The 57,671-nt window shown below is 68.3% G+C and carries 49 protein-coding genes (2 of these 49 only partly in view); 26 read left to right on the top strand and 23 right to left on the bottom strand.

All coding sequences use genetic code 11. The features are described from left to right. On the top strand, positions 1-607 hold the 3' portion of the coding sequence (gene hisN / locus ASG72_RS06580) for a histidinol-phosphatase (RefSeq protein ID WP_056710352.1). 176 nt of this gene lie to the left of the window's left edge; only the last 607 of its 783 coding nucleotides appear in the window; its start codon lies beyond the left edge, outside the window; the stop codon is at positions 605-607. On the opposite strand, the gene ASG72_RS06575 is transcribed toward hisN, so the two are convergent. Beyond that, a complete protein-coding gene (locus ASG72_RS06575; protein WP_056710351.1) occupies positions 512-1,567 on the bottom strand; it encodes an alpha/beta hydrolase in 1,056 nt (351 codons plus the stop codon). The genes hisN and ASG72_RS06575 overlap by 96 nt on opposite strands. 191 nt (positions 1,568-1,758) lie before the next feature. On the opposite strand from ASG72_RS06575, the gene ASG72_RS06570 reads away from it, so the two are divergent. Next, positions 1,759-2,229, top strand: a complete 471-nt coding sequence (locus ASG72_RS06570; RefSeq protein ID WP_056710349.1) for an Hsp20 family protein — start codon at positions 1,759-1,761, stop codon at positions 2,227-2,229. 104 nt (positions 2,230-2,333) lie between these two features. Here ASG72_RS06570 and ASG72_RS06565 read toward each other — a convergent pair whose 3' ends face one another. Together ASG72_RS06565 and ASG72_RS06560 are read right to left on the bottom strand one after the other, a co-directional pair. Further along, complete coding sequence (locus ASG72_RS06565) at positions 2,334-3,266, bottom strand: hypothetical protein (RefSeq protein ID WP_156395838.1); 933 nt, start codon at positions 3,264-3,266, stop codon at positions 2,334-2,336. Between the two features lie 96 nt (positions 3,267-3,362). Beyond that, positions 3,363-4,418, bottom strand: coding sequence for a low specificity L-threonine aldolase (locus ASG72_RS06560; protein ID WP_056710345.1), 1,056 nt, complete (start codon positions 4,416-4,418; stop codon positions 3,363-3,365). A gap of 795 nt (positions 4,419-5,213) precedes the next feature. Between ASG72_RS06560 and gltB the strand changes: the two genes are divergently transcribed. Together gltB and ASG72_RS06550 are read left to right on the top strand one after the other, a co-directional pair. Further along, the gene (gltB, locus tag ASG72_RS06555) at positions 5,214-9,845 is read left to right on the top strand and encodes a glutamate synthase large subunit (protein ID WP_244488740.1); all 4,632 of its coding nucleotides are present in this window, start codon (positions 5,214-5,216) and stop codon (positions 9,843-9,845) included. 4 nt (positions 9,846-9,849) lie between these two features. Continuing rightward, on the top strand, positions 9,850-11,271 hold the full coding sequence (locus ASG72_RS06550; protein WP_056710343.1) for a glutamate synthase subunit beta: 1,422 nt from the start codon (positions 9,850-9,852) through the stop codon (positions 11,269-11,271). A gap of 42 nt (positions 11,272-11,313) precedes the next feature. On the opposite strand, the gene ASG72_RS06545 is transcribed toward ASG72_RS06550, so the two are convergent. From ASG72_RS06545 to galE, 3 genes are all read right to left on the bottom strand, one after another. Continuing rightward, complete coding sequence (locus tag ASG72_RS06545; protein WP_082540147.1) at positions 11,314-12,507, bottom strand: SGNH family hydrolase; 1,194 nt, start codon at positions 12,505-12,507, stop codon at positions 11,314-11,316. Positions 12,508-12,591: 84 nt separating this feature from the next. Beyond that, complete coding sequence (locus tag ASG72_RS06540; RefSeq protein ID WP_082540146.1) at positions 12,592-13,803, bottom strand: lytic murein transglycosylase; 1,212 nt, start codon at positions 13,801-13,803, stop codon at positions 12,592-12,594. 123 nt (positions 13,804-13,926) lie between these two features. Next, positions 13,927-14,916 carry a UDP-glucose 4-epimerase GalE gene (gene galE / locus ASG72_RS06535; RefSeq protein ID WP_056710339.1) on the bottom strand — a complete coding sequence of 330 codons (990 nt, stop codon included), beginning with the start codon at positions 14,914-14,916 and terminating at the stop codon, positions 13,927-13,929. Between the two features lie 169 nt (positions 14,917-15,085). On the opposite strand from galE, the gene ASG72_RS06530 reads away from it, so the two are divergent. Genes ASG72_RS06530 through ASG72_RS06520 form a run of 3 tightly spaced genes read left to right on the top strand, consistent with a single transcriptional unit; the run spans position 15,086 to position 17,326 of the window. Continuing rightward, on the top strand, positions 15,086-15,967 hold the full coding sequence (locus ASG72_RS06530) for a UTP--glucose-1-phosphate uridylyltransferase (protein ID WP_056710337.1): 882 nt from the start codon (positions 15,086-15,088) through the stop codon (positions 15,965-15,967). Positions 15,968-15,989: 22 nt separating this feature from the next. Beyond that, on the top strand, positions 15,990-16,877 hold the full coding sequence (locus ASG72_RS06525; protein ID WP_056710335.1) for a methyltransferase domain-containing protein: 888 nt from the start codon (positions 15,990-15,992) through the stop codon (positions 16,875-16,877). Positions 16,878-16,888: 11 nt separating this feature from the next. Then, on the top strand, positions 16,889-17,326 hold the full coding sequence (locus tag ASG72_RS06520) for a thioesterase family protein (protein WP_056710992.1): 438 nt from the start codon (positions 16,889-16,891) through the stop codon (positions 17,324-17,326). On the opposite strand, the gene ASG72_RS06515 is transcribed toward ASG72_RS06520, so the two are convergent. After that, positions 17,316-18,494 (bottom strand): VWA domain-containing protein, encoded by a 1,179-nt coding sequence (locus ASG72_RS06515; protein WP_056710333.1) that lies wholly within the window; start codon positions 18,492-18,494, stop codon positions 17,316-17,318. The two genes, ASG72_RS06520 and ASG72_RS06515, sit on opposite strands and share 11 nt — an antisense overlap. A gap of 691 nt (positions 18,495-19,185) precedes the next feature. On the opposite strand from ASG72_RS06515, the gene purL reads away from it, so the two are divergent. The 3 genes from purL (at position 19,186) to grxD (ending at position 22,179) form a co-directional block, all read left to right on the top strand. Continuing rightward, positions 19,186-21,396, top strand: a complete 2,211-nt coding sequence (purL, locus tag ASG72_RS06510) for a phosphoribosylformylglycinamidine synthase subunit PurL (RefSeq protein ID WP_156395837.1) — start codon at positions 19,186-19,188, stop codon at positions 21,394-21,396. 11 nt (positions 21,397-21,407) lie between these two features. Further along, positions 21,408-21,644: a BolA family transcriptional regulator gene (locus tag ASG72_RS06505; protein ID WP_056710331.1), complete on the top strand. Its 237-nt coding sequence runs from the start codon at positions 21,408-21,410 to the stop codon at positions 21,642-21,644. 199 nt (positions 21,645-21,843) lie between these two features. Continuing rightward, a complete protein-coding gene (gene grxD, locus ASG72_RS06495) occupies positions 21,844-22,179 on the top strand; it encodes a Grx4 family monothiol glutaredoxin (protein WP_056710327.1) in 336 nt (111 codons plus the stop codon). A gap of 25 nt (positions 22,180-22,204) precedes the next feature. Here the strand turns inward: grxD and ASG72_RS06490 are convergent, their stop codons facing one another. Continuing rightward, positions 22,205-24,313, bottom strand: coding sequence for a DUF294 nucleotidyltransferase-like domain-containing protein (locus tag ASG72_RS06490; protein ID WP_056710325.1), 2,109 nt, complete (start codon positions 24,311-24,313; stop codon positions 22,205-22,207). Between the two features lie 98 nt (positions 24,314-24,411). Next, positions 24,412-25,041, bottom strand: a complete 630-nt coding sequence (locus ASG72_RS06485; RefSeq protein ID WP_056710323.1) for a TlpA disulfide reductase family protein — start codon at positions 25,039-25,041, stop codon at positions 24,412-24,414. A gap of 28 nt (positions 25,042-25,069) precedes the next feature. Here ASG72_RS06485 and argH point away from each other — a divergent pair, with 28 nt between their 5' ends. The 4 genes from argH (at position 25,070) to ASG72_RS06465 (ending at position 30,912) form a co-directional block, all read left to right on the top strand. Beyond that, positions 25,070-26,461, top strand: coding sequence for an argininosuccinate lyase (argH, locus tag ASG72_RS06480; protein ID WP_056710321.1), 1,392 nt, complete (start codon positions 25,070-25,072; stop codon positions 26,459-26,461). 68 nt (positions 26,462-26,529) lie between these two features. Further along, positions 26,530-26,793, top strand: a complete 264-nt coding sequence (locus ASG72_RS06475; protein WP_056710320.1) for a lipoprotein — start codon at positions 26,530-26,532, stop codon at positions 26,791-26,793. Positions 26,794-26,800: 7 nt separating this feature from the next. After that, positions 26,801-28,090 (top strand): diaminopimelate decarboxylase, encoded by a 1,290-nt coding sequence (gene lysA, locus ASG72_RS06470; protein WP_056710318.1) that lies wholly within the window; start codon positions 26,801-26,803, stop codon positions 28,088-28,090. A gap of 119 nt (positions 28,091-28,209) precedes the next feature. Further along, positions 28,210-30,912 carry a TIGR02302 family protein gene (locus ASG72_RS06465; protein ID WP_056710316.1) on the top strand — a complete coding sequence of 901 codons (2,703 nt, stop codon included), beginning with the start codon at positions 28,210-28,212 and terminating at the stop codon, positions 30,910-30,912. 42 nt (positions 30,913-30,954) lie between these two features. On the opposite strand, the gene ASG72_RS06460 is transcribed toward ASG72_RS06465, so the two are convergent. The 4 genes from ASG72_RS06460 to ASG72_RS06445 all read right to left on the bottom strand — a co-directional run bounded on the left by ASG72_RS06460 (position 30,955) and on the right by ASG72_RS06445 (position 34,187). Beyond that, positions 30,955-31,812 (bottom strand): EamA family transporter, encoded by an 858-nt coding sequence (locus tag ASG72_RS06460; RefSeq protein ID WP_056710315.1) that lies wholly within the window; start codon positions 31,810-31,812, stop codon positions 30,955-30,957. A 219-nt stretch (positions 31,813-32,031) separates the two neighbouring features. Beyond that, positions 32,032-32,754, bottom strand: a complete 723-nt coding sequence (locus ASG72_RS06455; protein WP_056710312.1) for a beta-ketoacyl-ACP reductase — start codon at positions 32,752-32,754, stop codon at positions 32,032-32,034. 33 nt (positions 32,755-32,787) lie between these two features. Then, a complete protein-coding gene (locus ASG72_RS06450; protein ID WP_082540143.1) occupies positions 32,788-33,012 on the bottom strand; it encodes a DUF1737 domain-containing protein in 225 nt (74 codons plus the stop codon). Next, positions 33,009-34,187, bottom strand: a complete 1,179-nt coding sequence (locus ASG72_RS06445) for an acetyl-CoA C-acetyltransferase (protein ID WP_056710307.1) — start codon at positions 34,185-34,187, stop codon at positions 33,009-33,011. Before ASG72_RS06445 ends, ASG72_RS06450 begins: the two co-directional genes overlap by 4 nt. A 308-nt stretch (positions 34,188-34,495) precedes the next feature. Here ASG72_RS06445 and phaR point away from each other — a divergent pair, with 308 nt between their 5' ends. Beyond that, entirely contained in the window at positions 34,496-35,080 is a 585-nt protein-coding gene (phaR, locus tag ASG72_RS06440) for a polyhydroxyalkanoate synthesis repressor PhaR (RefSeq protein ID WP_056710306.1), read from the top strand. A gap of 35 nt (positions 35,081-35,115) precedes the next feature. Here phaR and ASG72_RS06435 read toward each other — a convergent pair whose 3' ends face one another. Next, positions 35,116-36,807, bottom strand: a complete 1,692-nt coding sequence (locus tag ASG72_RS06435; protein WP_056710304.1) for a bifunctional diguanylate cyclase/phosphodiesterase — start codon at positions 36,805-36,807, stop codon at positions 35,116-35,118. A gap of 175 nt (positions 36,808-36,982) precedes the next feature. Here ASG72_RS06435 and ASG72_RS20635 point away from each other — a divergent pair, with 175 nt between their 5' ends. Then, positions 36,983-37,174 (top strand): hypothetical protein, encoded by a 192-nt coding sequence (locus ASG72_RS20635; RefSeq protein WP_056710302.1) that lies wholly within the window; start codon positions 36,983-36,985, stop codon positions 37,172-37,174. Between the two features lie 126 nt (positions 37,175-37,300). On the opposite strand, the gene rpmF is transcribed toward ASG72_RS20635, so the two are convergent. After that, positions 37,301-37,486: a 50S ribosomal protein L32 gene (gene rpmF / locus ASG72_RS06425; protein ID WP_056710300.1), complete on the bottom strand. Its 186-nt coding sequence runs from the start codon at positions 37,484-37,486 to the stop codon at positions 37,301-37,303. 139 nt (positions 37,487-37,625) lie between these two features. Continuing rightward, on the bottom strand, positions 37,626-38,294 hold the full coding sequence (mtgA, locus tag ASG72_RS06420; RefSeq protein ID WP_244488727.1) for a monofunctional biosynthetic peptidoglycan transglycosylase: 669 nt from the start codon (positions 38,292-38,294) through the stop codon (positions 37,626-37,628). Positions 38,295-38,422: 128 nt separating this feature from the next. On the opposite strand from mtgA, the gene ASG72_RS06415 reads away from it, so the two are divergent. Continuing rightward, positions 38,423-39,397, top strand: a complete 975-nt coding sequence (locus ASG72_RS06415) for a polyprenyl synthetase family protein (RefSeq protein WP_082540140.1) — start codon at positions 38,423-38,425, stop codon at positions 39,395-39,397. 10 nt (positions 39,398-39,407) lie between these two features. On the opposite strand, the gene ASG72_RS06410 is transcribed toward ASG72_RS06415, so the two are convergent. From ASG72_RS06410 to ASG72_RS06390, 5 genes are all read right to left on the bottom strand, one after another. Next, the gene (locus tag ASG72_RS06410) at positions 39,408-40,688 is read right to left on the bottom strand and encodes a hypothetical protein (protein ID WP_056710296.1); all 1,281 of its coding nucleotides are present in this window, start codon (positions 40,686-40,688) and stop codon (positions 39,408-39,410) included. A gap of 31 nt (positions 40,689-40,719) precedes the next feature. Then, positions 40,720-42,012, bottom strand: a complete 1,293-nt coding sequence (locus ASG72_RS06405; protein ID WP_056710294.1) for an adenylosuccinate synthase — start codon at positions 42,010-42,012, stop codon at positions 40,720-40,722. 223 nt (positions 42,013-42,235) lie between these two features. Continuing rightward, positions 42,236-43,936 carry a mucoidy inhibitor MuiA family protein gene (locus ASG72_RS06400; protein ID WP_056710292.1) on the bottom strand — a complete coding sequence of 567 codons (1,701 nt, stop codon included), beginning with the start codon at positions 43,934-43,936 and terminating at the stop codon, positions 42,236-42,238. A gap of 156 nt (positions 43,937-44,092) precedes the next feature. Then, the gene (locus tag ASG72_RS06395) at positions 44,093-44,647 is read right to left on the bottom strand and encodes a hypothetical protein (protein WP_056710290.1); all 555 of its coding nucleotides are present in this window, start codon (positions 44,645-44,647) and stop codon (positions 44,093-44,095) included. A gap of 16 nt (positions 44,648-44,663) precedes the next feature. After that, on the bottom strand, positions 44,664-45,839 hold the full coding sequence (locus tag ASG72_RS06390; protein ID WP_056710288.1) for a zinc-dependent alcohol dehydrogenase: 1,176 nt from the start codon (positions 45,837-45,839) through the stop codon (positions 44,664-44,666). A 489-nt stretch (positions 45,840-46,328) separates the two neighbouring features. Between ASG72_RS06390 and ASG72_RS06385 the strand changes: the two genes are divergently transcribed. The 5 genes from ASG72_RS06385 (at position 46,329) to bla (ending at position 52,618) form a co-directional block, all read left to right on the top strand. Next, entirely contained in the window at positions 46,329-47,108 is a 780-nt protein-coding gene (locus ASG72_RS06385; protein WP_056710286.1) for a DUF5131 family protein, read from the top strand. A gap of 28 nt (positions 47,109-47,136) precedes the next feature. Then, positions 47,137-48,396, top strand: a complete 1,260-nt coding sequence (locus tag ASG72_RS06380) for a three-Cys-motif partner protein TcmP (protein ID WP_056710284.1) — start codon at positions 47,137-47,139, stop codon at positions 48,394-48,396. Positions 48,397-48,563: 167 nt separating this feature from the next. After that, positions 48,564-49,742, top strand: a complete 1,179-nt coding sequence (locus ASG72_RS06375) for a phosphoserine transaminase (protein WP_056710985.1) — start codon at positions 48,564-48,566, stop codon at positions 49,740-49,742. Between the two features lie 123 nt (positions 49,743-49,865). After that, the gene (gene serA / locus ASG72_RS06370) at positions 49,866-51,455 is read left to right on the top strand and encodes a phosphoglycerate dehydrogenase (RefSeq protein WP_056710282.1); all 1,590 of its coding nucleotides are present in this window, start codon (positions 49,866-49,868) and stop codon (positions 51,453-51,455) included. Positions 51,456-51,625: 170 nt separating this feature from the next. Next, positions 51,626-52,618 carry a class A beta-lactamase gene (gene bla / locus ASG72_RS06365; protein WP_056710278.1) on the top strand — a complete coding sequence of 331 codons (993 nt, stop codon included), beginning with the start codon at positions 51,626-51,628 and terminating at the stop codon, positions 52,616-52,618. A gap of 7 nt (positions 52,619-52,625) precedes the next feature. Here the strand turns inward: bla and ASG72_RS06360 are convergent, their stop codons facing one another. Beyond that, complete coding sequence (locus ASG72_RS06360; RefSeq protein WP_056710277.1) at positions 52,626-53,558, bottom strand: DMT family transporter; 933 nt, start codon at positions 53,556-53,558, stop codon at positions 52,626-52,628. A 111-nt stretch (positions 53,559-53,669) separates the two neighbouring features. Between ASG72_RS06360 and ASG72_RS06355 the strand changes: the two genes are divergently transcribed. After that, positions 53,670-54,554: a type 1 glutamine amidotransferase gene (locus ASG72_RS06355; RefSeq protein WP_056710275.1), complete on the top strand. Its 885-nt coding sequence runs from the start codon at positions 53,670-53,672 to the stop codon at positions 54,552-54,554. 27 nt (positions 54,555-54,581) lie between these two features. Then, positions 54,582-54,845 carry a hypothetical protein gene (locus ASG72_RS06350; RefSeq protein WP_156395835.1) on the top strand — a complete coding sequence of 88 codons (264 nt, stop codon included), beginning with the start codon at positions 54,582-54,584 and terminating at the stop codon, positions 54,843-54,845. Between the two features lie 27 nt (positions 54,846-54,872). Here the strand turns inward: ASG72_RS06350 and purU are convergent, their stop codons facing one another. After that, complete coding sequence (gene purU / locus ASG72_RS06345) at positions 54,873-55,736, bottom strand: formyltetrahydrofolate deformylase (RefSeq protein ID WP_156395834.1); 864 nt, start codon at positions 55,734-55,736, stop codon at positions 54,873-54,875. A gap of 266 nt (positions 55,737-56,002) precedes the next feature. On the opposite strand from purU, the gene ASG72_RS06340 reads away from it, so the two are divergent. Continuing rightward, positions 56,003-57,385 (top strand): ethanolamine ammonia-lyase subunit EutB, encoded by a 1,383-nt coding sequence (locus tag ASG72_RS06340; RefSeq protein WP_056710269.1) that lies wholly within the window; start codon positions 56,003-56,005, stop codon positions 57,383-57,385. After that, positions 57,382-57,671: the 5' end (the start) of an ethanolamine ammonia-lyase subunit EutC gene (gene eutC, locus ASG72_RS06335; protein ID WP_056710267.1), read on the top strand. The gene runs 490 nt beyond the window's last position; only the first 290 of its 780 coding nucleotides appear in the window; the start codon lies at positions 57,382-57,384; the stop codon falls past the right edge of the window. The genes ASG72_RS06340 and eutC overlap by 4 nt, the downstream gene beginning before the upstream one ends.

The following is a 57,671-nucleotide window of genomic DNA, read 5'->3' as shown; positions in this document are numbered from 1 at the left end:
GCGGCATTTCCCGGCGCATGGCGTCCTCGGCGAGGAGTTCGGCAACGAGAATCTCGACGCCGAATATGTCTGGGTGCTCGATCCGATCGACGGCACCCGGGCCTTCATCTCGGGCATCCCGGTCTGGGGGACGCTGATCGGGTTGAGCCGCAACGGCGTGCCGGTCTACGGCATGATGCACCAGCCCTTCACCGGAGAGCGCTATTCCGGGGATGGCCGCCAGGCGCGCTATGAGGGGCCCAACGGCCCGCGGACGCTGCGCACCCGCCAGACGACCGAGCTCGCCGCCGCCACGCTGATGACCACCACCCCGGCGATGTTCTCCGGCGAACAGGCGCAGCGCTATGCCAGCGTCGAGAAAGCCGTGCGGCTCGCGCGCTATGGCTGCGATTGCTACGCCTATTGCATGCTCGCCGCCGGCCATGTCGATCTCGTCATCGAGAGCGGGCTGAAGCCCTATGACATCGTGGCGCTGATCCCGATCATCGAGGGGGCGGGCGGCATCGTCACCTCATGGCAGGGCGGCAGCGCCGCCGAGGGCGGAACCATCGTCGCGGCGGGCACCCGGGCGCTGCACGATGCGGCGCTCCGGCTCCTCGCCGGCTGAGGCGGCGTCGCGCGTCGCCTCTCCGGGGATGAAGGCGTCGAAAGCCGCCCAGAACCCGCCGCGAATCGCGTCGTTCTCCATCAGGATCTCGTGGCGCGACGTCGGCAGGACCAGAGCGGCACCGGTCTTCAGCCGCGCGGCGAAACGCTCGATGGCGGGGGTGGAGACGACCGGATCCTGCCCGGCCGCGATGACCAGGGTCGGCACATGGATCGCCCGGGCGGCATGGGGGGCGTTCAGTCGCGCCATCAGCTGGAAGGCGGTATGCACCCAGCCGATCGTCGGGTCGCCGATCGAGAGATGCGCCGCGGCCGAGGAGAGGGCGCTGTTGCGGGCGTAGCGCCGGGGATCGCTGGTCAGGCGATTGCCCTCGAAGGGCTTGGTCGCGATCGCGGTATCGCCGCCGCCGGGCACGAAGGCCCTGGAGAAGCCGAGCCAATAGAGCAGGCGGGCCAGCCTCCGCGCCGCCTCGGGGCGCTCGATCAGGGTCAGCCCGAGCATCGGGGCGAGCGCCACCAGCCGCGCCACGGGGAGCCGGCCCTGCCGCGCCGCATCCAGCGCCACGGCGGCACCCATGGAATGGGCGAGGGCGAAATAGGGCGGCGGCAGATGCGCCTGCATCTCCGCCATGGCGCAGGCGAGATCATGCTCGTAATGCCGCAGCCGCCCGACATGGCCCTTGCGGCCGCGGCCGACGAAACGCTGCGAGCCGCCCTGGCCGCGCCAATCGAAGGCGATCACATGGAAGCCGCGACGGCGCAGCTCGGCGATGGTCTCGCTGTAGCGCTCGATGAACTCCGCCCGGCCCTGGAGGATGATGATGCTGCCGCGCACCGGCCGCACCGTCGGCCGCCAGCGGGCGAAGCGCAGCAGGGCGCCGTCGGCGGTCCTGGCCGACCAGACCCGGGCATGGCCGGGAACCGGATAATCCGGATGGGAGAAGAGTTCGGCCTCGGCCATGTCAGGCTCCTGCTGCGCCTGACAGATGGCTGGCGGCGAGGCCATTATGGGCGTCGCGGAGACCTCTTGAAAAGCCGAAAACACGCTCCCAGATCAGGGCTGCGCAGGCCGGACAGGCTGCGCGAACCGAAACGGGCCTGTGCTCAGCCGAGGCAGGCCGGACCACCTTTGTCGCTTCTCTGGAGGACATCATGCGTCACTTTGATCTTTCGCCGCTCTATCGCTCGACCGTCGGCTTCGACCGTCTGTTCTCGCTGCTCGACCAGGCGACCGCCGTCGACAACGCGCCGAGCTACCCGCCCTACAACATCGAGCGGACGTCCGAAAACGCCTATCGCATCACCATCGCCGTGGCCGGCTTCGGCGAGAACGACCTCGCCATCGAGAGCAAGGAAAACGCGCTGACGGTGCGGGGCGAGAAGCAGGCCGCCGAGGAGGGCAAGCGCGAGGTGCTGCACCAGGGCATCGCGGCGCGCGCCTTCGAGCGTCGCTTCCAGCTCGCGGATTACGTGCAGGTCACGGGGGCGAGCCTCGAGAACGGGCTGCTCCATATCGACCTCGTGCGCGAGATCCCCGAGGCCAAGAAACCCCGGCAGATCCCGATCGGCGCGAAATCCGCCAAGGTGCTGGAAGCCAAGGTCGAGACGGCCAAGGCCGCCTGATCGGCTCCACAGCCAGACAGACGAAGGCCCAGACAGACGAACGCCCCCGGCCTGGCCGGGGGCGTTTTCATGTGGCGAGAGAGGATGGAGCGGCGCCGCCCGTCCTACTCCATCGGCGCGACGGGGATGGCGGGCGTCTCCGGCTTCGGCGCGGTCGGGGCGAGATCCTGGATCTGGACCGGGGGCAGTTCGCCGACCGCAGGCACGGGGATTTCGGGCTCGGGCGCCTTGGCCAGCGGGGCCGCGCGCTCCGGCTCCGGCGGGGCGGGGATCGGGCTGGGATAGACGACACGCGGCTTCTTCGGCTCCGCCGGGGCGGCATCCGCATCCGGCGCCGCCGGGGATGCAGGCACAGTGGTGGCCGGCGCGCTGGCCTGGGCCGGAGCCGCGGGAGCGGCCGGCTGCGGCGGTTCGGCACGCGCGGGCGCGGCGGGGGCGGGCGGAATGACGGTGGCCGGCGCGCTGGCCTGGGCCGGAGCCGCGGGAGCGGCCGGCTGCGGCGGTTCGGCGCGTGCGGGCGCGGCGGGGGCAGGCGGAATGATCGTGGCCGGCGCGCTCGCCTCGGCCGGCGGCTTCAAGGCGGCCGGCCGCTCCGGCGGGCTCGGCACCAGCCTCTGCACCGGCTTGTCGTCGCTACGCGGATCGATACGCGCCACGCGCTCACGCTGCTTTGCCGGCTTGAGAACGATCCGGTCGAGGAAGGCGCCGGTGCGCGCATCGAAGATCAGGCGCAGCCGGCTGCCATCGGCCCCGACGCCGTCGATCACCTGGGAACTGCCGGTGCGGATGGTGCGGTCGACCCGGACGAGCCCGTAATCGCGGGCCGCGATGCGGTTGACCACACGCGGCGGCACCAGGCGCCGGCCGTAATAGCCGTCATAGACCTCGCCATAGCGATAGACATAGGCGCGCGGATAGGGATCGTCATAGGGCTCGTAGAACTGGGCCGCGGCCCCACCGGTGGTCGCCGCCATCGCGCCGGCGAGAACGAGACCCACCGCTGCGAGACGCGACGGGGACAGTGAACGCAGTGCCATGTGTCATCCTTCGGGAGACTGAACCAATCCAGGGTTTCACTCTTCCTTAGGGATTGCGGCACGCATGCGGCGCAATTCGGGGCGGAATCCGCCGGCTCACCCCGTCATCACCGCAATCAGCCGGTCGACCTCCTCCGGCGCGGTGCGGAAGGACATGACGAAGCGGCCGATCACGGCGCCCTCGGGCAGAGTCTCCCCCGGGGCGAGGGCGGTGTCGGACCAGGCGAGATAAGCCACCCCCGCCGATGCGAGCCTCGCCTGCATCTCGGCGGACAGGATCGGGAAGACCTCGTTGGCCTGGCAGGGCCAGGCCAGCCGCGTGCGGCCATCGGCATCAAGCGCATCGGCCAGCCGCAGCGCCATCGCGTTCGCATGGCGGGCGAGTGCCAGCCAATGCCCGTCGCGCAGCAGCCCTTCGAACTGCGCAGCGATCAGCCGGCCTTTCGAGAGGGTGTGGCCGGCGCGCTTGCGCCGCCATTTCATCTCCCCCGCCCGCGCCGGGTCGAAGAACAGCACCGCTTCCGCAGCCCAGGCGCCGTTCTTGGTACCGCCGAAGGAGAGCACGTCGACACCGGCCTTCCAGGTGATCTCGGCCGGTGTGCAGCCCAGCGTCACCAGCGCATTGGCGAAGCGTGCTCCGTCCATGTGCAGAGCGAGGCCGCGCGGCGCGGCGGCCTGCTTCAGCGCCGCGACCTCCGCCGGCGTGTAGACGCAGCCGCATTCGGTGGCCTGGGTGATGGAGATCGCCTGTGGCTGGACCTGGTGCAGCGCCCCCTCGCGCAGCCGCGCGAGCGCCCGGGTGACGTCGGCGGGAGCGATCTTGTTGCCGGCGCCCGGCAGCCCGACCAGTTTGGCGCCGTCGCTGAAGAATTCCGGCGCGCCGCATTCGTCGTCGGCGACATGGCTTTCCTGATGGGTGATCACCGCGCCCCAGGGCCGGGTCAGGCTGGCCAGCGCCAGGGAATTGGCGGCGGTCCCGGTGGTGACGAGGAAGGCCGCGACCTCGTGCTCGAAGATCTCGGCGAAGAGGCGCTCGATCCGGGCCGACCAGTCATCCCCGCCATAGGCGGCCGCCGGACCCTGATTGGCGGCGGCGAGAGCCGCCATGACGGCCGGGCTGGCGCCGGCGGTGTTGTCGCTGATGAAGTTCATGCAGCGAGGGTTAGCGGCTGGCATGGGCAGCGCCAAGGGGCGGAGGCGGGGGGAGGCGCTTCGCTGGGCGCATGAGGTGGCGGCCGCACGAGTCGCGAGGACTCACGGGCCACCCCTGACAGCCTGCGGCTTCCCCCGTGACCCTGCGGCATCGAAACGCACCGGCCGGGAGCCGCCGGAGGCCTGCTGCCTAAGATGTATGCGCGGAGGGTGGGGCTATCGGGTGATATATGTCCGCTTCGAATCGAACTTCGACATAATATTTCAAAATGGCGCCTTATGGGCTCTTGTGCCCAGATTGGAATTCTGGCAAATTCTCAGGGATAGGACAGTGTTGCTGTCCCATTTCAACGAACCCCGCGGGGCGGCCTGGCCGCTGTGGCGGGGCATACGCAACGGAGCGGACCGATGATGAGGGGCAAGGCCAAAAACGCCAAAACCACTCGCACGCGCGCCGCCCGTAAAGCGGCGGCGTAACAGGCGCGACGGGGCTCAAAAAAGCCCGGGGGGCGCCTGCGGAGGACGCGGGCGCCGCCGAGCAAGCGCAAGCCACCCTCCCAGGACAGCCAGCGGCCTGATCGGCCCTGCCCTTGCGCCGGCCGGCGGCGGGGGCAGGTCCGGTTGCGGCAAAGGATGATGTGGACTCGGAGGCGGTGCCCGGCGGAAGCTGGCAGCCAGCAAGAAGCGGGGTTTGAGATGAGCGGTTCCAGCAAGGCGACCAGCGTCCAGGGCGGGCCAGTCACGGCGGCGTCCCGCGTCACGACCGAACCGACTTTGACGGTGCGCGATCCGGCGATGCCCGAGCGCCAGGGGCTCTATGATCCGTCCTTCGAGAAGGATTCCTGCGGTGTCGGCTTCATCGCCGACATGAAGAACCGCAAGACGCATGCGATCGTGCAGCAGGGGCTGCAGATCCTGCATAATCTCGATCACCGCGGCGCCGTCGGCGCCGATCCCAAGCTCGGCGATGGCTGCGGCATCCTGGTGCAGATCCCGCATCGCTTCTTCAGCGAGGAATGCGCCGCGCTCGGTTTCGCCCTGCCGGAGCCGGGGCATTACGCCATCGGCCAGTTCTTCATGCCCCAGGACGAGAAGGACCGCGCGCTTTGCGAGGACATCGTCCTGCAGACCGTGACCGAGGAGGGGCTGGTCTTCCTCGGCTGGCGCGACGTGCCGGTCGACAATTCCGATCTCGGCGCGGCGGTCAAGGCGTCCGAGCCCGTGCATCGCCAGCTCTTCGTCGGCCGCCCCTCCGAGATCGCCAGCGAGGATGATTTCGAGCGCAAGGTCTATGTCCTGCGCAAATCGGTCTCCAACAAGGTCTACAAGCTCAAGGACCGGGCGACGGCGACCTATTACCCGGTGTCGATGTCGGCCCGCACCATCGTCTACAAGGGCATGGTGCTGGTGACGCAGCTCGGCAGCTATTTCCGCGACCTCACCGATCCGCGTTTCGAGAGTGCGATCGCTTTGGTCCACCAGCGCTTCGCGACCAACACCTTCCCGTCCTGGCGGCTGGCCCATCCCTACAGGATGGTCGCCCATAACGGCGAGATCAACACGCTGCGCGGCAACGTCAACTGGATGGCAGCGCGCCAGGCCAGCGTCGATTCCGAGCTGTTCGGCCTCGATATCTCGAAGCTCTGGCCGATTTCCTATGAGGGCCAGTCCGACACCGCCTGTTTCGACAACGCGCTCGAATTCCTGGTCCAGGGCGGCTACTCGCTCGCCCATGCGATGATGATGCTGGTGCCGGAGGCCTGGAACGGCAACCCGCTGATGAACGAGGAGCGGCGCGCCTTCTACGAGTATCACGCCGCGCTGATGGAGCCCTGGGATGGGCCGGCGGCGATCGCCTTCACCGATGGGCGCCAGATCGGCGCGACGCTGGATCGCAACGGCCTGCGGCCGGCGCGCTATCTCGTCACCGATGACGGGCTCGTCGTGCTGGCGTCGGAATATGGCGTGCTGCCGATCCCCGAGGAGAAGATCGTCCAGAAATGGCGCCTGCAGCCCGGCAAGATGCTGCTGATCGATCTCGACCAGGGGCGCATCGTCGGCGATGACGAGATCAAGGAGAGCCTCTGCGCCGCCAACCCCTATCAGGAATGGCTGAAGCGCACGCAGATCGTGCTGGAGGAGCTGCCCCCGGTCGAGGCGCGCGCGCAGCGCACCGACGTGCCGCTGCTCGATCGCCAGCAGGCCTTCGGCTACACCCAGGAAGACACCAAGATCCTGATGGCGCCGATGGCGGTGACCGGCCAGGAAGCCGTCGGCTCGATGGGCACCGACACGCCGATCTCGGCGCTGTCGTCCAAGTCGAAGCTGCTCTACACCTATTTCAAGCAGAACTTCGCCCAGGTCACGAACCCGCCGATCGATCCGATCCGCGAGGAGCTGGTGATGAGCCTGCTCTCCTTCATCGGCCCGCGGCCCAACATCCTCGATCTCGCCGGCGCATCGCGCCGCAAGCGGCTCGAGGTGCGCCAGCCGATCCTGACCAATGACGATCTCGAGAAGATCCGCTGCATCGGCCATTACGAGGACCGGTTCGACACCAAGACGATCGACATCACCTATCCCGCGCGCGAAGGCGCGGCCGGGATGGAGGGGGCGATCGCCCGGCTGTGCGAGCGCGCCGAGGCGGCCGTGCATGGCGGCTACAACATCATCATCCTCTCCGACCGGTTGGTCGGCGCCGACCGGATCCCGATCCCGGCGCTGCTGGCGACGGCGGCGGTGCACCACCACCTCATCCGCAAGGGCCAGCGCACCTCCGTCGGGCTCGTGCTGGAATCGGGCGAGCCGCGCGAGATCCATCATTTCGCCTGCCTGGCCGGCTTCGGCGCCGAGGCGATCAACCCCTATCTCGCCTTCGAGACGCTGGAGGCGCTCTACGAGGCCGGCGAATTCCCGAAGGAGGTCGACCGCTCCGAGGTGGTGAAGCGCTTCATCAAATCGGTGGGCAAGGGGCTGCTCAAGGTGATGTCCAAGATGGGCATCTCGACCTATCAATCCTATTGCGGCGCGCAGATCTTCGATGCCGTGGGCCTGAAGAGCGAGACGATCGACAGGTATTTCGCCGGGACGATTTCCTCGATCGAGGGCGTCGGCCTGCCCGAGATCGCCGAGGAGACGGTGCGGCGGCACAAGGACGCCTTCGGCGACTCGCCGATCTATCGCGACAGTCTCGATATCGGCGGCGAATACGCCTATCGCCTGCGCGGCGAGGATCACGCCTGGACGCCCGAGAACATCGCCCTGCTGCAGCATGCGGTGCGCGGCAACGCCCAGGACAAGTACAAGGCCTATGCCGCTCTGGTGAACGACCAGAGCTCGCGCTTCTCGACCATTCGCGGCCTGTTCACGATCAAGGACGCGGACGCGATCGGCCTGAAGCCGATCCCGCTCGAGGAGGTCGAATCCGCCGCCTCCATCGTCAAGCGCTTCTCGACCGGCGCGATGTCCTTCGGCTCGATCAGCCATGAGGCGCATTCGACGCTGGCCATCGCGATGAACACGATCGGCGGCAAGTCGAATACGGGCGAGGGCGGCGAGGAGCCGGAGCGCTTCGTGCCGATGGCGGATGGCCGCTCGATGCGCTCGGCGATCAAGCAGGTGGCCTCGGGCCGCTTCGGCGTGACGACGGAATATCTCGTCAATTCGCAGATGATGCAGATCAAGATCTCGCAGGGCGCCAAGCCCGGCGAGGGCGGCCAGCTGCCCGGGCACAAGGTCGATGCGCGCATCGCCAAGGTGCGCCATTCGACCCCGGGCGTCGGGCTGATCTCGCCGCCGCCGCATCACGACATCTATTCGATCGAGGATATCGCCCAGCTGATCTTCGACCTGAAGAACGTCAATCCGGAGGCGGATGTCTCGGTCAAGCTGGTCTCGGAGCTCGGTGTCGGCACGGTCGCGGCCGGCGTCGCCAAGGCACGGGCCGACCACATCACCATTTCCGGCTATGAGGGCGGCACCGGTGCCTCGCCGCTGACCTCGATCAAGCATGCGGGATCACCCTGGGAGATCGGCCTGGCCGAGACCCACCAGATCCTGGTGATGAACCGGCTGCGCGGGCGCATCGCCCTGCAGGTCGATGGCGGGCTGCGGACCGGCCGCGACATCGTCATCGGCGCGCTGCTCGGAGCCGACGAATTCGGCTTCGCGACCGCGCCCCTGATCGCCGCCGGCTGCATCATGATGCGCAAATGCCACCTCAACACCTGCCCCGTCGGCGTGGCGACGCAGGATCCGGTGCTGCGCAAGCGCTTCAAGGGCACGCCGGAGCACGTCATCAACTTCTTCTTCTTCCTGGCGGAAGACGTGCGCGAGATCATGGCCAGCCTCGGCATCGCCAAATTCGACGATCTCGTCGGCCGCTCCGACTGGCTCGACAAGAACCAGGCGATCGACCACTGGAAGGCGAAGGGGCTCGATTTCTCGCGCATCTTCCACAAGCCGGATGTCGGCCAGGACGTGGCGATCCGCCATGTCGAGCTGCAGCAGCACCCGATCGACACGGTGCTGGACCGGATGCTGATCGACCGCTCGCAGGCGGCGCTCGAAACCGGCGAGCCGGTGGTGATCGAGAGCGAGATCCGCAATGTCGACCGCTCGACCGGGGCGATGCTTTCCGGCCGGGTGGCGAAGCGCCATGGCTATGCCGGGCTGCCGGAGGACACGATCCAGGTGAAGCTCACCGGCACGGCCGGCCAGAGCTTCGGCGCCTGGGTGACCAATGGCGTGACGCTGGAGCTGACCGGCCAGGCCAACGACTATGTCGGCAAGGGCCTCTCCGGCGGCAAGCTGATCATCAGGCCGGCCGAGACGGCGAGGACCCGGGCGGAGCAGTCGATCATCGTCGGCAACACCGTGCTCTACGGCGCGATCTCCGGCGAATGCTACTTCCGCGGCGTGGCCGGCGAGCGCTTCGCGGTGCGCAATTCCGGCGCGATCGCGGTGGTCGAAGGCACGGGCGACCATGGCTGCGAATACATGACCGGCGGTGTCGTCGTCGTGCTGGGCCAGACCGGGCGCAATTTCGCTGCCGGCATGTCGGGTGGCGTCGCCTATGTGCTGGACGAGGACAAGAGCTTCGCCAAGCGCTGCAACCTCTCGATGGTCGATCTCGAGCCGGTGATCGAGGAGGAGGAGCTGATGCAGCGCATCCACCATCACGGCGGCGACCTCGAATTCAAGGGCCGCATCGACGTGATGGCGAACATGTCCGGCTATGACGCCGAGCGCCTGCACCAGCTGATCAGCGATCACCTGCGTTACACCGGCTCGACGCGGGCCAAGGACATTCTGGAGAATTGGGCGGAGTACCTGCCCAAATTCGTCAAGGTGATGCCGGTCGAATATCGGCGGGCGCTACAGGAAATCGAGCGGGCGCAGGCCGGCCTGTCGGTCGCGGCGGAGTGAGATCATGGGCAAGGTAACGGGCTTTCTCGAGATCGACCGGCGCGACCGGAAGTATCTGCCGGCGTCGGACCGGATCAGGAACTACAAGGAGTTCGTGATCCCGCTCGGGCCGGAGGCGACGCGGGACCAGGCGGCGCGCTGCATGAACTGCGGCATTCCCTATTGTCACAACGGCTGTCCGGTGAACAACCAGATCCCGGACTGGAACGACCTCGTCTACAACGACAAATGGCGCGAGGCGCTGGCCAATCTCCATTCCACCAATAACTTCCCGGAATTCACCGGCCGGGTCTGCCCGGCGCCGTGCGAGGCGTCCTGCACGCTGAACCTCGAAGACAGCCCGGTCACGATCAAGTCGATCGAATGCGCGATCGTCGACAAGGGCTGGGCCGAGGGCTGGATCCGGCCCGAGCCGCCGAAGACGAAGACGGGCAAGACGATCGCGCTGATCGGCTCCGGCCCGGCCGGGCTCGCCGCCGCCCAGCAGCTCGCCCGCGCCGGCCATGCGGTGCATGTCTATGAGCGCCAGGCGCGGGCCGGCGGGCTGCTGCGCTACGGCATCCCCGACTTCAAGATGGAGAAGTCGCATGTCGAGCGCCGCGTCGCGCAGATGGAGGCCGAGGGCGTCGTCTTCCACTACAACGTCAATGTCGGCGTCGATGTCGACCCGGCCGAGCTGCTGGAGACATATGACGCCGTGGGGCTGACCGGCGGTGCCGAGAAGCCGCGCGACCTGCCGATCGAGGGCCGCGACCTCGACGGCGTGCAATTCGCCATGGACTTCCTGCCGCAGCAGAACCGGCGCGTCGGCGGCGAGCCGCTGGCCGGCAATGCCCGGCCGATCCTGGCCTCCGGCAAGCATGTCGTGGTGATCGGCGGCGGCGATACCGGCTCCGACTGCATCGGCACCTCGGTACGCCAGGGCGCGCTGTCGGTGACGCAGATCGAGATCATGCCGCAGCCGCCGGAGAAGGAGAACAAGCTGCTGACCTGGCCGAACTGGCCGCTGAAGCTGCGCACCTCCTCCAGCCATGAGGAAGGCGCCGAGCGCGATTTCGCGATCGGCACGCTGAAGTTCATCGGCGAGAACGGCCATGTCCGGAAGCTGCGCTGCGCCCGGGTCGACGCCCAGTTCAAGCCGATTCCGGGGACGGAATTCGATCTGAAGGCCGATCTGGTGCTGCTCGCCATGGGCTTCGTCTCGCCGGTGCAAGAAGGGCTGTTGAGCCGTCTCGGCGTCAAGCTCGATGGCCGCGGCAATGTCGAGGCCAATACGCTGGGCTACAAGACCTCGGTCGAGAAGGTCTTCGCCGCCGGCGACATGCGGCGCGGCCAGTCGCTCGTGGTCTGGGCCATCCGCGAAGGCCGCCAGATGGCGCATGCGATCGACAAGCAGCTGATGGGCGAAACCATTTTGCCGCGCTGAGACAGGGCCGATGCGAGGCGGCCGGCGCGCAAGCGCGCCGCGTCAGCGCGGCCAGCGATGATCGTCCAGCCGCCCGGGCTTCGGCTCGGGCAGCATGCCTTCGACGAAGACCCGGTCGAGCTGGGCACCGGCCTCGTCGCGGCCGCGCGCCTCGCGCGGCGATGAGAGAAGCCCCTGATCGGTGGCGACGCTCTGTGCGGCCAGCGGCAGGACCGGCCCGGCCAGGGGCTTGACGCGCAGCGCCGCCGGCAGCCCGATATTCGAGAATTGATTGCCGACCATCGCGTCGATCAGCCGCTCGATCCCGCCGGGCTGCAGCTCCGGATTGATCGGCGCCCCCGTCTCGGGCGACACCGGCAGGGCCAGAGCCGGCTGCTGCTGCCGGCCCTCGATCAGCCGGCGGATTACCACATCGACGAAATGCGCGGCCTTGCGCGCGCCGGCCGCGGTGAAGTGGATGCCGTCTCCGGCCCGCAGCCGCATGGTCTGGCCCGAGACGTCCGGCCCCATCGCGGTGTAGCGGTTCTCGGCATCGACGAAGCCGCCCCAGAGGTCGACATAGGCGCCGCCGGCCTTTTCCGCCTGATCGCGATACAGCTCGTTGAAAGCCGTGAAATCCGCCGAGAGCCTTGTGTTCTGCACCGGCGGGGCGCCGACCCAGACCAGCGGCACGCGGCGCTGCGCGAAGGCGGCGGCGATGGCTGCGATCCGGCTGCGGTAGAGTTCCTGCCAGCGCGGGCTCAGCGGCTCGTGGACGACATCGCCTTCGCGGATCGCCTGGCGGTCGTTCAGCCCGATCAGCATGATGCCGACGCTGATCCCCGGCTCGGCCGCGAGCAGCTCTTCGGCGACCTTGCGCCAATCATGATAGTCGCTGCGCACCAGCCCGGAATCGGAGCGGGCACGGTCCAGCACCGCGACGTCCGGCCGGTCCTCCAGCGCGTCCTCCAGCCCGTCGGCCAGCAGGCTCGCGAGGGAATCGCCGATCACCAGGACCCGGTGCGCGATCTCGACCTTTGGGACGATCGCGACGCTGGCGGGAATGGCCGGAGCCGGGGCCCGCCGCCGGACGCTGGGCGCGACGCGCCGCGGCCGCGGCTGCACCACGGGCTGCTGCGGCACCTGCCAGAACAGCGAGAAGAAGCTGCGCTGCTGCTGGGCCGGCTGGGCGCGCAGCTCGCCGCCGCCGGGCAGGAGCAGGGCGAGCAGCATGGCGAGCATGATGCGTGTACGCATGTCCCCTCCGCTCCCGATCTCGGACCCCCGGCGATGCCGGAGCTTACGCGGGAATGCCGGCGAAGTCAGGAGGGGCGGGCGATCTCACCGTCCGGACCGCATGCGCTGCAGCAGGCTGGGCGTCGGCCAGCCATCGGGGATCTCGCCGAGGCTGAGCTGGTATTGGCGGACCGCCTCGCGCGTGCCGGTGCCGATGCGGCCATCGGCATCGTGGCTGTAGAGGCCGAGCGCCTTCAGCCTGCGCTGCAGGTCCTGCATGCCGGCCTTGTCGAGGCGCGGTTGCGACACGGGCCATTCCGCCTGGATCGCCGGCTGGCCCATGATGCGGTCGCCGAGATGGCCGACGGCCAGGGCATAGGCGTCGGAGGAGTTGTATTTCTTGATGACGTCGAAATTCTCGGTCAGCAGCATGACCGGGCCGCGATGGCCGGCCGGATAGAACAGTCGGCCTTCGCCGCGGGACGGCAGCGCGCGCCCATCCGCCCGCCTGACGCCGGCGCTGGCCAGCGCCGCGAAGCTGCCCCTGCCGTTCCTGTGGTCGAAGCGCTCGGGCAGCACGACCTCCAGCCCCCAGGGCAGGCCGGGGACCCAGCCATGGCCCTTGAGGTAATTAGCGGTGGAGGCGAGCGCGTCGCTGGTCGAGGTCCAGATGTCGGCATGGCCGTCGCCGGTCCAGTCGACGGCGTATTTCAGATAGCTCGACGGCATGAATTGCGGATGGCCCATCGCCCCGGCCCAGGAGCCGCGCAGTTCGTTGCGATCGACATGGCCCTTCTGGATCAGCTCGAGCGCGGTCAGCAGCTCGTCGCGGAAGAAGTCGCCGCGATAGCGGATCTGGGCCAGCGTCGCGAGCGAGCGGATCGTGTCCTTGTCGCCCTTGAACGAGCCGTAATTGGTTTCCATGCCCCAGATGCCGAGCAGCACCTCCTTCGGCACGCCGTAGCGCGCCTCGATCTGCGCGAGCACTGAGGCATGGCCCTCGGCCGCCTCCCGGCCGCGGGAAATCCGGGTGCCGCCGACGGCGCTGTTGAGATAGCCCCAGATCGGCGCGGTGAATTCCGACTGCTTGCGGGTCAGCGCGACGATGCTCGCATCCGGCGTCAGGCCGCGGAAGGCCGTGTCGAAGGTGCTGCGGGAGATGCCGCGCGCCTGGGCCTGCGGCCAGAGCGACTTCAGGAACGGCTCGAAACCCTGGGACGCGACGGGGGCCGCGGCCGCATTGATCGAGCCCGTGGTCTGCGCCAGCGCCGGGGACAGGCCGATGACGATCGCGGCGGCGATCACGGAGAGGCGCATGGATCGATCTCTCTTCAATCTGGTGTCGATGCAGGCCCCCACACCGCCGCAACAAGATTAACCGACGGTTAATCCCGCGCAATCCCGCCTGCGCCCGAAGGTCGCCGGCGCAGCCCCGGCGGCTCAGCCGGCGTTGCGCGTGCGCAGCGCGGTCTCCCAGGCGAGGGCGTGGCGCACGATCTCCTCGAGATCGTCATGCTCCGGCCGCCAGCCCAAAGTCTCGCGGATCCGGTCCGCCTTGGCGACCAAAGTGGCGGGATCGCCGGCGCGGCGCGGCGACAGCCTGACCGGGAAATCGACGCCGGACACCCGCTTCACCACATCCGTCACCTCCCTGACCGAGTAGCCGCGGCCATAGCCGCAATTCATCGTCAGATTGCCGCCACCGGCGCGCAGATGATCGAGCGCGGCGATATGGGCGCGGGCGAGATCGGTGACGTGGATGTAGTCGCGGATGCAGGTGCCGTCCGGCGTCGGATAATCGGTGCCGAAGATCTCCATTCCGGCACGCTGGCCCGAGGCGGCCTGGCAGGCGACCTTGATCAGATGTGTGGCATTGGGGCCGGACTGGCCCGAGCGGCCGCGCGGATCGGCTCCGGCGACATTGAAATAGCGCAGGGCGATATAGGTCAGGGGATGGGCGCTGGCGACGTCGCCGAGCATCCATTCGCTCATCAGCTTCGAGCGGCCATAGGGGTTGATCGGGTTCAGCGCGATGTCTTCCGGGACCGGCGACAGCGGCGGTTCGCCATAGACCGCCGCCGTCGAGGAGAAGATCAGGTGCCGGACGCCGCAGCGCACCGCGCTTTCCAGCAGGGCGCGCGTCTTCACGGTGTTGTTGAGATAATAGCCCAGCGGATCGGACACCGAATCCGGCACCACGATGCGCGCGGCGAAATGCGCGATCTCGGTGATGCCGTGCTCCGTCAGCGTGCGTTCGACCAGCGCCTGGTCGCCCATATCGCCTTTGACGAAGGTCGCTTCCCGCGGCACGGCCCACCAGAAGCCGGTCGAGAGATCGTCGAGGACGACGACCTCCTCGCCCCGGTCGATCAGCTCCAGGACCATGTGGCTGCCGATATAGCCGGCGCCTCCCGATACTAGGATCGCCATTGCAACACTCCTGTCATGATGATCGGCTCGTCATATCAAAAAACATTGACGAGCCGCGACGCTCGTTCTGGTATCCGTAGACGTCGGCGGGTCGAGCGAAGGTAGCCAGACCCGTCACCCAGCCTGACCCCACTGCCTGCCGCGTGCCGGCGCTCGAAATGGACTTTCCATGAACAATCGTATTCGCAAGGCCGTCATCCCCGTGGCTGGCCTGGGCACGCGCTTCCTGCCGGCCACCAAGGCCATTCCGAAGGAGATGCTGACGATCGTCGACCGGCCCGTCGTCCAGCATGTGGTGGATGAGGCGCGCGCCGCCGGCATCGAGCATTTCGTCTTCATCACCGGGCGCAACAAGGGCGTCATCGAGGATCATTTCGATTCGGCCTTCGAGCTCGAGGCGACGCTGGAGCGCCGCGGCAAGGTGAAGGAGCTGGAGGCGCTGCGCGCCGATCTGCCGCTCGCGGGGGCGACGAGCTTCACCCGCCAGCAGGGCCCGCTCGGCCTCGGCCATGCCGTCTGGTGCGCGCGCGACATCATCGGCGACGACGAGCCCTTCGCCCTGCTGCTGCCCGACATGCTGCATCACAGCCATGGCAAGGGCTGTCTCGCCGATATGATCGACGCGTTCAAGAAACATGGCGGCAATCATATCGCGGTGGCGCCGGTGCCCGAGGATCAGACGCATCAATACGGGATCGTCGGTGTCGAAGATGTAAAAGCCAAGGTCTCGAAGATCACCAAGATGGTGGAAAAGCCGGCCAAGGGCACGGCTCCGTCGAACTTGCATATAACGGGCCGCTACATTCTTCAGCCGACGATCTTCAATCTTCTCGCCAATCAGGAAGCCGGTGCCGGCGGAGAGATCCAATTGACGGATTCGATGATCGCGCTGTCGCGGCTGGAGCCCTTCTATGCCTGCCGCTTCGATGGCGACATCTACGACACCGGCTCCAAGATCGGCTTCCTGCTCGCCAACATCGCCTATGGGCTGTCGCGCTCCGATCTCGAGCCGGAACTGCGCCGCGAGATCGAGCGCCTGCTGGAAAGCTGAGACGCGCCGGGAGGCCGCCCGGGTGAGCCAGCCCGCAACCGTGTTCGACCGGGCGCTCGCCCGGCGCCGGCTGTCGCGCGCGCTCGCCGCCGGCCATCCCGACTTCCTGCTGCAGCGGGCCGCGGCCGATCTGGAGGAGCGGCTCTCCGCGGTGCTGCGCCGCTTCCCCGTCGCGGTCGATCTCGCCACCGCGCTGCCGGTGGCCGACGCCGTGCTGCGGCCGCGCTGCGAGCGTCTGCTGCGCCTGAGCGAGGTAGAGAGCGGGGATTGCGACGTCGTCGGCGATCTCGAGGCGCTGCCGCTGGCGCCCGAATCACTCGATCTCGCGGTCTCGCTGCTGGCCCTGCAGGGGGTGAACGATCTGCCCGGCACGCTGATCCAGATCAGGCGCAGCCTCCGGCCGGACGGGCTGTTCATGGGCTGCCTGCTGGCGGGGCGGACGCTGCAGGAATTGCGGCAGGTGCTGATCGAGGCCGAGGTGGCGGTCAGTGGCGGGGCCAGCCCCCGCATCGCCCCCTTCGCCGATCTGCGCGATCTCGGCAGCCTGCTGCAACGGGCCGGCTTCGCCCTGCCCGTCGTCGACAGCGAACTCGTCACCGTGCGCTATGGCGACATGTTCGGGCTGATGCGGGATCTGCGCGCCATGGGCTGGGCCAATGCGCTCGGCAGCCGCCGCAGCGTCGGCCTGCGCCGGGACGTGCTGATGAAGGCCGCCGCCCTCTATACCGAGCGCCATGCCGATACGGATGGCCGGGTGCGGGCGAGTTTCGAGCTGGTCTGGCTCTCCGGCTGGGCGCCGCATGAGAGCCAGCAGAAGCCGCTCAGGCCGGGCTCGGCAAAGACGCGGCTCGCCGATGCGCTCGGGGTGGCCGAGCGCCGCGCGGCCGGCGAGGAACCGGGGCGCGAGTGAAGGAGGCCGCCATGGCCGAACGACAGCAGCGGATGGAGCGGGGGGCGTTCCGGCTGTTCCGGCAGATCCCGACGCGCTGGCACGACAATGACGTGTTCGGCCACGTCAACAACGTCGTCTATTACGCCTGGTTCGACACGGCGGTCTGCTCCTGGCTGGTCGAGAACGGCTTCATGGACATCGCCACGAGCCCCGTCGTCGGCCTCGTCGTCGAGACCGGCTGCACCTATTTCGAGAGCGTCGCCTTTCCCGAGAGCGTCGAGGTCGGGCTCAGGGTGGAGCGGCTGGGGCGCAGCGCGGTGACCTATCGCCTCGGCATCTTCCGCGCCGGGAGCGATCTCGCCGCGGCACAGGGCCATTTCACCCATGTCTATGTCCAGCGCGCGACGCAAAGGCCGACGGAGATCCCGCCGGCCCTGCGCGCCGCGCTGGAGACGCTCACATCGTGAGGCGCACCGAGGCGATCTCGGAGGCGATCTTCTTGAAGACCGGGCTCAGCTGCGACGCGTTCTGCACGTCGTAATACATGCCCGGCGAGGAGGCGCAGTTGCGCAGCAGGTTCGCATCGCCGTTGATCACGCGGATCGTGTAGATCTGGATCCCCGCGGCCTTGGCATTGGCGCAGGCCTGCGCGGTGCGCCCGTCGATGATGTTGCCGTCGCCGGTGAAGCGGTTTTCCGTGTTGTCGCCGTCGGTGAGGACGATCATGTATTTCGTCAGCCGCGGCGTGTTGGCGGCCTTGCCCTCGGCCAGCGGGACGGTATCGCTCAGCGAGGCCCAGCCCCAGGCGACGCCCATGGTGACGTTGGTGTTGCCGGAGGCGATCATCGTGTCGACCGCGCTGTTCAGCGCGGCCCAGTCATTGGTCAGCGGGACGCTGGTCGCCAGCGTGTACTGGCAGAAGGCCGCCGGGTATTTGGTCGTGACGTTGGTATCGACGACCAGGGCATCGGAGGCGTCATAGGGCGAGTCGCGGTCCGAGATGCAACCCTCCCAGCTCCCCTTCTGCGGATAGACCGCCGGTTTCGAGTTCTTCTTGGCGACGTCCCAGCGCAGCCAATTGGCGTTCTTGTAGCTCGTCGGCATCCGCACCTGCGTGTGGAACGGGATCATCGAGACCTTGACCTGGTCCGGCTCGGTGACCGCATCCTGCATGATCTTCAGCAGGTCGCGCGTCGCGGTCTTCAGCGCCGTGAGCTTCGAGCCCGCCATCGAGCCGGTATTGTCGAGCGCCAGGGCGAGCTCGATCTTCTTGGTTCCCCAGGAGGATTGGTTGGCGCTGCTGACGGCGATGCTGTTCTGGCCGATCACCCGGGCGACGCTGGTATCGACGTCGATATGGCCGGTGATGTTCACGGTGCGGCTGACGCGGTCGATGGTGATCGAAGCCGAGCCGAATTTCGCGGCCGTCTCGGGGCTGAGATTGCCTTTGATCCAGTTGTTGATCCGGGCGGTCAGCTCGGCATCGGTCAGCTTGCTCGCGTCGCGCGCCGCCATCAGCGCCGCGCTGTCGATGGCGGCGTTGAGCTCGGCCCGCGCCTTGCTGGCCCGGGAATAGTCCACGGCCGCGCCGGTCAGGCCGAGGATCGGCACGATCGAGATCCCGAACAGCATCATGAAATTGCCGGACTCATCGCGCCGGAAGCGTCGGAGATGGCGAAGAGGTGCTGCGAGCGACATGGAGCTGTCCCTGAAGGCAATGAGCCTGCATCAAGGGGTCTTCATGCCTTAAGAAATCCTTCGCGGAATAGGATAGCCGCCGCATCGGCCTGTAAGGCGCAAGGACAATAGTATGAGAGCGCCGGCAATATCAGGTGACGATCCGGCATGTTCTATCGGGCGGCGGATAGTCGTCAGCACGAATTGCGAGTTCGCAGGTGATCTTTCTGGGTGGAACATAGGGCATACGGGTCGATTTCGACAGGACCGATGGTCACGGTGACGTCGGATGTGAAGAATGACCTTGCGGAATATTGGTCTCTCGTCCTGCCTTGGAGGTTCCGGCCGAGAATTTCGGCTGTGATCGGCCGTGTTCTTGCGGTTTGCGGGGCTTTTCACGCTCGCCCCGCGTCAGCCTGAATTGTCTCGAACTGGTGAACCCGGCCTTGCCGCGAATGCCTGATTTTCCCGGTGTTCCCGCAGGAATTCCTTCATCTCCGGCGCCGGGGCGCGGTGGTCGCCCAGCGGCCGTCTCGCGAAGCGGAGCGCCGCTTTGCTGCGGAATGCGTTGTCTGATCCCTGCAGGCGCGCTATGCCGCGCTCAACCCCGGGCTGGCGTGCCGGCCGGACCATCAGGAAGCGTCGCGCCGTGATTCCAAACGACATCAAGATCACCCCGCAGCTCGTGGCCGAGCACGGCCTCAAGCCCGACGAGTACCAGCGCTTCCTGAAGCTGATCGGCCGCGAGCCGACGATTACCGAACTCGGCATCGTCTCGGCGATGTGGAACGAGCACTGCTCCTATAAATCCTCGAAGCTGCATCTGAAGACCCTGCCGACCAAGGCGCCCTGGGTGATCCAGGGGCCGGGCGAGAACGCCGGCGTCATCGATATCGGCGACGGGCTGGCCATCGTCTTCAAGATGGAGAGCCACAACCACCCCTCCTTCATCGAGCCCTATCAGGGCGCGACGACGGGGGTCGGCGGCATTCTGCGCGACGTCTTCACCATGGGCGCGCGCCCGATCGCGGTGCTGGACGCGCTGCGCTTCGGCTCCCCCGAGCATCCGCGCACGCGCCATCTCGTCTCCGGCGTCGTCGCCGGCATCGGCGGCTATGGCAATTCCTTCGGCGTTCCCAATGTCGGCGGCGCCACCGGCTTCCACAGCCGCTATGACGGCAACATCCTGGTCAATGCGATGGCGGTCGGCATCGCCCGCGCCGACGAGATCTTCTACGCCAAGGCCTCCGGCGTCGGCAAAGCGATCGTCTATCTCGGCTCCAAGACGGGCCGAGACGGCATTCACGGCGCCACCATGGCCTCGGCCGCCTTCGGCGAAGGCGCGGAGGAAAAGCGGCCGACCGTGCAGGTCGGCGATCCCTTCGCCGAAAAGCTGCTGCTCGAGGCCTGTCTGGAGATCATGGCGGCGGGCCATGTCGACGCGATCCAGGACATGGGTGCTGCGGGCTTGACCTGCTCGGCGGTGGAGATGGGCGCCAAGGGCGATCTCGGCGTCGAGCTCGAGCTCGACAAGGTGCCCTGCCGCGAAGACGGCATGAGCGCCTACGAGATGATGCTGTCGGAGAGCCAGGAGCGCATGCTCATGGTGATCAAGCCGGGTCACGAAGCGCCGGCCGAAGCGATCTTCCGCAAATGGGGGCTGGATTTCGCCGTCGTCGGCCATACCACCGACACGCTGCGCTTCGTGGTCAAGCATCACGGCGAGACCATGGCCGACCTGCCGATCAAGGAATTGGGCGACGAGGCGCCGGAATATGACCGGCCCTGGGTCGAGACGCCGCCACGGCAGCGGATCGCGCCGGAGACGGTTGAGCCGCCGATGAGCGCGGCGCAGGCGCTGCTCACGCTGATCGGCTCGCCCGATCTCTGCTCGAAGCGCTGGGTCTGGGAGCAGTACGACACGCTGATCCTCGGCAATTCGGTGGTGACGCCGGGCGGCGATGCCGGGCTGATCCGGATCGAGGACGGGCCGAAGGGCCTCGCCATGACCGCCGACGTCACGCCGCGCTATTGCGAGGCCGATCCCTTCGAAGGCGGCAAGCAGGCGGTGGCCGAGGCCTGGCGCAACCTGACAGCGACGGGCGCGACGCCGCTCGCCATCACCGATAATCTGAACTTCGGCAATCCGGAGCGGCCGGAGGTGATGGGCCAGCTCGTCGGCTGCATCCGCGGCATCGGCGAGGCCTGTCGTGCGCTGGATTTCCCGGTCGTCTCGGGCAATGTCTCGCTCTACAACGAGACCAACGGCGTCTCGATCCTGCCGACCCCGACCATCGGCGGCGTCGGGGTGCTCGCGGATGTGACGCGGCACGCGACGATCGCCTTCAAGGCGGCCGACGAGACCATTCTGCTGATCGGAGAGACGGCGGGCTGGCTGGGGCAGTCCAGCTATCTCGCCACGATCTGCGGCCGCGAGGAGGGCGCCCCGCCGCCGGTCGATCTCGCGGTCGAGCGTCGCAACGGCGATTTCGTGCGCCAGCTGATCACCGCCCGGCGCGTCAGCGCCTGTCACGATCTCTCGGATGGCGGTCTGGCGGTGGCGTTGGCGGAGATGGCCATGGCCGGCGGCATCGGCGCCGCGATCGAGACCCTGCCGCAGGGCAAGGCCCATGCCGTGCTGTTCGGCGAGGACCAGGCGCGCTATCTCGTCACCGTGCCGGCGGCGCAGGCCCAGAGCATCGTCGCGGAGGCCGCGGCCGCCGGGGTTCCGGCGCTCGCGCTCGGCCGGACCGGGGGCGACGCCCTCATCCTCCCCGGTGAGGACGCCATCGCCGTCGCTGCCCTGAAGACCGCCCATGAGGGCTGGTTGCCGGCCTATATGGCCGGCAAAGCCGCTTGAGGAGCCAGACCATGCCGATGAATGCCGACGACATCGAAAGCATGATCAGGGCCGCGCTGCCCGATGCGATCGTCGAGATCAAGGACCTCGCCGGCGATGGCGACCATTACGCCGCGACCGTCACCTCCGCGGCCTTCCGCGGCAAGTCGCGGGTGCAGCAGCACCAGATGGTCTATGCGGCGCTGCAGGGGAATATGGGGGGCGTTTTGCACGCTCTTGCGCTGACGACGGTGACGCCTGATATTTGACGATCACTGGAGTGGCTGCCTTGGCCGATCCCGCTACGATCACCGCCGATCCTGCGCGCCTCTTCGCGCAGCGCAGCGGGCCGGGTGAGCGCGCCGGGCGGTCCGGGCGGAGCCAGGCCCACACGATCCATCGCATTCCGTATCGCCGCGACGAGCAGGACGCTCTCTCGGGCGAGACGAGACATCCGGAGCCATGACCATGTCCGATACCAATGCCCGCATCGAATCCGAGGTGAAGTCCGCCGATGTGGTGCTCTTCATGAAGGGCACGCCGCAATTCCCGATGTGCGGCTTCTCCGGTCAGGTCGCGCAGATCCTCGGCTATCTCGGCGTGCCCTATAAGGGCGTCAACGTGCTCGAGGACATGGAGATCCGCGAGGGGATCAAGGCCTATTCGAACTGGCCGACGATCCCGCAGCTCTATGTGAAGGGCGAGTTCATCGGCGGCTGCGACATTACCCGCGAGATGTTCCAGGCGGGGGAATTGCAGGCGCTGTTCGAAGAGAAGGGCATCGCCGTCAAGCAGGCGAGCTGAGCGGCGGCGGAATTCGCTCCGGCGATCAGCCGCTGAGCTGATCGCGGCGCAGCTCGGCCAGGATCGAGAGACGGGACAAAGCCCGCTTGAGCTCCGCCGCGCGGCGCTTGTCGAGCGACGCGACCCGGACCCGGTTCGACGGGGCGCGGCCGGCGAGCCCATCGGCGAGCTGCTGGCGCAGGATGCAGTCGAGGAGCAGCGCGTGATCCGCGTCGATGGCGCGGAAATCCTCGGCCGCGCCATGGCCGAGCGCCGCCACCCCCTGCAGCCGCGCCTGGGTGCTGTGCGCCAGCACGCCATGGCGCAGCGCCAGCAGCCGCGCGGTGGTGACGATATCCTTCAGCCCCGTCAGCTTCAGGTCGATCGCGCCGTCCTCGTCGGTGCGCAAGCCGCCGAAGAAGGTCAGGCCCGATTGCGGCTCGCCGGCGTTCTCGGCCAGCAGCTTCAGGAAATCGATCTGCCCGCCGGCCGCCTGCCAGGCCTCGCGCCAGAGCGCATCGGCCATGGCGCGGTCGCCATGCACGGCCTGGAAATCGAAGACGATATCGACGCTGAGCAGGTCCTTCGGGTTCTGGCGCTCCAGCCATTGCGCGATGCGCCGGCGCCAACTGGCCAGGGAGCCGCGGAAATCGGGCTGCGAGGCCATGACCCCGCCTTTGCAGAGCGGCACGCCGACCTCGTCGAGGATCGCGGCCATGCGCCGGCCCAGCTCGGCGAACCAGAGGTCGTTGGCGGAGCCTTCCTCGCCTTCGGCGAAGACCAGCGCATTGTCCTGGTCCATGGCGAGCAGGCTCTCGCCGCGCCCGGCCGAGCCCAGCACCAGAACGGCATAGGCACAGGGTGGCGGTCCCGCCCCCTCCGCCGCCAGCTCCGCCTCGGCCAGCAGGGTCGCGCGCCGTGTCAGCGCGCCTACCTCCCGCGCGATGACGGCCGCGATGATGCGGGCCTGCACCTCTTCGGCCAGCAGCGCCCGCGCCATCACCGGCAGCCGCGCGAAGGCCTGGCCCAGCGCGGCGACATCCGGGGCCGTGTCGATCTCGTCGCCGAGCGCGACGGCGGCGCTGGAGCGGAGCTGGAGCAGGTCGCGGGTGGTGACGACGCCGGCGAGCTCGCCCCGCGCATCGGTGACGGCGAGATGGCGGACCTGCTTGGCGCTCATGCGACCGATGGCGCGATAGAGGAAGGCATCGGCCGGGACGGAGATCAGCGGGCGGGTTGCGAGCGGGCCGATCGGCTGGTCCAGCGCCGCGGACCGGTCTCTCGCGATCGCCCGCAACACGTCGCGCTCGGTCAGGATGCCGGGCTCGGCCAACGCTGCCGATGACGGGGCGACGAAGACGGAGCTGAGCCTGTCCCGCGCCATCACGGTCAGCGCCTCGGCGAGGGAGGTGTCGGCCTGCAGGATCACGGGGTCGGCCCGCATCACCTCGCGCACACGGTGGCGATAGGGGTAGCTGTCGAGCTTGGGCAAGGCGTCGCCCGCTTCGACGGGGGCCTGGAGCTCCCAGGCGGCGGGGGCCGCGCCGGCCAGCGCGTCGGTGATCCGCCGGCTGGCGGCGATCGCTTCGCCCACGGTGCGGATGCCCCTGTCGCGCAGGCGCGGCGCCAGCCCGGAGAAGATCAGGCCGGCCGCCATCGCATCGCCGAGAGCGCGATGGCGCTGCTGCGGCGCGATGCCGAGCCAGGAGCCCAACGCCTCCAGCGAATAGGAGGGCAGGCCCGGTTCGGCGAGCTGCGCCAGCAGGCGGATGTCGAGCGCGGCCGGGGGCGCGAAGCGCTGGCCGATGCGCTCGGCCTCCCGCGACAGCATGGCGATGTCGAAGCCGATGGTATGGCCGATCAGGACGCGGCCGGAGAGGAAGGCCAGGATGCCGGGGTAGAGCGTGGCGAAATCCGGCGCGCCGGCCAAAGCCTGCCGGTCCAGCCCATGCACGGCGCTGGCGCTGGCCGGGATCTCGACATCGCAGGCGATCAGGCTGTGGAAGGCGTTGGCGGCACCGAGCCTGCCGCCGTCGAGATGGATCGCGGCGAACTCGATCATCCGCGCCCGCTTGACGTCGAGACCCGTCGTCTCGGCATCCAGCGCGACGCCTCTCACGGCAAAGAGCGGCGTCGCCTGCAGCAGATGCGCCACGCATTCCTCCCGACCCGGCGGCCGAGTGTAAGGCTAGCGCAGCGGCGAAGGCGAGGGGTTGATGTGGAGCAAACCGCGCCGCGGCGCGAAATAGGCCGTCAGCGCCCTTGCGCGGCGGCGATCAGCGCCTTGGCGTCGGCGCTCGCCCAATCGGCGGGACCCTGCAGGATGGCGAGCTCGCAGCCCTGGGGATCGACGATCAGGCTGACGGGCATGCCCTCGACCTTGCGGGTGCTGCGCAGGACCTGGAACACCCCGGCCTGCGGATCGGCATAATAGGGCAGCCTTGCGATGCCGTTCTCCGCGAGCCAGGCCTTCGGCTTGTCGAGGTTGCGCGTGTCGATATTCACCGCCACCACCGCGAAATCGGGCCCGCCGAGCGCGCCCTGCAGAGCGTCGAGCGCCGGCATTTCCTTCAGGCAGGGCGGGCACCAGGTCGCCCAGAGATTGACCAGCACCGTCCGGCCGCGCAGCGCGGCGAGTGTCATCGGCCGGCCATCGGGCCCGAGAAAGGCGAGATCTGGCGCCGGCACCGGCCTGGCATTGACCTGCACGGCTGCGACTTCGCCGCGCGCCAGCGGCGCCATGGCCGTCGCCGCACGCTGTGCGGCCGCGCAAGATGCGGAATTGCCGGCATCGCCCGCGCCGGAGTAGAAGGCTGCGACGCCGCCGAGGCCGAGCAGCGCCACCGCCCCGAAGGCCAGCCATTTTATCGACCGAGACGTCATAGCGCGTCCTAGAGCAGGAAAGACCGTCGTGAGCAATCGCATGTGGGGTGGGCGTTTCGCCACGGGTCCCGACGCCATCATGGAGGAGATCAACGCCTCCATCGATTTCGACAAGCGCCTGTGGCGCCAGGACATCCGCGGTTCGCTCGCCCATGCGGCGATGCTCGAGGCCACCGGCATCCTGACGGGCGAGGATGTGGCGGCGATCACCGCCGGGCTCAAGGCCGTCGAGGCCGATATCGAGGCGGAGCGTTTCACGTTCTCGCGTGCGCTCGAGGATGTTCACATGAACATCGAGAACGATCTCAAGGAGCGCATCGGGCCGGCGGCCGGCCGCCTCCACACGGCGCGTTCGCGCAACGACCAGGTCGCCACCGACATGCGCCTCTGGGTGCGCGACACGCTGGACCAGATCGACGAGCAGATGGCCGATCTCCAGCTCGCCCTGGCGGAGAAGGCGCTGGCCCATGCCGGCTCGGTGATGCCGGGCTTCACCCATCTGCAATCGGCGCAGCCGGTCACCTTCGGCCATCATCTGCTGGCCTATGTCGAGATGCTGTCGCGCGATCGCGGCCGGGTGCGGGATGCGCGGGCGCGGCTGAACGAATGTCCGCTCGGCGCGGCGGCGCTGGCCGGCACCTCCTTCCCGATCGACCGGCACATGACGGCGCAGGCGCTGGGTTTCGACCGGCCGACGGCGAATTCGCTGGATTCGGTCTCCGACCGCGATTTCGTGCTGGAAACGCTGGCGGCGGCCTCGATCTGCGCGATGCATCTGTCGCGGCTGGCGGAGGAGATCGTGCTGTGGGCGACGCCGCAATTCGGCTTCGTGCGCCTCTCCGACAGCTTCTCGACCGGCTCCTCGATCATGCCGCAGAAGCGCAATCCGGATGCGGCCGAGCTGGTGCGCGGCAAGGCCGGCCGCGTCTTCGGGGCGCTGCAGGCGATGCTGACGATGATGAAGGGCCTGCCGCTGACCTATTCCAAGGACATGCAGGAGGACAAGGAAGGCACCTTCGACGCGCTGCAGACGCTGTCGCTCTGCCTGGCGGCGATGGCGGGCATGGTCCGCGACATGGAGCCGGATCTCAAGGCTATGAAGCGGGCCGCCGGGCTCGGCTACGCCACCGCGACCGATCTGGCGGACTGGCTGGTGCGGGTGCTGAAGATGCCGTTCCGCGACGCCCATCACGTCACCGGCAAGCTCGTCGGCATCGCCTCGGCCAAGGGGGTCGGGCTGGAGAAGCTGTCGCTGGAGGAGATGCAGGCGGTGGAGCCGCAGATCACCGAGGCGATCTTCGCCGTGCTCGGCGTCACGCAATCGGTCAGGAGCCGGACCAGCCATGGCGGCACGGCACCGGCGAATGTCGGCCGCCAGGCCCGCCGCTGGCTGGCCCAGCTCAGGAAGGCCAGGGGCTGAATCCGGCTCGCATGGCCGCGCAGCTTTCGCTACAGTCAGTCTCACGCTTCGTCCGAGGGTTTCCTTTCGTGCCGCATCCCCGCCTGAAACTCGGCCGCGCCCTGCTCCTGGCCGGCATGCTCGGTCTCGCCCTCACGGCCTGCGGTCGCAAGGGTCCGCTGGAGCCGCCGCCGAACGCGACCAACGCCATGGACCTGCCGGACGGCCAGGTCGGCGCGACGGAAAGCGAATTCAGCTCGCCGACGGCGGGTTCGCCGCTGGCCAAGCCGCCGAAGGCCGGCCGCGCCATCACCATCCCCGAAAAGAGCTTCGTGCTCGACCCGCTGCTCTGAGCCTCCGATGCATCATTTCAGCTATCGCGACGGCTCGCTCTTCGCCGAGGACGTCGATCTTCGCCGGATCGCGGCCGAGGTCGGCACGCCGGTCTATGTCTATTCCTCCGCGACGATCGAGCGGCATTACCGGCTGTTCGCCGCCGCGATGGCCGGGACGGCCGAGGCCGGCAAGGCGCATGTCTTCTATGCGATGAAGGCCAACGGCAATCTCGGCGTGCTGAAGACGCTGGCCGCGCTCGGCGCCGGCGCCGATACGGTGTCGGAAGGCGAGGTGCGCAAGGCACTCGCCGCCGGCTTCCCGCCGGAGAAGATCGTGTTCTCCGGCGTCGGCAAGAGCGAGAGCGAATTGCGCTACGCCGTCGCGGCCGGGATCTACCAGGTCAATGTCGAGACGGAAGGGGAGCTCGACCTGCTGTCGAAGGTCGCGGCCTCGCTCGGCCGGCGGCAGGAGGCGGTGTTCCGGGTCAATCCCGATATCGGCGCCGGCGGCCACGCCAAGATCACCACCGGCTCCTCCGAGAACAAGTTCGGCGTCTCCTTCGAGGAGGTGCACCGGCTCTATGCCCGCGCCGCCAACCTGCCGGGCGTGCGGATGATGGGGCTGGCGCTGCATATCGGCAGCCAGATCCGGGAGACCGAGGCCTTCGAGGCGGCCTATGCCAAGATGGCGCAGCTCGTTGTGGCGCTGCGCGGCGAGGGTCACCGCGTCGATCGGCTCGATCTCGGCGGCGGGCTCGGCATTCCCTACGACATCCCCGCCGATTTCGATCATGGCCCCGGGCTGATCGAGGCCTATGCGGCGATGGTGGCGCGGGTCACCGCCGGTCTCGACGTCGAGCTCGGCTTCGAGCCCGGCCGGCTGATCGTCGGCAATGCCGGCATCCTGATGACGCAGGTGCTGCATCTCAACCCGCGCCCGACCAAGCAGTTCGCGGTGGTCGACGCCGCCATGAACGATCTGGTGCGGCCGGCGATGTACGAGGCCTATCACGAGATCTGGCCGGTGCGGGAGGCTGCGGCGGATGCGCGCAGAATCGCCTATGACGTGGTCGGCCCGATCTGCGAATCGAGCGACACCTTCACCGCCGGGCGCGAGCTGCCGGAGCTGGCACCGGGCGATCTGATCGCCTTCATGACCGCCGGTGCCTATGGGGCGAGCATGTCCTCGACCTATAATCAGCGCCTGCTGGTCGCCGAAGTGCTGGTCAAGGGCAGCGAATACGCGGTGACGCGGCCGCGCCAGAGCTATGAGGAGCTGCTCGGCAGCGACCGCTCCCCGCCCTGGCTGGCCTGAGCTGTTCACGATGCGCTGATGCGCCGTCGGAAGGCGCAGCTTGGCATTGGACTTGCCATAATCTCGGGCTAGCCTGAGCGCGATGGGTTCAAGGCGCGGGGGCGGCTCGGAGCGACGGCATGAATGAAGCTGAGCGCCGCAAGGCGGCTGATCCGGTTGCGGCGGTCAGGCAGCGGCTCGCGCGCCTGACGACGGCCTCGCGGCTGGCGCTGGGGTGGGAACGGCTCTGGCCCCGGCTGTGGCTGCCGGTGGCGGTGCTGCTCACCTTCCTCGCGCTCTCCTGGCTCGGTCTCTGGACGCATCTGCCCTGGCAGGGACGGGCGCTGGGCGTCGGCCTCTTCGCCGCGGCGCTGGTCTACAGCCTCCTTCACGTCGCGCGGCTGCACGTCCCCTCCCGGCGCGACGCGCTGGCCCGGCTCGACCAGTCCCTGGCCGGCGGCCATCGCCCTGCCTCGGCGCTGGAGGACAGCCTCGCCGTCGGTTCGGCCGATCCGGTGTCGCAGGCCTTGTGGAAGGTGCATGTCGAGCGCCAGAGCCGGCAGGTCGCGGGGCTGAGCGTCGCTACGCCGCAGCCGCTGATGGCCGGCCGCGACAGGCTGGCTTTGCGCGCGGTGCCGCTGCTGGCGGCCGTGACCGCCTTCTTCATCGCCGGGCACGAGGCGCTGCCGCGGCTCTCCGCCGCCTTCGACTGGCGCGGCCCGTCGCTGCCGGCGCCCGCCGTGCGCATCGACGCCTGGATCGATCCGCCGGCCTATACGCGCCTGCCGCCGATCCTGCTGGATTTCGCCCGGCTCGACAGTTCCACGCTGAGCGCGCCGGAAAAATCGGTGGTGGTGGTCCGCATCGCCGGCAAGAGCGCCATGGAGGTCGCGACCTCCGGCCGTCTCGACCCGCTCGCAACGCCCGAGACGCCGGCGGCGGCACCCAAGCCGGCGGCGAGCGACGCCACGCCCGGCGTGGTCGAGAAGCGGTTCACGCTCGCCGGCAACGGCACGCTCCGGCTGACCGGCAGCGGCGCCCCGCGCGCGGTGCTGACGCTGAACGCGATCGCCGACCAGCCGCCGCAGATCGGCTTCAGCGAGCCGCCCAAGCCGATCACCGGGCCGCAGGCCGGCGGGCTGGGGCTGAGCTATACGGCAAAGGACGATTACGGCGTCGCCTCGGCCGAGGTGCTGGTGTCGCGCCCCGGGCAGGGCGCGGGTGGGCGTTCGCTGGTCGAGCCGCCCAAGCAGAGCCTGGCCGTGCCCTCCTCGCCCGCCGGCGAGGAGCCGATGAAGAGCACGGTGGATTTCTCCGCCCATCCCTGGGCGGGCGCCAAGGTCGCCATGACTTTGGTGGCGCGCGACGAGGCCGGGCAGGAAGGCCGCAGCGAATCGGTCGAGGTCACCCTGCCGCAGCGCACCTTCACCAAGCCCCTGGCCAAGGCTTTGGTCGAGCAGCGACGCAAGCTGGTGATGGATGTCGAGACCCGCCGGCTCGTGCAGCTCGCCATGGATGCGCTGCTGATCGAGCCCGAGCTGTTCCTGAAGGAGACCGGCGTCTATCTCGGGATGCGCATGCTGAACGAGCGACTGCGCCGGGCGAGTTCCGACGACCAGCTGCGCGAGGTGGCGGAGCTGATGTGGGCGCTGGCGCTGCAGCTCGAGGATGGCGAACTCTCCGACGCCGAAAAGGCGCTGCGCGCGGCGCAGGAGAATCTGCAGCAGGCGCTGGAGCGCGGCGCCTCCGAGGACGAGATCAAGAAGCTGACCGAGGAGATGCGGCGCGCGCTCGACAATTTCATGCGCGAGCTCGCCCAGCAGATGCAGCGGCAGCAGCAGAATGGCGAGCAGAACACGGCACAGATGCCGGAGAATTTCCGGACCGTCACGCCGCGCGACCTGCAGAACATGCTCAACCGGATCGAGGAGCTGTCGAAGCGCGGCGACATGGCCGAGGCGCAGCGGCTGATGGAAGAGCTCAACCGCATGCTCAACAATCTGCAGATGGCCAGGCCCGGCCAGCAGCAGGATCCGCGCCAGCGCGAGATGAACCAGGCGCTGAGCGATCTCGACCGGATGACGCGGGAGCAGCAGAACCTGCGGGACGAGACCTTCCAGCAGGAGCAGCAGCGACAGAACCGGACACAGCAGGGCCGGCGCCCGGGCCAGCAGCAGGCGCGCCCGGGCCAGCAGGGGCAGCGCCAGCCGGGCCAGCAGGGGCAGAGGGGCCAGCGCGGCCAGCAGCAGCCCGGCGAACAGGGCCAGGAGGGCGAAGAGGGCGAGAACGGCGAAGGCCAGATGGGCCAGGGCCAGGGTCAGGGTCAGGGGCAGAGCCTGGCCCAGCGCCAGGAGCAGCTGCGCCAGCGGCTGGAGGATCTGCAGCGGCGGATGCGCGGCATGGGCGGCTCGCAGATGGGCGAGCTCGGCGAAGCCGAGGACGCCATGCGCGAGGCGGAAGGCCAGCTCGGCCAGGGCCAGGGCGAAGGCGCGCTGGATGCGCAGGGGCGGGCGCTCGAAGCGCTGCGCAAGGGTGGGCAGAACCTCGCCCAGCAGATGCAGGGCCAGCCCGGCGAGGGCGAGGGCACGGAGGGCGCCTTCGGCGAGCCCGACGACCAGCCGGCGAGCCGGCCCTCGGCGCAGCAGCGCGGCCGCGAGGATCCGCTCGGGCGGCCGCAGCGCCAGCGCGACTGGGCGGATGGGCGCGTGCGCGTGCCGGGCGCGGATGAGAGCGCCACCCAGCGGGCGAGGCGCATCCTGGAAGAGCTGCGCCGCCGCCTCGGCGACCCGACGCGGCCGATGGAAGAGCTGGATTATCTCGAGCGGCTGCTCAGGCGCAACTGAGCGAGCGGGCGGGCTCGGCGCCCGCTGCGCCCGCGATCGCGATCAGGTGGCGGTTCTGCCCGGCCGGCTCGCGATCAGCGCGCCGATCACGGTCAGCAGGCAGGCCAGCGCCAGCGTCCAGCTGGCCGCGGCATAGCCGGCCACGACCAGGGTCAGGGTGGACAGGACCGGCGCGGCATAGGAGGCGACGCCGAGCAGCGCGACATCGCCCTTCTTCATGCCGATATCCCAGACGATGAAGGCGAGGCCGATCGAGCCCAGGCCGAGACCGAGCACGCCGCCCCATTCGGTCGGGGTCAGCGACCACAGCGTCGGCTCGAAGGCGGCGTGCAGCGCGAAGGCCGGCACGGCGCAGGCCAGCAGCGTGACGCTCAGGCTCTCCGAAGGCACATCGGCGAAGCGGCGCGACAGCACGGAATAGCTCGCCCAGACGAAGGCGCCGCAGAGGGCGAGCAGATGGCCGAGGGCGAGGCCGCCGCCTTGGACTCCGCCGCCGACCAGCAGCGCCGTGGCCGCCAGCCCGGCGAGCGCCCCGACGAGGTGGCGCGGCTTCAGCTGGCCGCCGGGCAGGAGCGCCGCGAACAGCACGATCAGCAGCGGCCAGAGATAATGGATCAGATTGGCCTCGGCCGGCGGGGCGGTCTTGACCGCGGCGTAATAGAGCGCGGTGTCGCCGAAGGGGCCGTAGAGCCCCAGAGCGAAGGAGGCTTTCGTCGGCATGATCCGCCCGAGATCGCCGCGGACAGCCGCGATCGCCAGGATCAGCAGGCCGCCGATGACGAAGGTCATGCCGACGAGCTGGAAGGCCGGGACCCGCCCCGACATCGCCGTGAACAGCGCCAGCGTCGACCAGAGCAGGATGGCGAGCAGGCCGATGAGGGTGGCGGTGCGGGAGGTCATCTGGGGCGAATGGCGAGAGGGGAGTGGCGAAGCAGGCGATACCCGGTTCAGCCGTCCTCCGCCATCCTATTCGCCACTCGCTATTCGTCACTCGCCCTGTTCGAGGCGAATGGCGAGAGGCGAATGGCGAGAGGAGAGTGGCGAAGCAGGCGATACGCGGCTCAGCCGTCCTATTCGTCACTCGCCATTCGCCATTCGCTATTCGTCACTCGCCCCGTTTCACGCCATATACTGCCCGCCATTCACCGCGAAGGTCGCGCCGGTGGCGAAGGAGCCGTGCTCGGAAGCGAGGAACACCACCATGGCGGCGATCTCCTCCGGCTTGCCGAGCCGGCCGACCGGGATGCCGGCGACGACGCGCTTCAGCGCCTCCTCCGGCATGGCGGCGACCATGTCGGTGCCGATATAGCCAGGCGTGATCGCGTTGACGGTGATGCCCTTATTGGCGTTCTCCTGCGCCAGCGCCTTGACGAAGCCGATGTCCCCGGCCTTGGCGGCGGAGTAGTTGACCTGGCCCATCTGGCCCTTCTGGCCGTTGATCGAGGAGATCACGATGATCCGGCCGAAGCTGCGCGCCCGCATGCCCTCGATCACCGGGCGCGTCATGTTGAACAGCGAATCGAGATTGGTGCGGATCACGTCCGACCATTGCTGCTTCGTCATCTTGTGGAAGAAGCCGTCGCGGGTGATGCCGGCATTGTTGACCAGGATGTCGATCGGCCCGAGATCGGCCTCGACCCGCGCGATGCCCTCGGCGCAGGCGTCGTAATCGCCGACATCCCATTTGAACACCGGGATGCCGGTCTCGGCCTGGAATTTCGCGGCCGCCTCGTCGTTTCCGGCATAGCTCGCGGCCACCTTGTGTCCGGCCTCGAGCAAGGCCTTGCAGATCGCCGCGCCGATGCCGCGTGTCCCGCCCGTCACCAAAGCTACCCTGGTCATCCTCGTCTCCCCTCTCGACGGCGCTTCGCCGCGTTATTGTTCGGCCAGTTCCATGTCGGGCGAATAGGGCCCGTCGGTGTCCTTGATGATGGCCTGGCCGCAGATGACGCGGCCGGCCTCGCTGTCGAATGTCAGGGTGGGTGGTCCGTAGAGCACCCAGCCCCGGCTCAGGGCCTCGCTGACCCGATGACAGAAGGCGGCGTCATCGGGCCCGGTGAGATAGCGGTAGAGCGTCGTCTGCCGCGCCACCCGAATCAGCGCTCGACCGTGAGGGCGACGCCCATGCCGCCGCCGATGCAGAGGGTGGCGAGGCCCTTCTTGGCGTCGCGCTTCTGCATTTCGTGAAGCAGCGTCACCAGCACGCGGGCGCCGGAGGCGCCGATCGGATGGCCGATCGCGATCGCGCCGCCATTGACGTTGACCATGTCGGTGTTCCAGCCGAGATCCTTGTTGACCGCGATGGCCTGCGCCGCGAAGGCCTCGTTCGCCTCGACCAGATCGAGATCGCCGATCTTCCAGCCGGCCTTTTCGAGCGCCTTGCGCGTCGCCGGGATCGGACCCGAACCCATGATCGCGGGATCGACGCCGGCCGTCGCCCAGGAGGCGACGCGGGCGATCGGCGTGAGGCCGCGGCGCGCGGCTTCCTTGGCGGTCATCAGCACCAGCGCGGCGGCGCCGTCATTGATGCCCGACGCATTGCCGGCCGTGACCGTGCCGTCCTTGGAGAAGGCCGGGCGGAGCTTCGCCATCGCCTCGAGCGTGGCGCCGTGGCGCGGATATTCGTCGCTGTCGACGACGATGTCGCCCTTGCGGGTCGAAATCGTGAAGGGCACGATCTCGTCCTTGAAGCGGCCGGCCTTCTGGGCGGCCTCGGCCTTGTTCTGCGACTTCACCGCGAAGGCATCCTGCTCCTCGCGGCTGATCTGCCATTTGGTGGCGACGTTCTCGGCGGTCGTGCCCATGTGATAGCCGTGGAAGGCGTCCCAGAGCCCGTCCTTCAGCATGGTGTCGACGAATTTCATGTCGCCCATCTTGGTGCCGTTGCGCAGATGCGCGCCGTGCTGCGACATCGACATCGATTCCTGGCCGCCGGCCACGATGATGTTGGCATCGCCGCTGGCGATCTGCTGCAGGCCGATGGCCACGGCGCGCAGGCCCGAGCCGCAGAGCTGGTTCAGGCCCCAGGCGGTCGCCTCCTGCGGGATGCCGGCGGCCATCGCCGCCTGCCGCGCCGGGTTCTGACCCTGCCCGGCGGTGAGGATCTGGCCCATGATGACCTCGTCGACCTCGGCGCCCTCGACCTTGGCGCGGCTCAGGGCTTCTTTGATCGCGGCGGCGCCGAGCTCATGCGCGGCGGTATTGGCGAAGGCGCCGTTGAACGCGCCGACCGCGGTGCGCGCGGCGCCGACGATCACGATATCCGTATCAGCCATGGGAGATCCTCACTGTTGAACCGTGGGCCCGCTCCTGCGTGTCGGGCGAGCCGCTCGCCGGCACCTTCGAAGCCTGCCGCGGCCGCGTCAAGTGAGCCGAAAGGTGCGGGATGCCGGATCGCTCGGCGTTGATGCGGATCAAATGCCGCAGGGACGGGCAGAAGCGCTTGCTCCGCCAGCCGAATTTTGCATCGCACGCTCAAAAAACTTGCGGCAGGCGCCCGAGCGGCTATCGTCTCGGCCAGGACACCGTTCCGCCCGGCCGCGATCTTGCGTCCGGGCGCGGGCCAACGTCATGCGGGATAGTGATGGCCAGCGACAAAGAACCGACCGTCATCAAGAAATACGCCAATCGCAGGCTCTATCACACGGGCACGAGTTCCTATGTCACTCTGGAGGATCTGGCCGGGCTGGTCCGCGGCGGCGAGGATTTCGTGGTCTATGACGCCAAATCCGGCGACGACATCACCCGCTCGGTGCTCGCCCAGATCATCTTCGACGAAGAGGCCAAGGAGGGCCAGAACCTCCTGCCCACCACCTTCCTGCGCCAGCTGATCCGCTTCTATGGCGACAGCATGCAGGGGCTGGTCCCGCGCTATCTCGAATTCTCCATGGACAACCTGCTGAAGGAGCAGAATCAGTTCCGCGAGCAGATGTCGAAGGCCTTCGGGACGGCGCCCTTCAGCGCCGGGGCGCTCGATGCGATCCAGGCCCAGACGCGGGCCAATATGACGATCTTCACCGAGGCCTTCCGCATGTTCAATCCCTTCGCGGCCATGGCGGCCAAGGCGAAGGAAGAGGCGGCCGGCACGAGCAAGCCCGATGATCTCGGCGATCTCAAGCGCGAGCTGAACGAGATGCGCGAGCGGCTGGACAAGCTCTCCGGACGCTAGCCGCAAGCCGGCCCGGGGCGGAGATCGCCCTGGGATCAGCAGGCCGTCTGGCGCCTCGGGGCCTGCGGCGCCAGCGGCCAGAGCTCGGCCTTGCCGAGCAGGTGGCCCTGGAGATAGGTGACGCCCCAATCGGCCAGCATCCTGGCCTGGACCTCCTCATCCACCCATTCCGCCACCGTCTCGACCTCGAGATGGCGCGCGAGATCGATCAGGGTGCGGACATAGAAGCGGTCATCGGTCGAGCGCCGCAGATTCTGCGTGAAGGCGCCGTCCAGCTTGAGGATGTCGATCGGGAATTCGCGCAGATGCCGCAGGGAGGTGTGGCCGGCGCCGAAATCATCGATGGCGATGCGGGCGCCCTGGGCCTTGATCGCCCCCAGCAGCCTGGCGATGCGCTGCGGGTCGTCGATCGTCGCGGTCTCGGTGATCTCGACGATCAGCCGGGAGCCGAGGCCGCGCGAGGCATTGGTGAAGGCGACGAAGGCCTCGAGCCATTCCGGATCGGTCAGCGATTGCGGCGAGACGTTGAGCGACAGGGTGAGGCTCTGATCCGAGGTCATGAGATCGACCGCCAGCTCCAGCACGCGGTGGTCGAACAGCCGCACGAGGCCGCGGCGCTCCAGCATCGGCACGAGTTCAGCCGGGGCGAAGAACAGGCCATCCGGCCCCCGGCCCACGCGCAGCAGGGCCTCCTGGAACGCCACCTCCCGGCCGATCGCCGTGACCACGGGCTGCAGCGCCAGCTGTACGCGGCGCTCGTTGAGCGCGGCGACTGCCTGCTGGTCGAGCCCCGCCTTCTCGACGGCGTGTTCGCGGATGTCGCCGCGCCGCGCGATCACCGCGGCGTCGATGGCTCCGGCCTTGGCGTGGGAGAGGGCATTCTCCGCCGCCGCGACCAGCGTCCCGGCATGGGAGGAGAGGTCGGGGGCGATCGCGGCGCCGATCCGCAGCCGCGCCAGCGCGATGCCATGGGCGGTCTCGATCGCGGCCTGGGCGACGGCCTTGGTGAAGCGGCGCGCGGCCGATTCGACCTGGTTCTGCGGGCAGCCGGTCAGGAGGATCGCGAAGCGGTTGCCGGAATAGCGGACGAGATGGTCGCGGCGGCGCATCACCGAACGCAGCCGGTCCTGAACCACGCCGATGATGGCGTCCGTGGCCTCATGGCCGAAATCATCGTTCAGCCGGGTCAGCTCGTCGATGGCGGCGATGAGGACGACGACGACGCGCTCGGCCGGGAGATGCTCCGCCAGGGTCGCCTCGACGCGCTCCACCAGCGCGGAGCGGTCGCAGAGCTCGCCCGTGGTGCGGTTAAGCTCGTCGGCCTTGACCGAGCGCTCCAGCCGCAGCACGCCGCGCGCGCAGGCCGGCCTGCCGTCGAGGCCGGCGAACCAGCGGCCGGCATCCTCGATCCACATCTTGCGGCCGGCGAGATCCGCGGCGTAACGGGTGCGGAAGACCACGCCGTCGCCCTGGTCATGGCCGTTGGAGGAGAAGATGGCGTCGTAGCGGCTGCGGCCGCTGCCGGGTTCGACGAGCCCGGCGAAAGCGAGGCCCCGCTGCATCGCCGCCTCCGGCACCGGCCCCAGCACCTCGGCGGCGTTGGGGCCCCAGATCAGCGCGTCGCTGGCGATATCCCAGGTGTAGACGACTTCGCCGATCGAGGAGAGCAGACGGCGCGGGTCCAGCTCCGCCGTGTCACTCGGGGCGAGAATCGAAGGCGAATGCATCGTGTCCTTGCCTCGGGCGGGCGATGAACCGGTATCGCGGCCACGGGTCGGGCAGGCCGGAACAGAGCGGTGGATGTCTCGAAACGATGCAGGATTCCGTCTTAACGTCCCGTTAAGCTTGGCCGGCCGCTTGCAGAATACTGGCCGATGCAGCCCCTGCGTGCCGGAGAGGGACATGTCGGTTTCGGATGATGACCAGCCCATAGCCCGCGAGGAAGCGCGGATCGCGCTGCTCCTGCTGCAGGTCGCGGCCTCGCAGGCGGAGATCGGACCTTTCGCGCGCCGCCAGCGTGCCACGGCGCAGGCCGCGACGCGGCTCTACCGCTCGGCGCAGGCGCTGGGCGGGGGGATGCGCGCAGCCGGTTGAGCGGCGAGCTGTCCCGACCATCCCGCACAATGGAAAAAGCCGGCCCCGAGGCCGGCTTTTTTAGTTTTGAGCGCTGTCGCAGTGCGGCCCGTGAAGGGCGCCTACGGCTCAGACCTCGGGCCTGGCTCAGGCCTCGGACTTGGCCTTCAGCACCTGGCGACCGCGATACATGCCGCTCTTCAGGTCGACATGATGCGGGCGGCGCAGTTCGCCGGAGTTCTTGTCTTCGATATAGGTCGGCTGCTTCAGCGCATCTGCCGAGCGGCGCATGCCGCGCTTCGACGGCGAAGTCTTTCTCTTCGGAACGGCCATGGTACTCTCCATCATGCCGCCGTCCGGAAGCGCGGGCCGAAGCGGCAGCGCAACCGTCACGACGACGGATCAATCTCGTGAGGCGTTGCCCATACACGCTCCGGCGCGCGGTGGCTAGCCCCGAATTCACGCAATCGGCTCATCGGCCGGGGATGGCGCAGTCCCCGAGCGGTCCCAATTGCCCGACGCGGCGCTGCACCCGCCCGGCGGCCGAGACCAGGCTGCGGCTCGGGCGCGCGGGGTTGCGCAGGATCGGGTTCGGCAACGCCCCGGCGAGGCGCGCGGCCTCCTGTGCCGAGAGATCGGCGGCCGGCTTGCCGAAATAAAGCTGCGCCGCGGCCTCGGCGCCGAAGACGCCCTCGCCCCATTCGGCGACGTTCAGATAGACCTCCATGATCCGCTGCTTCGGCCAGGCGACATCGATCGCCATGGCCAGCGGAATTTCCAGCGCCTTGCGCAGATAGGAGCGGCCGGGCCAGAGGAAGACGTTCTTGGCGGTCTGCATCGTCAGCGTCGAGGCGCCGCGGCTCGGCCCGTCCTCATCCTCCAGCACGGCGTTGAGCTCGACCCAATCGACCCCGCGATGCTGGCAGAAGCGCTGGTCCTCGGCGGCGACCACGGCGCGGATCAGCTGCGGCGAAATCTCCCGGAGCGGAACCCAGTCGCGCGAGACCGGCTGCAAAGTGAGCCAGCGGCCGATCATCAGCGTCGAGGGGGCGGGCGCGAAGCGGAACAACACCAGCCCGACGAGGAGCGCGGCCGCGAGCGCCACCAGAGCGACGAACATCCAGCGGAGGAGGCGGGCCACGAAGCTTCGCCGCCTGGCCGTCGGCCCTTCCGTCATCGCGTCGTTCCCCCACGCCGCAGGCGGGCGACTTGACGCTGAAGTCCCACTCCTGCAAGCCCGCAGAACCGAAGCGAACGCGAGACCGGCCGATGAGTTCCACGCTGGGAGAGAGTTCCGCAGGCGCGGGCGACGCGCCGGGGCGACGGGCCCTGGCGGAAGGCCTGGCCGAGACCGCCGCCGAGATCGAGGCGCTGCTCGACGCGCTGCTCGGGCCGGAGCCGCTGCAGGGCGAGATCGCCCGGCCGCCGGTCCTGCTCGCGGCGATGCGGCACGGCAGTCTGGGCGGCGGCAAAAGGCTGCGGCCGTTCCTGGCGGTGGAGACGGCGGCGCTGTTCCAGGTCCCGCGCCGGCAGGCGCTGCGGGCCGGGGCGGCGCTCGAGCTGGTGCATTGCTATTCGCTCGTTCACGACGACCTCCCGGCGATGGATGATGACGATCTGCGCCGCGGAAAGCCAACCGTGCACAGGGCCTTCGACGAAGCCACGGCGATCCTCGCCGGCGACGGCCTGTTGACCCTGGCTTTCGACGTGATGGCCGATCCGGCGACCCATGGCTCCGGCGAGATCCGGGCGGCGCTGGTGCTCGCCCTTGCGCGGGCCTCGGGGCTCGGCGGCATGGCGGGCGGGCAGATGATCGATCTCGAAGCCGAGGGGCGCTTCGCCGGCGGGGTGCCGCAGCGCCTGCAGCCCGAGGCGATCCGCCGGCTGCAGGCGATGAAGACCGGGGCGCTGCTGGCGGCGAGCGTCGAGGTGGGCGCCATTCTCGGCGGGGCGGGTCCGCGGGAGCGGGCGGCCCTTCTGGCCTATGGCAGGGCGCTCGGCACCGCCTTCCAGGTCGCCGACGATATTCTGGACGTCGAGGCGACGCCGGAGGAGCTCGGCAAGGCGACGGCCAAGGACCAGGACCGGGGCAAGGCGACGCTGGTGGCCGCGCTCGGGCTCGCCGAGGCCAGGCGCGAGCGCGACAGGCTGGGCGAGCAGGCGGTGGCGGCGCTGGCTGCGTTCGGCGGCGAGGCCGACATGCTGCGCGACGCGGCGCGCTTCGCCGCGGCCCGGCGCAGCTGACCCGACAGGCTCAGCGCCAGCGGCTGAAGGCGTCGGTGAGCACCTGATTGCCCGGGATCCCCTTTTCGAAGGTGATGATCCCGCGGCGGCCGGAGGCGAAGCGGATCGGGATATCGATCCAGTTGCGGTTCAGGATCAGCTCGATATTGCGCTCGATCTCGATCGGCACATTGGACAGAGCGGCGACGAAGAGATTCTCGCCGAGCGCCGAATTGATCGCCGATAGCGGCGCGCCGCGCTCGCCCTCCTCGATCTTGAACTGCGGCACGCCGACCTCGCGCACCGCTTCCGAGACCTGCGGCCCGGTGCTGGTGAAGCGCAGCCCGATGATGTGCGAGGCGGGGAAGGCGTTGTCGGTGTTGCGCCGGATGGTGAAATCGAGGCCGAGCCCCGCTTCGGCGACTTCCAGCGTCGCCCGGACGATGGTCTCGACCGGGCGGCCCTGGCCGGCGCTTTCGCTGTCGAGCCGCCAGAAGACGCGGCCGTTGATCGCCCGGGGCTGCTGCGGATTGTCCGCCACCTCGGTGTAGAGGATGGCGCGCTGCGCGACGGCGACCTCGCTGCCGGTCGCGGCGCCGGTGCCGGCCGCCGGTCGCTGCGGCTGGGCCGGCGCCTCGCCGACGCGGTCGTTCAGCTTGCCGGCATTGTCGGGCTGCGCCGGCTGGGCCGGTGCCTCCGCGCGCGGGCGCTGCTGGGCGGTCTCGGGCGGGGCGACCTTGTTGACGTAATAGGCCGCGCCGGCGATCGCGGCGACGGCGATCGCAACCCCGACGCTGACGATGGCGGTGCGGACATGGCCCGGCTTGACCCGCTTCTCGCGTGGCGGAGCGATGCGCGGCCGGTTCGGCTGCGTCTCCGCGATCTCGGAAGGATCGCCGGCGAAGCCGTCTTCGCCGGCCGGCAGCGCCCGGGCGGGAGACGGCGCGGGCCGCGGCGGCAGGGGCGGGCTGATCGGCTGCGGCGGCTCGCTCTCGGCCGGGGGCTCGAGCGCCTCCGCCGGCTCCGCTGCGGGTTCCGGCTCGCGCTCGGGCTCCGGTGCCCGCTCGCGGATCATGGTTCCGCCCGGCTGCGGCTGCGGCGCATCGCCGTAATCGGCCTCGATCCGTGTCACGGCCTCGTCCAGCGCCAGCCGCTCGCGCATGATCTCGGCCTCGCCCAAGGGCGGGTCGAGGCTGCGGAGCTGGGTGACGAGTGCGTTCCTGGCCCGGTCGTAGATCGCCCGCCGCGCCTCCGGCGATTGATCGGCCAAGCCGGCAACCGCCCGCGCCAGGATGGGATAGAAATCGGCCATGGGCCTCACTTGTCGATGTTGGGGAGCCGCGTCAACCCTCGAATGGATTATGGACGAGGATCGTGTCGTCCCGCTCCGGGCTGGTCGAGAGCACGGCGACGGTGGCACCGATCAGCTCCTCGATGCGGCGGACATATTTGATGGCCTGGGCCGGCAGATCGGCCCAGGAACGGGCATTGGCGGTGGAGCCTTCCCAGCCCTGGATCGTCTCGTAGATCGGCTCGACGCGGGCCTGGTCGCTCTGGCCGGCCGGCAGATGCTCCAGCACCGCGCCGTCGAGCCTGTAGCCCGTGCAGACCTTGATCTCGCTGAAGCCGTCGAGAATATCGAGCTTGGTCAGGGCGATCCCGTCGATGCCCGAGGTCTTCACGGTCTGGCGGACGAGGCAGGCGTCGAACCAGCCGCAGCGGCGCTTGCGCCCGGTGACGACGCCGAATTCCTTGCCCTTCTGTCCGATCAGCTCGCCGATCTCGTCATGCAGCTCGGTCGGGAAGGGGCCTTCGCCGACGCGTGTCGTATAGGCCTTGGCGATGCCCAGGACATAGCCGACGGCGGAGGGGCCGAGCCCGGAGCCGGTCGCGGCCTGGCCGGCGACGATGTTGGAGGAGGTGACAAAGGGGTAGGTGCCGTGGTCGACATCGAGCAGCGCGCCCTGCGCGCCTTCGAAGAGGATGCGCCTGCCGGCCCGCTTCTGCCCGTCGAGCAGCGCCCAGACCGTGTCGGCGAAGGGCAGGATCTCGGGGGCGATCGCCTTGAGCTGGCCGAGCAGCTCGCCGCCATCGACCTCGGCGATGCCCAGCCCGCGGCGCAGCGCGTTGTGATGCGCCAGCAGACGCTCGATCTTGGCCTCGAGGATCGCGGGATCCTTGAGATCGATGACGCGGATGGCGCGGCGGCCGACCTTGTCCTCATAGGCGGGGCCGATGCCGCGCTTGGTCGTGCCGATCTTCAGCGTCGCGTTGGAGGTCTCGCGGAAATGGTCGAGCTCGCGGTGGAGCGGCAGGATCAGCGTCGCATTATCGGCGATGCGCAGATTATCCGGGGTGATCGCGACGGACTGGGCGCGCAGCTTGGCGATTTCCTCGACCAGATGCCAGGGATCGACCACCACGCCATTGCCGATGACGGAGAGCTTGCCCGGGCGGACGATGCCCGAGGGCAGCAGCGAGAGCTTGTAGACATTGCCGTCGATGACGAGCGTATGCCCGGCATTATGGCCGCCCTGGAAACGCACCACCACATCGGCCTGGCTCGACAGCCAGTCGACGATCTTGCCCTTGCCCTCGTCGCCCCATTGGGCGCCGACCACCACCACATTCGCCATGGGTTTTAAGTCCCGCTTGCCTTGCGTGCGTTGCTGTTCGAACTCGTCTGCGCAAGCGCCGCGTTCATCAAAAACCCCGGCCAGGACCGGGGTTCGAAGGCTGGTTCTTGCAAGCCCTCTTGAGCCAAGAGGGCTGCGAGGTCAAGGGCGGAGCTGCCGGCGGCGGGCCCGCCGGCCCGGTCGCGCCTCTCCTGCGGGGCGTCCGGACGGGCCCGACCCAGGCCTATCGCGGCATCGGCAGGGGCACGGGGACCGGCTGGTCCTGCGCCTCATAGGTCAGCTCGCGGTCTCCCGGCCATTTGATGCGGTAGGACAGTCTGATCTCCTTTTCCGCGGCGGGGGCGAGGTCGAAGGTCCAGGCCAGAACGCCGCGCTTGTCGGCGACCTGCTTCTCCGCCGGCGGCGTCGTCGCGGGCAGGAGCTCGACGGCGATCGCGCTGTTCTCCGAGAAGGGAATGCGCTCGGTCACGGTGATCTTCACCGGCTGGGCGTGCAGGCTCTTCACCACCGTGCGGAATTCGCGCAGATCGGTGCGGGTCTGGCCGATCCAGCCGGCCTCGCTCTCGCGGCGGCGCAGCGGGGCGCGGGTGACCTTGAGCCGGTCGTCGGCGCCGAAGCCGAGCTCCACCCGGTCGCCGGGGGCGACCAGCCCGACGCGGCCGCGGCCGATATAGCTGCCGTCGCGATGCAGCAGGACCTCGCCCGGCAGCAGCGGCACGTCCTCGCCCGGGACGAAGCCGGCCTCGAGATAGGCGCGCTGCTCGAGCTCCGGCGCGATCCTTGCGCCGAGCGTCGGAACGGGCCGGGTTTCGCTGAGGATGACGGTCTTGGAGGTGCCGTCCTCGGGCACGCTGACGCGGCCGGGAACGGTGAAGCCCGCCTGGTAGGGTCCGGCCTCGATGGCGGCCATCTGCACCTCGGCGGGGCGTGAATCGGCCTGGCGCTGGCTTTTGGCCGCCTCCATCTCGGCCTCGGCCTTGGCGCGGGCGGCGGCCATCGGGGCGGGGGCGGCGGCACCGCGGCGGGTCTCGTACAGTGCCGGCGGCTCGAAGAACAGGACCTGCAGCGGCGGGAGGTCCGGGGCGCGCGTGCCGCCGGCGGAGCGCGTGGTGGAGAGGGAGAGCGCGACGTCGTTCCAGGCCTCGCCGCTGCGCTGGCGCAGTTCGGCGCGGCGGATGAAGGCGAGCTCGGGCTTGCCGTCCTGGCCGGCGGTGGTCAGCCGCGCCTCGTATTGCGGGGTCCAGCCGGCCCCGGAGACGCGGTAGCTGACGGTAAATTCCGCGGCCACCGGCTTCTGCGCGTCGACCGCGATGGTCACGTCCCGCTTCGGCGCGCCTTGCCTGCCCTGCTGCGGGCGCGCCCGCTCCAGCGCCGCGATCTCGGCCGCGACGTCCTCGACCCGGACCCGCACGCCGCGCAGCTCGGCCTGGACCTTGACCAAAGCCGTGCCGATCGCGTCGAAGACCGCCGGCCAATCGGCGACGGGCAGCGCCTTGCCGTCCGGACCCAGCCTGTCGGGACCGGTCTTGGCGAAGGTCTCGATCGTGCCGCGCTTGGCCTCGATGGCGGCGATCTGGCCTTCCAGCCCCGCCTTTTCCTCGCGCAGCGCCTTGAGCTTGGCCTCGATCGTCTGGTCCAGCCCGGCCCGCGCATCGCCCGGCACGAGCCTGACGTCCACGGCACCGATGGCGAAGGAGCCGTCGCCCCGTGCCTCGACGCGGATCGAGGCGGGGTCGATCGTGGCCGGCAGCCCGCGCAGCACCAGCTGGGAGGATCCGGCCAAGAGTTCCGCCCGGCCGAGCCGCGTCACTACCGCCCCATCCGGATAGACCGTGACCCGGTCGATCCGGCTCGCGAGATCGACCTCCGCGGCGGAAGCGAGGCCAGGCGCCAGGATCAGGGCAGCGGCAAATCGGCTCATCATCTTGTCTATCCCCCAGTGAATAATGTGGGGGATAGGCGCGCGCAAATCCGGCGACGGGAAGGCGCAATTGTGCCGGAGTGGGGGATGTTCGTTAACGCGGCGGGGGCGGGGCGAGAGCGGGAGCCGCGGCTGGCGGCTCCCGCGCCCGGTCTTCGCTCAGCGAGGCAGCTCGGCGCGCATGTCGCGCGGCGTCGTGAAGCTTTCGGCGGCGCGGCCGCGCGCCGCCGTCACCCCGCTGGGGAAGCCGGTGCGGCGCCCGTAATCGGCCGGCTTCAGATCGCTGCGGGCATGCACGGCGCCGGCGGCCTTGGCCGTGAGGATGTCGATGACGGTGATGCCGGCCACCATGATAATCGCGGTTGATACGGTGGAGCGCCTGGGGTTGAAGCCCCGCAGACCCTCGCGCAGCACGGCGAGATCCAGAAGATCGCCGGCGACGCGGCTCCACAGCCCCGCCTTCTTGTCGACGGAGAGGCTGAGGAAGCCGCTCGCGATCTCGCGCAGGCCGAAGCTGCGCACCAGGCCTTCGCGCCCCGGCATGCCGAGCGCGCGGGTGATGCTCGCGGCGGCGACCAGTTCGGTGACGCCGAGCGCGATGCTGAACCAGCCGAGATTGCGGGCCATCCGGTCGCTCGCCGGCAGCGAACTCGGGCCGGAGCGGATGATCTTGGGGTCGCCCTTGGAGCGGACGAGGTTCGAGAGAGAAGTCACGCGGGCCTCCTTCGGCTCAGGGTTTGAGAACGACCTTGATGCAGCTGTCCTGCTTGTCGCGGAACACCCTGTACATCTCCGGCCCGTCCTCCAGCCGGACGGTGTGGGTGATGACAAAGGACGGGTCGATCTGACCCTCCTCGATGCGGCGCAGCAGGTCGTCGGTCCAGCGGTTCACATGGGTCTGGCCCATGCGGAAGGTCAGGCCCTTGTTCATCGCCATGCCGATCGGCAGCTTGTCGACGAGCCCGCTATAGACGCCGGGGATCGAGATCACGCCCGCCGGCCGGCAGACATAGATCATCTCGCGCAGCACATGGGGGCGGTCGTTCTCCATCATCATCATCTGCATCGCCCGGTCCATGATCGTGTCGGGCTGCGCCATCGAGACATGGCTCTCCATGCCGACCGCGTCGATGCATTTCTCCGGCCCCTTGCCGCCGGTCAGCTCGTCCAGCCGCTCGATCACGCTCTCGGTCTTGAAATCGATGGTGATCGCGCCGCCGGCCTGGGCCATGGACAGCCGCTCGGGCAGGCAGTCGATGGCGACGACCTGTCTGGCGCCGAGCAGGATGGCGCTGCGGATCGCCATCTGGCCGACCGGGCCGCAGCCCCAGATCGCTACGGTATCGGTGGGCTGGATGTCGCATTGCACGGCGGCCTGCCAGCCGGTGGGGAAGATGTCGCTGAGGAAGAGCAGCTTCTCGTCGCTGATGCCCTCGGGCACCTTGATATGGGTCGCGTCGGCGAAGGGTACGCGCAGATATTCCGCCTGCCCGCCGGGATAGCCGCCGGTGAGATGGGTATAGCCGAAGAGCCCGGCGGTGGCGTGGCCGAAGACCTTGTCGGCGAGATCCTTGCGCCGGTTGCTCTTCTCGCAGACGGAGTAGTTGCCGCGCCGGCACTGCTCGCATTCGCCGCAGAAGATGGTGAAGGGCACGACGACGCGATCGCCCTTCTTCAGCTTGCCGTTGAGGCCGGAGCCGGTCTCGACGACCTCGCCCATGGCCTCGTGGCCCATGATGTCGCCGGGCATCATCGCCGGCACGAGATTATGGAAGAGATGCAGATCGGAGCCGCAAATGGCGCAGCTCGTCACCTTGATGATGGCGTCGCGCGGATCCTCGATCTCGGGATCGCTGACCGTATCGCAGCGGATATCTTCCTTGCCGTGCCAGACCAATGCTCGCATCGAGGCTCTCCTGTCGCGGGGGACGCCCCGGGCCGGGGGCATTGCAGGGCCAACAACGGGAGAGGGAAGGGGTTCCGTGGGTTTGGGATTTGGGGAGTGGGGGGGGTTCGGCGGTCTGCGCCGCCGCGGCCTATTGATCGATGCCTGGGTTGGGAAGCGGTCCATCGCGCTGCGACCGACCAGGCTCGCTGTTCTATTGCGGCCTCCCTTCTAGGAGACGCAACATTACTATGGCCGAAGATCTCTCCAACGCCCGGATATTGAACGCCTCAGCGCCGTTTTATAGGCGCTTCACAGCCGCTTCATCCTGCCCTTGAACGACGTGCCAGAAAGCGCGCGATCTGTTCACAGGGGTGAATATCGAGACGATCGAATTTAGTTCCCAGGGTCACGGTACTGACAAAGCCAGGGGCGCCTCCGAAGTCATTATCACTTCGTTATGCATGCACCTCACAGTAGGGTGCGTTGTGGAGCCACAGGAGGCCGACCATGGCTGAGACCGATATTGAATGGACGGATGCGACTTGGAACCCGGTGGCAGGATGCTCGATCGTCTCTGCTGGCTGCACGCACTGCTACGCCATGGAGATGGCGCGTCGGCTCGACGCCATGGGCATAGAGAAATACAGCGGCTTGGTGCGAAGGAGCGGCAACCGCACGATTTGGAACGGCGTCGTTCGAGAGGATCAAGCCGCGTTGGCCATCCCGGCGAGATGGTCACGGCCACGCAAGATCTTCGTGAACTCGATGAGCGATTTGTTTCATGAATTGGTTTCGGAGAGTTTTATCGCCCAAGTCTGGGAGGTGATGGAGAATACGCCTCGCCACCATTATCAGATACTGACCAAACGGCCCGATCGCATGGCCCATGTCCTCCAGAGCTGGAATAAGGCTCCTCTGCAGAATGTCTGGCTCGGCACAAGTGTAGAAAATGCGAGCGTCGCCGGTCGTATCGATATGCTTCGAGGCGTTCCTGCGAGCATCCGCTTCATCTCGTTCGAGCCGCTGATTGGGTCGGTTGGCGATGTCGATCTTCGAGGGATCGACTGGGCAATTGTCGGCGGTGAGAGTGGCCGATTTGCGCGACCAATCCGCGAAGCGTGGATCGACGAAATCCACGATCAATGCTCGGTGGCCGGCACCGCTTTTTTCTTCAAACAATGGGGGACTTGGGGAAAAGACAACAAAAAGCGGTCCAAGAAAGCGAACGGGCGCGAATATCGCGGACGGGTATGGGACCAAATGCCAAACACTGAGCAGCGGGTGTAGGGCCATAGGGCCTTTTGTGAGGGGCGGGATGGTGAAAGTTCGATACACGTGGTCTGCTGGCGCCAGCCTCGGCGACCACTCCCGCCGGAAACATAAGATTCTCAGAGAATATCTTCGAGCATACCTGAGGGTGCGCTGCTCCCTGCCACGCGAGCGATTTCGGATTGCAATCGTCGATGGCTTCGCCGGCGGAGGACAATACGACGATGGGGCTGTAGGGTCTCCTCTGATCATCATCGAGGAGCTGCTGCTGGCTTCACAGGCATTGAATGCCGAGCGAGCGGATCAAGGGGCTCGTGCTCTGGAGATCGAGTGCCTGCTGATTCTGAATGAGGCAGATCCAGATGCGCTACAGTTGCTCCGCGAGCTGTGCGAACCGCGCCTCGCGGCAATAAAGGAAGGTACTCCTCGGCTGCACATTTCACCACACTATCTCAACGCGGAATTCGAGGTTGCATATCCAAAGATTAAGGATCTGATAGCAGCTGGACGCTATCGGAACGCGATTTTCAACCTCGACCAGTACGGTTATGCTCAAGTGGCTCGGGCCACGATGCAGGACATTATGTCATCGACCCAGTCTTCCGAGATAATCTATACCTTCGCAATTCAGAGTCTGCTGACGTTTCTAAGCAAGACAGATCCCGCGATCTTGCAGCAGCAGCTTAGCCCTTTTGGTCTTGGCGAGAATGTCCCCGCAGATCTCGATGGCCTCGTCAGTAAGCGGGATTGGCTGGGTGCCGCAGAGCGCCTGGTTTTTTCAACGTTTCGGAACATCGCCGCATTCAGCAGCCCCTTCTCCATCAACAACCCTGACGGCTGGCGCTATTGGCTCGTTCATTTCGCCAATAACTTTCGAGCACGCCAAGTTTACAACAACGTCCTGCATCAAAACGCGTCCTATCAGGCCCATTTCGGCCGCTCTGGCCTGAACATGCTGGCATATGATCCTGGGCAGGATGGCGGCCTGCTGTATCTGTTCGAACAGCAAGACCGGGCAGCTGCGCACGAGCAATTGCTGACGGACATACCTCGGTTCGTCACCGACTTCGGTGACATGATGTCAGTCGGCGAGTTCTACGAGGCGGTCTACAACGCCACCGCGGCTCATTCTGACGATATCCACGAGGCGATGATCGGGAGCGGCGAACTTCACGTGATGACCGCGGACGGCGGCGAGAGGCGCAGAGCCAATACGATCTCCATCACTGACACCTTGAAACTCCGTCATCAGCGAAGCCTGTTCCCGATGTTCTTCAGCGGTAGCCGAACCTTACCGAGGGAATAAACTCCGAATTTTAAAAATCCACTTTGTTACGTTCGATCGTTCATTTGTTACCATTCGAAACTTCACACCACCCCCACCCTTGACACCCCCACCCCCGTCGCCTTACCCCCGTCGACGGGACACGCCACCCCACCGTGGCGCGCCCATCTGCAAGGATGGAGACATCGATGGCGAATACGGTTCCGGCCGCGCTTCCGCGCGTGCCGCATTTCTCGTCCGGCCCCTGCGCGAAGCGCCCCGGCTGGTCGCTCAAGGCCCTCTCCGGCGCAGCGCTCGGGCGCTCCCACCGCGCCAAGATCGGCAAGGACAAGCTCAAGCTGGCGATCGACCTGACCCGCGAGGTGCTGCAGGTCCCGGCGGATTATCGCATCGGCATCGTGCCGGCCTCCGATACCGGGGCGGTCGAGATGGCGATGTGGTCGCTGCTCGGCGCGCGCGGCGTCGACATGGTGGCCTGGGAAAGTTTTGGCGAGGGCTGGGTGACCGATGTCGCCAAGCAGCTGAAGCTCGCCGATGTCCGCACCATCACCGCGCCCTATGGCGCCCTGCCGAATCTGAAGTCGGTCGACAGCCGGACGCGCGACGTCGTCTTCACCTGGAACGGCACGACCTCGGGCGTGCGCGTGCCGGATGCGAGCTGGATCGCCGATGACCGCGAGGGGCTGACGATCTGCGACGCCACCTCCGCCGCCTTCGCGCAGCGGCTCGACTGGCCGAAGCTCGATGTCACCACCTTCTCCTGGCAGAAGGTGCTCGGCGGCGAGGCCGCCCATGGCATGATCATCCTGTCGCCGCGTGCGGTCGAGCGGCTGACCACCTACAAGCCGGCCTGGCCGCTGCCGAAAATCTTCCGCATGACCTCGGGCGGCAAGCTGATCGAGGGGATCTTCGTCGGCGAGACGATCAACACGCCCTCGATGCTGGCGGTGGAGGATTATCTCGACGCGCTCGCCTGGGCGCAGAAGGTCGGCGGGCTCGACGGGCTGGTGAAGCGGGCCGACGGCAATTTCCGGGTGCTCGCCAAATTCGTGCGCGAGAACGACTGGATCGACTTCCTGGCGGTGAAGCCGAAGACGCGCTCGAACACCTCGGTCTGCCTGAAATTCACCGATCCGGCCGTGACCGCGCTGCCGGCCGAGGCGCAGGCGGCCTTCGCCAAGCAGGTGGTGTCGATCATCGAGAAGGCCGGCGCGGGCTATGATCTCGGCCATTACCGCGACGCCCCTCCCGGCCTCAGGATCTGGTGCGGCGCCACCGTCCAGGCGCGCGACCTCAAGGCGCTGCTGCCCTGGATCACCTATGCCTTCAACGAGGCCAAGGCCGGCCTGAGCAAGAAGGCGGCTTGAGGCGAGCGCTGCGCGCCGGGCAGTCGGGAACGGGCAGTCGGCAGTCGGGGAACCGACGCCGACGCCTCCCTGCGACTGCCGACTGCCTAATGCCGACTGCCCCTCCATTCATCGGATCGTCCCATGACCGCTCCACGCGTATTGATTTCCGACGCCCTCTCCCCCGCAGCCGTGCAGATCTTCCGGGATCGCGGCATCGAGGTGACGTTCGATCCCGCTCTCGGCAAGGACAAGGACAGGCTCGCCGCGATGATCGGCGAGTATGACGGCCTCGCCATCCGCTCGGCCACCAAGGCCACAGCCAAGCTGCTGGAAGCCGCGACCCGGCTGAAGGTGATCGGCCGCGCCGGCATCGGCGTCGACAATGTCGAGATCCCGGCCGCGACGGCGCGCGGCATCATCGTGATGAACACGCCCTTCGGTAATTCGATCACCACCGCCGAGCACGCCATCGCCATGATGTTCGCGCTCGCCCGCCAGATTCCGGCCGCCGACCTCTCCACCCAGGCCGGGAAATGGGAGAAGAACCGCTTCATGGGGGTGGAGATCACCGCCAAGACGCTGGGGCTGATCGGCTGCGGCAATATCGGCTCGATCGTGGCCGACCGCGCCATCGGGCTGAAGATGCGGGTGATCGCCTTCGATCCCTATCTGACGCCGGAGCGGGCCGTGCAGCTCGGGGTCGAGAAGGTCGAGCTCGACGAGCTGCTGAAGCGGGCGGATTTCATCACGCTGCACGTGCCGATGACCGAGAAGACCCGCAACATCCTCTCGGCGGAGAACCTCGCCAAGACGAAGAAGGGCGTGCGCATCGTCAATTGCGCCCGCGGCGGGCTGGTCGACGAGGCGGCGCTGGCGGAGCTGATCCGCTCGGGCCATGTCGCGGGGGCGGCCTTCGACGTGTTCTCGGTCGAGCCGGCGGAGACGAACCCGCTGTTCGGGCTGGAGAACGTGGTCTGCACGCCGCATCTCGGCGCCGCCACCAGCGAGGCGCAGGAGAATGTCGCGCTGCAGGTGGCCGAGCAGATGAGCGACTACCTGCTCAAGGGCGCGATCACCAACGCCGTCAACTTCCCCTCGATCTCGGCGGAGGAAGCGCCGCGGATCAAGCCCTTCGTGGCGCTGGCTGAGAAGCTCGGCTCCTTCCTGGGCCAACTCACGGAAGCGCCGGTGAAGGCGATCCGCATCGAATATGAGGGCGCCGTCGCGGCGCTGAACCTGAAGGCGATCTCGGCCGCCGCGATCACCGGGGTGCTGCGGCCCTTCCTGCCCGAGATCAACATGGTCAACGCCGCGATGGCGGCGAAGGACAAGGGCATCGTGGTCGAGGAGCTGACGCGCGAGGTGGCGGGCAATCTCGAAAGCGTCATCCGCATCGTGGTCGAGGCCGAGGACATGCCCCGCCATGCCTCCGGCACCGTGTTCCAGGACGGCAAGCCGCGCATCGTCGAGATCCGCGACATCCAGATCGACGCCGAATTCGCGCCGCACATGCTCTATGTCCGCAATGCCGACAAACCGGGTTTCATCGGCCAGTTCGGCTCGCTGCTCGGGGAGGCCGGCGTCAATGTCGCGACCTTCAATCTCGGCCGCGACAGGCCGGGCGGCGATGCGATCTGCTTCGTCGCGATCGACGAGGCCGTCTCCGACACGCTGCTCGACAGGATCCACGAGATCCCGATGGTGAAGCGGGCGCGCCGGCTGAAGTTCTGAAAAGGGCTGCGCGCCGGATCCCCGGTGACGCGCGGCTGCCGAGGCCGTCGCTGCGCGCTCCCGAGGTCTGACGCCCTCCGGGAGCGCGGAACATCGGCCCGCAGCCTTTCGGCCAGCCTCAACCCCGCCGCAATCGCTCGCTCCCTTGCCGGCACCCGAGGGAGAGATTCATGCTGCGCCGCGCCGCCTTTTGCCTGCTTTGCCTGTTCGTAACGCCCGCTCTCGCCGATTGGGACCGGGCGCGGCTCGACAGGGAGATCGCGGCCCTGGAGCAGCGGTCGCAGGGGCGGCTCGGCGTGGCGCTGCTCGATCTGCGCGATCGCGAGCTCTGGTCGCATCGCGGCGCCGAGAGCTTCCCGATGCAGAGCGTCTTCAAGCTGCCGCTGGCGATCGCGGTGCTGCAGGCGGTGGAGGCGGGGAGGCTGAAGCTCGACCAGCCGATCACCATCCATCGCCGCGAATTCTCGCTGTATCACAGCCCGCTCGCCAAGGCCTTCAAGGGCGAGAGCAACGCCTATCCGGTGCGCGAGCTGATCCGGCTCGCGGCCGGCGAGAGCGACAATACCGCGGCCGACATCCTGATGCGCGAGATCGGCGGGCCGAAGACCGTGACCGCGATGCTGAAGGCCGGCGACATCGCCGGCATCTCGGTCGATCGCTACGAGCGTGAATTCCAGCCGGAGATCTATGGGCTGCCGGGCTTCGCCTGGAGCGAGGCGATCGACGAGCCGGCCTATCGGGCGCGGCTGGCGAAGCTCGATCCGCAGCGCAGGCAGCGGGCGCTGGCGGCGGCGCTGAAGGACAAGCGCGATGCCAGCACGCCGGAGGCCAGCGTGCTGTTCCTGGAGGCCCAGGCCAAGGGCAATTGGCTGCGCGATCCCGCGCATAGCCGGCTGATCGACCGGATCGCCACGGATTCGCCGACCGGGCCGAAGCGGATCAAGGCCGGGCTGCCTTCGGGCGCGCGCTTCGCCCACAAGACCGGGCTCGGCCTGACGCTGGACGGGATCAACCACGCGACCAATGATATCGGCGTGGTGAGGCTGCCGGACGGCCGCGCCTTCGCCATCGCGGTCTATCTCGCCGGATCGCGCGCCGATGAGGCGACGCGGGAAGCGACCCATGCCGCCATGGCGCGGCTGGCGGTCGCGGCCCTGAAATAGGCCGCGGTCAGACGCGCTTGGCCAGGCGCTCGGCGATGAAGATGCCGCCGAGCACCAGCAGCAGCGCCAGCCCGTGATAGAGGGCGAGCTGCTCGCCCAGGATCAGCACGGCGAGGATCGGCGCGAAGACCGGGACGAGATTGACGAAGACGCCGGCGCGGCCGGGGCCGATCAGCTCGACCGCGCGCATGAAGAAGAGCTGCGACAGGATCGAGGGGCCGATCGCGACATAGAGCAGGATCAGCCAGCCTTTCGGCGCTTCCAGCACGAAGGCGCCGTTCGCCAGCTCGATAGCGAGCAGCGGCAGCGAGACCAGGCAGGCGACCATGGCCAGCGCCGAGAAGAAGACCAGACCCGGCACTTGCGGCCGCGCGCGGATCGCAACCGTGTAGCCGGCATAGAAGGTGCAGGCGACGATCATGAAGACGTCGCCGGCGGCGAAGGCGAATTGCCGGAGCACGGCGAGTTCGCCGCGGCTCGCCACCACGGCGACGCCGAGCAGCGTGACCAGCACGCCCAGCGCCTGGACCGGGCCGATCGGCGTGCGATAGGCAAGGAAGGCGCCGATCAGCACGAAGACCGGGATCGAGCCCTGGAGAATGCCGATATTGATCGCGGTGGTGGAATAGGCGGCGAGATACATCAGGGCGTTGAAGGCGGTGAAGCCGACCGTGCCCATCGCCACCACGAATTTCCAGCGGGCCCGCAGCACCGGCCAATGCGCGCGGATCTGATGGCGCAGCAGGATCGGCATCACCGCGCAGACGATGACCCAGCGCAGCGAGGTCAGCGCCATCGGCGAGATGCTGCCCACGGCGAGGCGCCCGGCCACGGCGTTGCCGCCCCACATCAGCGTCGTCAGCGTCAGCAGCAGATAGGCGTTGCCCCAGAGGCGATGCTTCAGGCTCTGCGGCTGGGTCGGCGGGGAGGAGGGGGCCAAGGGATGCGCCTGTCACGGGGTTCGAGCCCTGCAATAGCCTTGCGCGCGCTTCGCGTCATGTGAGAAGAGGCGCAAGGCCGCCCGTCGCCCGACGCATCCCAGATCCCAGCCATGCTCCAGATCGCCCCCAAGCCGCTTCGCCTGCTCGTCGTCGACGGCAATATCCGCTCCCAGCGCGATGCCTGGGCCGCAGGCTATCGCGATCTGTCGCCGGCTGCCGCCTATGCGGAGGAGGTGCTGGCGATCGTGCCGGATGCGGTGACGGATCTGTGCTTCCCCGCCGATGAGGGCGCCAATCTGCCTGATGGGGCGGGGCTGCAATCCTATGACGGCATCTTCCTGACCGGCTCGGCCCTGCACATCTATCATGACGATCCCGCCATCACCCGCCAGATCGAGCTGATGCGGGCGATCTATGCCAGCGGCACGCCCTGTTTCGGCTCGTGCTGGGGCATTCAGATGGGGGCGGTCGCGGCCGGAGGCAGCGTCACCGCCAATCCGCGCGGCCGCGAGGTCGGCTTCGCCCGGCGCATCACCATGACGGAGGCCGGGCGCAGCCATCCGCTGCTGGCCGGCCGGCCGCTCGCCTTCGACGCGCCCGCCATCCATCTCGACGCCATCGCGCTGCCGCCGGCCGGCACCAGCGTGCTGGCCTCGAATGCCTACAGCGCCGTTCACGCCGCCGAGATCCGCCATGGCGGCGGCGTTTTCTGGGGCGTGCAATATCATCCGGAATTCTCGCTGACGCAGGTCGCGGCCATTCTGGCGCGGATGAAGCCGCTGCTGGTGGCGGAAGGCATCCGCAAGGACGAGGCGCAGGCCCAGGCCTGGATCGACGAGATCCTGGCGCTCGATGCCGATCCCGCCCGCTTCGACCTCGCCTGGGCGCATGGGCTGGACGAGCAGGTGCTGGATGCGCGGCTGCGCGTGACCGAGCTGCGCAATTTCCTGAACCACCGCGTTCGCCCGCAGCAGAGTGAACGCGGCCGGGCGTGAGCCGGCAGCGTCGACCGCACGAGGACCATGATGGCCAAGAAGACGCCGGAACAGCTGGCCAAGGAGTTCGAGGGGCGCAAGGCCAAGGGCCTGGCCAAGGGCGGCGCCGCCTATTGGCCGAATGTGCTGGCCAACGCGGTGCTGAAGCAGGTCGCTGCCGGCGAGCCCGTGACGGTGGCGGCGCTGATGGCGCGGGTCGAGGCCGATGCGCAGACGCAGGACGTCATGGTCAAGGCCGGCGCCGAGGAAGCGCTGGCCCGGCTGCGGCAGGCGATCGCGAAAGGCGCGTGAGCGCCGAGGCCCGCTGCGTTTGGGCCGTCAGTCGGTGAACACCACGGTCTTGCGGCCGTTCAGCAGGACCCTGTCCTCGAGATGATGCAGCACGGCGCGCGCCAGCACCCGGCGCTCGATGTCGCGGCCCTTGCGGATCAGATCCTCCGGCGTGTCGCGATGCGAGATGCGCTCGACATCCTGCTCGATGATCGGCCCCTCGTCGAGGTCCGGCGTGACGTAATGCGCGGTCGCGCCGATCAGCTTCACCCCGCGCTCATGCGCCTGGTGATAGGGCTTGGCGCCCTTGAAGCCGGGCAGGAAGGAGTGGTGGATGTTGATGCAGCGCCCGAGCAGCCTGGCCGAGAGCTCGTCCGACAGGATCTGCATGTAGCGGGCGAGGATGACGAGGTCGGCCTGCGTCTCCTGCACCAGCGTCCAGAGCTGCGCCTCCTGCTCGGCCTTGGTCTGCCGGGTCACCGGCAGATGGTGGAAGGGCAGCTCGCCGATATCGGTGGTGGCGATGCTGTCGCGGCCATGGTTGGAGACGATGCCGACGATCTCCATCGGCAATTCGCCGATGCGCCAGCGATAGATCAGATCGGCCAGGCAATGATCGAATTTCGAGACCAGCAGCAGGACGCGCTTGGTCCGCAGGGTCTCCCGCAGCGTGAATTCCATGGCGAAGCGCTGGGCCAGCGCCTCCACCGCACCATGGATGGCCGAATGGGGCTGGCTGTCCGGCAGGCGGTTGAAGACGACGCGCATGAAGAAGCGGCCCGTCTCGGTATCGTCGAACTGCTGCGCGTCGAGGATGTTGCAGCCGGCCTCGAACAGCAGGGTCGAGACGGCGGCGACGATGCCCGGGCGGTTCGGGCAGGACAGGGTCAGGATGGCGGTCTCGTCTGGCATGGGCATAGCCGCCGGCTCGGGCGGCTCCTCGGCTGAGTTCTGGGAGGCGGACGGATGGGACGCGCGCGTCGCGCTGCACTCAACCTCGGCCGGGGCGGCCCCGCCGATGGGGGCGCCTGGAGCGAAAGCGAACTGGTCCGCGAAAGCACATGGAACGTCAGGGGCCGGGCGCCATTGCGGCGGATCGGCGATGCACACCGCTAAAGATGATGCTTGTCAAGCGCGGTCGGCGGCCACAGGCTCGGCCGCGAAGTCCGGGAGCCGCCATGTCCTATTCCTGCACGCTCGGCACGACGCGCCACGTCTTCGACGATCTGCGCATGCTGCTGGCCAAGGCGACGCCGTTGCGCTCCGGCGACGTGCTGGCCGGCCTGGCGGCGGAGAGCCATGAGCAGCGGATGGCGGCGCGGTTCGCCCTGGCGGATCTGCCGCTGTCGCGCTTCCTGAACGAAGCGGTGGTCCCCTATGAGTCCGACGATGTGACGCGGCTGATCCTCGACCGGCACGACGCGCAGGCCTTCGCGCCGGTGGCTTCGCTGACGGTCGGGGAGTTCCGCGACTGGCTGTGTTCGGACGCCGCGACGCCGGCAGTGCTGACGGCTCTGGCGCCGGGGCTGATCCCCGAGATGGTCGCGGCCGTGTCCAAGCTGATGCGCAACCAGGACCTCATTCTGGTGGCGCGGAAATGCCGGGTGGTCACGCGCTTCCGCAACACGATCGGCCTGCCCGGGCGGCTCTCGGTGCGGCTGCAGCCGAACCATCCCAGCGACGATGCGGCCGGCATCCTGGCCTCGACGGTGGACGGGCTGCTCTATGGTTGCGGCGATGCGGTGATCGGCATCAATCCCGCCTCGGACAGCCTGAACCGGATCGGCGATCTCATGCGCATGCTGGATGCGCTGATCGCGCGTTTCGAAATCCCGACCCAGAGCTGCGTGCTGACCCATGTCACGAGCGCGATCGCGCTGATCGAGCAAGGGGCGCCGGTCGATCTGGTGTTCCAGTCGATCGCCGGGACGCAAGCGGCCAATGCCTCCTTCGGCGTTTCGCTGGGGCTGCTGCAGGAGGGGCTCGAGGCGGGGCGCTCGCTGCGGCGCGGCACGCTGGGGGAGAATTTGATGTATTTCGAGACCGGGCAGGGCTCGGCGCTGTCGGCCGACGCGCATCACGGCGTCGACCAGCAGACGCTGGAGGCGCGGGCCTATGCCGTCGCGCGGGCCTATGAGCCGCTTCTCGTCAACACCGTGGTCGGCTTCATCGGCCCGGAATATCTCTATGACGGCAAGCAGATCGTCCGGGCCGGGCTCGAGGATCATGTCTGCGGGAAGCTGCTCGGCCTGCCGATGGGCTGCGACATCTGCTACACCAACCATGCCGAGGCCGATCAGGACGATATGGACACGCTGCTGACCCTGCTCGGCACGGCGGGCGTCAGCTTCATCATGGGCGTGCCCGGCGCCGACGACATCATGCTCAACTACCAATCCACCTCCTTCCACGATCAGCTCTATGTCCGGGAGGTTCTGGGGCTGAAGCGCGCGCCGGAATTCGAGGAATGGCTGGCGCGCATGGGGCTGAGCGACGGCGCCGGAAGACTGCGCGCCGGCGGACAGGCGCTGCTCGCGGCGCTTCCGGGGCAGGCGGCATGAGCGGCGATGGCCGGCGCGTCGCCGCGGGTTTCGAGCGGCTGGCGGCGCTGACGCCGGCCCGCGTCGGGCTCGGGCGGGTCGGGGCCTCGCTGCCGACGAGCGAGGTGCTGCGCTTCGGCCTCGCTCATGCGCGCGCCCGCGATGCGGTGCATGAGCCGTTCCGCGCCGAGGCGCTCGCCCAGGACCTCGCGGCGGCCGGGCTGGCCACGCTCCTGGTCGAGAGCCGGGCCGAGAGCCGCGAGACCTATCTGCGCCGTCCCGATCTCGGCCGGCGGCTCGGCGCGGC

It is taken from the genome of Allobosea sp. Leaf344 (genome assembly GCF_001426225.1).
Taxonomy (GTDB): Bacteria; Pseudomonadota; Alphaproteobacteria; order Rhizobiales; family Beijerinckiaceae; genus Allobosea.
This window is presented reverse-complemented; position numbering and strand designations above follow the sequence as displayed.

Coding starts and splice junctions, on each gene's coding strand:
- ASG72_RS06400 (WP_056710292.1), bottom strand. CDS start 43,936: ATGATGAGCCGATTTGCCGCTGCCCTGATCCTGGCGCCTGGCCTCGCT.
- ASG72_RS06575 (WP_056710351.1), bottom strand. CDS start 1,567: ATGGCCGAGGCCGAACTCTTCTCCCATCCGGATTATCCGGTTCCCGGC.
- ASG72_RS06435 (WP_056710304.1), bottom strand. CDS start 36,807: ATGCATTCGCCTTCGATTCTCGCCCCGAGTGACACGGCGGAGCTGGAC.
- ASG72_RS06405 (WP_056710294.1), bottom strand. CDS start 42,012: ATGGCGAATGTGGTGGTGGTCGGCGCCCAATGGGGCGACGAGGGCAAG.
- ASG72_RS06530 (WP_056710337.1), top strand. CDS start 15,086: ATGAACAATCGTATTCGCAAGGCCGTCATCCCCGTGGCTGGCCTGGGC.
- grxD (WP_056710327.1), top strand. CDS start 21,844: ATGTCCGATACCAATGCCCGCATCGAATCCGAGGTGAAGTCCGCCGAT.
- ASG72_RS06545 (WP_082540147.1), bottom strand. CDS start 12,507: ATGCGTACACGCATCATGCTCGCCATGCTGCTCGCCCTGCTCCTGCCC.
- ASG72_RS06505 (WP_056710331.1), top strand. CDS start 21,408: ATGCCGATGAATGCCGACGACATCGAAAGCATGATCAGGGCCGCGCTG.
- rpmF (WP_056710300.1), bottom strand. CDS start 37,486: ATGGCCGTTCCGAAGAGAAAGACTTCGCCGTCGAAGCGCGGCATGCGC.
- ASG72_RS06390 (WP_056710288.1), bottom strand. CDS start 45,839: ATGCGAGCATTGGTCTGGCACGGCAAGGAAGATATCCGCTGCGATACG.
- serA (WP_056710282.1), top strand. CDS start 49,866: ATGACCGCTCCACGCGTATTGATTTCCGACGCCCTCTCCCCCGCAGCC.
- ASG72_RS06550 (WP_056710343.1), top strand. CDS start 9,850: ATGGGCAAGGTAACGGGCTTTCTCGAGATCGACCGGCGCGACCGGAAG.
- ASG72_RS20635 (WP_056710302.1), top strand. CDS start 36,983: ATGTCGGTTTCGGATGATGACCAGCCCATAGCCCGCGAGGAAGCGCGG.
- ASG72_RS06485 (WP_056710323.1), bottom strand. CDS start 25,041: ATGACGTCTCGGTCGATAAAATGGCTGGCCTTCGGGGCGGTGGCGCTG.
- lysA (WP_056710318.1), top strand. CDS start 26,801: ATGCATCATTTCAGCTATCGCGACGGCTCGCTCTTCGCCGAGGACGTC.
- ASG72_RS06375 (WP_056710985.1), top strand. CDS start 48,564: ATGGCGAATACGGTTCCGGCCGCGCTTCCGCGCGTGCCGCATTTCTCG.
- ASG72_RS06520 (WP_056710992.1), top strand. CDS start 16,889: ATGGCCGAACGACAGCAGCGGATGGAGCGGGGGGCGTTCCGGCTGTTC.
- purU (WP_156395834.1), bottom strand. CDS start 55,736: ATGCCAGACGAGACCGCCATCCTGACCCTGTCCTGCCCGAACCGCCCG.
- ASG72_RS06560 (WP_056710345.1), bottom strand. CDS start 4,418: ATGAACTTCATCAGCGACAACACCGCCGGCGCCAGCCCGGCCGTCATG.
- ASG72_RS06380 (WP_056710284.1), top strand. CDS start 47,137: ATGGTGAAAGTTCGATACACGTGGTCTGCTGGCGCCAGCCTCGGCGAC.
- ASG72_RS06570 (WP_056710349.1), top strand. CDS start 1,759: ATGCGTCACTTTGATCTTTCGCCGCTCTATCGCTCGACCGTCGGCTTC.
- ASG72_RS06445 (WP_056710307.1), bottom strand. CDS start 34,187: ATGGCTGATACGGATATCGTGATCGTCGGCGCCGCGCGCACCGCGGTC.
- ASG72_RS06340 (WP_056710269.1), top strand. CDS start 56,003: ATGTCCTATTCCTGCACGCTCGGCACGACGCGCCACGTCTTCGACGAT.
- ASG72_RS06515 (WP_056710333.1), bottom strand. CDS start 18,494: ATGATGCTGTTCGGGATCTCGATCGTGCCGATCCTCGGCCTGACCGGC.
- ASG72_RS06465 (WP_056710316.1), top strand. CDS start 28,210: ATGAATGAAGCTGAGCGCCGCAAGGCGGCTGATCCGGTTGCGGCGGTC.
- phaR (WP_056710306.1), top strand. CDS start 34,496: ATGGCCAGCGACAAAGAACCGACCGTCATCAAGAAATACGCCAATCGC.
- ASG72_RS06455 (WP_056710312.1), bottom strand. CDS start 32,754: ATGACCAGGGTAGCTTTGGTGACGGGCGGGACACGCGGCATCGGCGCG.
- bla (WP_056710278.1), top strand. CDS start 51,626: ATGCTGCGCCGCGCCGCCTTTTGCCTGCTTTGCCTGTTCGTAACGCCC.
- ASG72_RS06540 (WP_082540146.1), bottom strand. CDS start 13,803: ATGCGCCTCTCCGTGATCGCCGCCGCGATCGTCATCGGCCTGTCCCCG.
- ASG72_RS06410 (WP_056710296.1), bottom strand. CDS start 40,688: ATGGCCGATTTCTATCCCATCCTGGCGCGGGCGGTTGCCGGCTTGGCC.
- ASG72_RS06355 (WP_056710275.1), top strand. CDS start 53,670: ATGCTCCAGATCGCCCCCAAGCCGCTTCGCCTGCTCGTCGTCGACGGC.
- ASG72_RS06460 (WP_056710315.1), bottom strand. CDS start 31,812: ATGACCTCCCGCACCGCCACCCTCATCGGCCTGCTCGCCATCCTGCTC.
- ASG72_RS06415 (WP_082540140.1), top strand. CDS start 38,423: ATGAGTTCCACGCTGGGAGAGAGTTCCGCAGGCGCGGGCGACGCGCCG.
- ASG72_RS06385 (WP_056710286.1), top strand. CDS start 46,329: ATGGCTGAGACCGATATTGAATGGACGGATGCGACTTGGAACCCGGTG.
- gltB (WP_244488740.1), top strand. CDS start 5,214: ATGCCCGAGCGCCAGGGGCTCTATGATCCGTCCTTCGAGAAGGATTCC.
- galE (WP_056710339.1), bottom strand. CDS start 14,916: ATGGCGATCCTAGTATCGGGAGGCGCCGGCTATATCGGCAGCCACATG.
- ASG72_RS06565 (WP_156395838.1), bottom strand. CDS start 3,266: ATGGCACTGCGTTCACTGTCCCCGTCGCGTCTCGCAGCGGTGGGTCTC.
- ASG72_RS06350 (WP_156395835.1), top strand. CDS start 54,582: ATGATGGCCAAGAAGACGCCGGAACAGCTGGCCAAGGAGTTCGAGGGG.